This is a genomic window from Listeria sp. MAN/IMW/UF555 (genome assembly GCF_058684075.1).
Genome location: NZ_JBZWZS010000001.1, coordinates 230687 through 288357, shown reverse-complemented (window position 1 = coordinate 288357; position 57671 = coordinate 230687). Strand labels below are relative to the sequence as shown.

Below are 57671 nucleotides of genomic sequence, written 5' to 3'. Positions count from 1 at the left end.
CATTTTTAATTTATGCATTGAAGTATAATAAGCGTTCTGGTAAACAAACGAAAGAATTATTAGCAGAAGTATATCAAAAAGAAGTATTTGTGATAGATAGTTATCATGAACTGAGGAAATATTGATTATTAGCTAGAATAATTGGTGAATTAGCGTTTATTGCTGGTTTGCAATAATATGTATTACTTCCTATAATATATATTATGTAAACTAGAAAATTTAATATTTAATCAAGAGAGAACTATTGCCCTCTCTCGATTATTAGCTTTAGAAAACTCAGTTCGATATGTTTGATTTATCACAATTTTTTGTAGCAGTTTATATTAAAAATTTGTACTCTCTTACACTTAAAATTCACTATTTCTTTTGAATTTCTCTCCACGATACTTTCTTACATTTAAAACTTGCCATTTCATCATCAACGTTCCAATGAAAGTTACCGTTTTTATAGTAAAGATTTGCTTCTTGGATTTCTGACGACGTGTTTAAATCGTTATGTATGCATAAATGAGTAACGCCCTCTAAACAAAATTCTAGGGTCGTTAATGAATCTGCTTGTCTTTGAATAATCAATTTAACTACTGGATTCGTGCCCATCACCATTGATAAGTCAGTTTCGTCTACATATGTGCTACTTGAGTAAGTTAAACCAGTAATGCAACTATCATGAAAATAATTTAATGAGTCCATTAATTTTACAATATCGGTTTCGTTTTTTATTTTGTCGCACATTCGTAGATCAGTTCCTATTCCTCTGCAATACCCCACTCAATTTCATTACGCGCTTCATCTAAAGTGTTTCCTTCTAATTTTGCATTTTTTAGAAGTTCATCCAAAGGGTTGAAATCTTGACAATGTGTTCCGTCATCTCTAGATAAACTACTTTCACCATTAGCACCATGACTAATCCAATAATCAGCCTCATGGTATGTAAATAGATATTCTTCTCCGCAATATAAACTCTCTTTAAATAACTTATAATCCTGCGCATTCATTTAAAATATAAACCTCCTTTAGAATTGAAATTATGTCTATGTGGAACTTTAGGATGAAGCTTAGCATTACCATGATTTGTATAATCCATTTTCATTGTACCATCACTTATTTAAACAAAAAAAGCCTTAATCCACAACTATGATTAAGGCTAGTTTAATCTTATTTCGCTATTTTTCTTGAAATGTTGTTGATTGATTTTAGCTTTTTATGAAGATTAAATGATACTACTTATACTCTTTCAATGATAATTGCAATACCAATACCGCCGCCAATACATAAGGAAGCTACACCTGTATGTTTATCTTCGTGTTTTAACTCATTTAACAATGAAACAACAATGCGAGCTCCTGAAGCACCGATTGGATGGCCTAGCGCTATTGCTCCACCATAAATATTAAGTTTCTCTTCAGGTATTTTTAAATCTCTTGCAACTGCAACTGATTGAGATGCAAAAGCTTCATTTAAATGGAATAAATCAATATCAGCTATTGAGTAGCCTGCTTTTTCTAGCGCTTCATTAACTGCATAGTATGGCGCATAACCCATATAAGCTGGATCCACTCCGACTTCTGAAGTTACTTTAATTGTAGCTAAATAAGGGATGTTTTCTGCCACAGCTTTTTCTTTGGACATTAAAATGATTGCAGAAGCTCCGTCATTGATACCAGAAGCATTACCTGCAGTAATAGTTCCACCTTCTTGAAAAACACTCTTAAGCGTAGCAAGTTTTTCTAAAGTAGAATTAGCACGAATTGTTTCGTCAGCTTTGAAAAATGAACCATCTGGAAGTTGAACAGGAACTATTTCCTCTTCAAAAAGATTTTTTTCTTGCGCACGAGCAGCTTTCATTTGTGAATTATGGGCAAACTTATCTTGCTCTTCTCTTGAAACGGAATATTTATCTGCCACATTTTCTGCAGTAATTCCCATGTGGTATTCCCCGTAAACATCTGTAAGTCCATCAATAATCATGCTATTTTTTAAATCTTTCGGGTTGATTTCTTCACCAGCTAGTTCCGGGTTAAGTAGTAACGGCGCTTGGGACATATTTTCGGTCCCTCCTACTGCTACAATGTCAGCCTCCCCTAGTTGAATTGCTTGTCTACCAAGCATGATAGCTTTTAAACCAGAGCCACAAACTTCATTAATTGTCACACCTGGTACTTTATAAGGAATCCCGGCTTTAATAGCGACTTGTCTTGCTACGTTTTGACCGAGACCTGCTTGTAAAACATTACCAAAAATAACTTGATCCACACGTTCTGGAGCAATGTTAGCTCTTTTTAAAACACCTTTTAAAGCGGTAGCACCAAGGTCTACTGCACTGATGTCTTTCAAACTACCACCAAATTTTCCAATTGGTGTTCTAACGGCATCTATTATAACTACTTCTTTCATAGCAATCTCCTTTAAATGTAATCTACCCGTATTATATCATGAAACTTGCTAAAAACTCACTAGATTAAGCCCAATGTATTGTATTTTCCGCATTTTTCTACTAAAATTGAAGTACTTACAAATAAAATATAAAGGACTTGAGCTTACATATGAAAATTGGAATTGATAAAATAGGTTTTTATACTCCTGCGTTTTATGTTGATATGACTGAACTTGCTGAAGCTAGAAACATTGATCCAAATAAATTTACCATTGGAATTGGCCAAGATAAAATGGCTTTTGCCCCTATCACCCAAGATTCCGTCACAATGGGTGCAAATGCAGCTTTACAAATTTTAGATGAAGAAGATCTAGAAAAAATTGATTTGGTTATTTTAGCAACTGAATCTGGAATTGATGAGTCAAAAGCTGGTGCTGTTTATATTCACCGTCTGCTTGGGATTCAACCTTTCTCTCGTGCTATTGAGATAAAAGAAGCTTGTTACGGTGCTACTGCGGGCATTAACCTAGCGAAAGATTATGTCGCAAAACATCCTGATAGTAAAGTACTTGTGATTGGCTCTGATATTGCGCGTTATGGACTTGAAACTGGTGGAGAAGCAACACAAGGTGCTGGAGCTGTTGCAATGGTTATTTCAGCTAATCCGCGCTGTATTACGCTTTTAGATGATAACGTATTCTATACAGAAGATATTATGGACTTTTGGCGCCCTGTGTATTCTGAATACGCTTGTGTAGAAGGTAAATATTCAACAGAACAATATATTCACTTTTTCCAAACGATTTGGAATAAATATTCAGAGAAATTTGGTAAGAAACTAGATGATTTTGCGGCAATTTGTTTCCATTTACCATATACAAAAATGGGTAAAAAGGCATTAGATACAATTATTGAAACGGCTCCAAGTGATGTACAAGAAAGATTATTAGAAAATTATCGTTTAAGTACGCTTTACAGCCGCAATGTTGGTAATATTTACACTGGTTCGTTATATTTAAGCTTCATTTCCCTGCTGGACAATCAAGCGAATCTACAGGCAGATGATAAAATTGGCTTCTTTAGTTATGGGTCTGGAGCTGTTGGGGAGTTTTTCCATGGAGAGCTTCAACCAGACTATAAAAAATATATTCGTAAAGAGGCTCATGCTGAATTATTAGCTAACCGTACGAAGCTATCTATTCCGGACTATGAAACTAAATTTAAAGAACAATTACCAAAAGATGGTTCTACGCTTGAAATCGACCCTGCTAGCGATCCAGCGCCAATTATTTTAACAGGAATACAAGATCATAAACGTCAATATATAAAAAAATAACGATCAAAAAAACCGACTAGGCTCATTTAGCTAGTCGGTTTTACTTTGAATCGTTTAAATTTTATTGGGGACAAAAAACGGATAAGAATGTATCCTAGCATAATGCCACAAACATTTAAGAATACATCTCCAGTATCAAAGAACCCCACATGCATTATATACTGCATCCCTTCTACTGCAAAAATCAACATTCCTGCTGAAAGTAATGCAGTAAAAAATCCTAATTTCTTTAATAAAAAACCAATTGGAACAAAAGCGAGTACATTTCCTACAATAATAACACGCAAGTTTCCAGCCAAGAATGTGTCAATAAAACTAAAAGTATCACTCGAAAATCCTTGAGTATCGGAAGCTTTTCCGAATAATAAACAAACAAGAATACTGAAATAAATTATATAGCAAAAAACGAGTAATGCTTTATTTATTTTCCAGTTTACTAATTGAACTGCGACAAAATAGAGTAAAATCGCCGTTATGCCAACCGTAATGTAGCCCATATGACTTACTGTCGCCATTACGTGCTTTAAATAAAAATAAAGCCATCCTTGGAACCAGGAAAAATACATAGTTACTGCAGCAATTAAAGAAATGATTGGTAAAACAAGAATTATGAAGTATTTTTTCATCCTGGTGTCCTCCTTTTCAAATCTTACATCTAGCTTAACACTTGAAAATAAGGACTTTCTTAAAAGGATTTAAAGATTTTCTAAGTTTTTCTCTTTTACAAATAAAAATAAAATGCCGCCAACGAGGAAAAGAACAATTAAGCTAGCTACCCCGTACTGTGTTTTTCCAGTGATTTGCGTGATTACGCCCATCAGTGCCGGACCCATAATTGCTGAAAATTTACCGAAAATATTATAAAAACCGTAAAATTCATTAGAACGTTTCTTAGGAATGATTTTCCCGAAAAAGGATCTACTTAATGCTTGAATCCCTCCTTGTGAAGTTCCAACTAACATGGCTAAAATCCAAAAATCAAGCGCTGTTTTCATAAATACGGCATAAATACAAATAATAATATAAACAAAAATTGCAGTAAAGATTAGCGGTTTGGCACTAAAACGTTTAGCTAAGTAGCCGTATAACAATGTAAACGGAAAGGCCACGAGTTGTGTCATTAGGAGAATTAATATTAATGTCGTTTGCGAAATTCCTAAGTCAATTCCATAAGAAGTCGCCATCCGGAAAATCGTATCCACCCCATCTATATAGAAAAAATACGCAATTAAGAAGATAACAATATTTTTATGTTCACTAATATGACTCACTGTATGAAATAACCTCTTAAAACTTGTTCTGACTGGTTTTTTCACCGCTGGAATATAATGGATTTGATGTACATTTTTCCACATCGGAATCGTAAAAAACAACCACCATAATGCAGTCATAACAAAACCAATATTTACTAAAGCCACATCACTAATAGGTAAAATTCCTGTCGCTTGAAAAATAATGAAAATAATAAACGGAATACAACTACCCAAATAACCATAAGCATACCCAGCAGATGACACTTTATCCATCCTGTCATTAGTAGTTACATCAATTAAAAATGCATCATAAAAAATATTTGCCCCTGAAAAACCGATTAACGATAACACATAAAATCCAAGTAACAAAAGCCAGGCATCCGTAGGGATAAAAATAAGTAAGAAAGTAAAAGCAATCCCTATTGCCGTAAAAATGCCGAAAAACCGTTTCTTAAAAAATTGATAATCTGCTATTGTGCCAAGGATTGGTGCGAGTAATGAAATTAACAAAGTTCCAATGGAGTTCGCATAACCCCAGTAAGCAGTTGACGTTGTATCAGCAATTCCTGCATTTGCTGCCACCCCTTTAAAATAAATCGGTAAAATGGCAGTTGTAATCATAATAGAATAGGCAGAATTCGCCCAATCTTGAAAAATCCAGCTTTTTTCCTCTTTTGTATATGCCAAAAGTATTTCCCCTCTTTTCTATTCGAATAGCGCTTCTATTACAGTACCAGCAGTATTTGGAAATTGTAAGCCTAAAATTCGGGCAAAAGTTGGAGCTTCATCAACTAAATGTGCATTTGCAATTTTTTTGCCTTTTTTTATGCCAGGTCCGTTAAAAATAATCGTTGTTTTATAATCCGGTTTACTTGGAGAATAGCCATGAACTGCTTTGTAATAACCTGGTTTTCCAAGCATCTCCTCAGTCACTTTTTCGTAAAGCGGACCATCTATGTCATCCATAAAGTAGTAACCACTCTTCCCTTCTACCATAAAAGTAGCCTGGCTATCAGCACCCCGACGTGTTAATTCCTCAGTTGACAAAATTTCTTCTATTTCGTTGATGCTTTGCAGTAAAATCTCGATTTCTTGGTTATGTTTTTCATTTTTCGTATAAATATAACAAGAGCCATCACAGCTTTTGGCATATACTTCCCAGTCTGTAATCTTGCCATCCACTACTGTTAGCCAGCCTTTTTCAGCAAAGAGAACATTTAAGCGGATTGCGTGCGTTACATCTATTTGATAATGATCACCCAAAATAGCGAAAACTGTATTTTCATAAATACCAGCATCTTTCGTGGCCTGAATAATTTTAGCTAAACGGTTGTCATGTCTTTTTAAAGCGGCTTTTGCTTCTATCGAATGAACTCCGTGGGCATGACGCATACTATCCATATCTACTAAATGTGTTAAAAGTAAGGTTGGTTTTTTGGCTTTTATTGTATCTACAACACTCGCTGTCAAAAATATATCAAGCTCTGGCTGATTTATGCCTTTTCGTAAATGTCCAAATTTTCGGTCCATATCGATTAAAAATAATGGTGAACTAGCATGAAGCGACACCATCATTTGCGTTAACCAAAAGCGATTTGGGAAAATTTCCGCAATATTATAATCAATACTACTTTTTGCTGCAACTGGCCATAAAAAAGCTGCGGTTGTCATCCCTTTTTCTTTTGCTAAATCATATAAAGTGGGAACTTGAATCGCTTTTTTATACCAAAACCAGTCTGGTGAATCTTTCTCGGGTTGAATTTTTGTGTTATTTATAATGCCGTGAGTTTTCGGATAATGACCAGTAATAATACTCGTATGTGCTGGATATGTAAGTGATGGATAGATCGTTTCTACTTCTTGAATATGTGTCCCCGTTTGGATTAATTCTCGTAAAACTGGTAAATCAGACGTGTCCTTTAAATCAAGTGCTCCTAGCGCATCTAATGAAATCACAAAAAGATGTTGTTCCATTATGCTTTCCCCCTTTAAAAAACAGGGGTTTTCCAGCTAATCTGGAAGAACCCCCGTGTGCATTACGTATGACTGATTGTATCTTTTGGTTGGTTAACTTCTTCTTGATTCGTGACGCCTAGAACATCCAAGAAGAACATTACAACTGGAATACCAACGATTAATCCCCAAATTCCAAAGAAATGCTCCCCGAAAATAAGAATAATGAAAGTATAAAAAACTGGTAAATTTGTTTTTGCTGACATAAGTTTTGGATTAAGTACATAAGATTCAAGTGCATGGATAATGATGACAACTACTAAAATATAGAAAATGTATTCTACGCCACCGATGGAATAACCAATGATAGTTAGCGGGATAAGAGAAATAATAACCCCGGCTACTGGAATTAATCCAAGTAAGAACACCATTATCGATAAAGTCATCAATTGCGGGAAGCCTAAAATCCAGAGCGCTATCGTCGTAAGTACAGCATTAACAAGAGCGATGATAAACTGTGCTTCGATTACTTTCCCAAAAGTAGCCACAAACTTTGAACCAAAGAATTTTACTTCTTCGTAAATAAAGCCTATCTTACTAGTGGAAAATTGATTGGTAAACGAAATCAAATGATCTTTTCCTAATGAGAAAAACAAACTTAGCATAAGTGCGATAAATACGTTCATCAACACTGTCCCAACGTTAGTCAAATAAGTTAGAATCATTGAAACGCCTTGTTCTGTGTATTTCATAATATCAAATTGATTTGCTAGACTAACAATGTAGTTAATAAACTCATTATTACTATCTGTTTTTAAGAAGCTATTACCAAATTTCACTAATTGATTTATTTGATCCGCTAAAACAGGAATATATTTAACGAAAACGAAGACAATCACGCCTGCAATTAAAACGTAAAGCAACAACACAATAATTTGTCGATAAATTGAAATTCGTCGTAAAATAAAGTTTTCTAGTCGAGTAATAAGGTAAGAAAAAATGAATGTTAATAAAATAATATTCATTTGGCTTCTAAGCAAGTAAAGTACGAAGGCAATTAGCAGAAATACCCCAACGCGTCGTACGCTTCGATTCTGTAAAAATAAACTAAACTCTTTCAAAAATAAATAACCTCCTACTTAATTTGGCTATTTGTCCTCGCCAATAATTTTAACTTCTGTTTCTAATTCAACATCAAATTTTTCACGTACAGTTTGTTGTACATGAGCAATCAAATTCATATAATCAGTAGCTGTCGCGCCGCCAATATTAACAATAAAACCAGCATGTTTTAGTGAAACTTGAGCGCCGCCAATAATATGGCCTTGTAAGCCGCTATCTTGAATTAATTTACCAGCAAAATGGCCTGGTGGACGCTTGAATACACTCCCACAAGATGGATATTCTAGAGGTTGTTTTGCTTCTCTTAGAGCGGTAAGTTCGTCCATTTTCGTTTGGATAATATTCTTGTCTTCTAATTCCAGTGAAAAAGTTGCGTCTAAAACAATATATTTTTTTTCAGCAATCGTACTAAAACGATAAGCTGCTTTTAGCTCAGAACGCTTTAATTTCTTTAATTCGCCGGACTGTGTCAAAACAGTAGCTGCTTCAAGGACATCGCTAATTTCGCCTCCATAAGCGCCTGCATTCATATGTAACGCACCGCCAATCGAACCTGGAATGCCGCACGCAAATTCCAGTCCGCTTAAACTTTCATCTAATGCAAATTTTGCTGTATCAATTAACTTAGCTCCACTCATTGCGATGATTTGTGTGTTTTTTCTTTCAATGGATTGAAGTAAGTCTAAGTGTACGATTACTCCGCGAATACCACCATCTTTAATAATTAAGTTAGAGCCATTTCCAAGAATTGTAAGTGGTAATTTGTTTTGATGACAATAAGTAACGATTTCCTTCGTTTCTTCTATTGTTTTCGGCATAACGAAAACATCTGCATTTCCACCTGTTTTCGTATACGTATATTTAGATAAGGGTTCATTTAATTTAATAGCTATATGAGGAAATTGTGCTTGCAAGTTGTTCATTATTTATTTCAAACCTTTCATTGATGTAATTTTGAAAAATCACTTCCTTTATTTTATCATGGAACCTCACTTTTACAAAGAATTCCATAGTTTTTTTATCAAAATAGGAATAGATAGTAATAATTTAGGGTAATTGGATGATATGTTCTTGAGAATTAAAATCAGAAATGATATGATATAGAACATACATTCGATTAAATTGAGAAAGGGATGAAAAAATGATTCGTTTTGATAATGTATCCAAAAAGTACAGCGATGATAAGACAGCAGTGAATAATGTTACTTTGGACATAAAAGACGGCGAGTTCTTTGTTTTCATCGGACCTAGTGGTTGCGGGAAAACGACAACGTTAAAAATGATTAATCGCTTGATTCCACTTACAACTGGAACCATTTATATTAATGAAAAGCGTATTAGTGATTATGATATTCATGAACTCCGCTGGGATATTGGCTATGTTTTACAGCAAATAGCACTTTTTCCTCACATGACAATTGAAGAAAATATCGCTATTGTTCCAGAGTTAAAGAAATGGAGTAAAGAAAAAATCCATGATCGAATTACCGAATTGCTTGATAGCGTTGGTTTAGATGCGGAAAGTTATCGCCATCGTAAGCCAGCTGAATTATCTGGCGGAGAGCAGCAGCGTGTTGGTGTTGTTCGCGCACTTGCGGCCGATCCAGGAATAATTTTAATGGATGAGCCTTTTAGCGCGCTTGATCCTATTTCACGCCAACGTTTACAACAAGACATTTCCACACTTCAAAAGAAAATCAAGAAAACAATCGTATTTGTTACCCATGATATGCAAGAGGCTCTAGCACTGGGAGACCGTATTTGTGTCATGCAAGATGGAGAAATTGTCCAAGTCGCTACTCCACAAGAAATTGTAAAAAATCCTGAAAATGATTTTGTTAAAGATTTCTTAGCTTCTGGTCACGCGTTCAATACACCAATTTTAGAATCGAGTTTTACAGTAAATGATTTAATAGAGGCTGATTTGTTTTACGCCTATCAAGCTAGTGACGGGACGATGGGAATTTCCTCGAACGAACCAGTTGAAAATCTAGTTCGCCGCATTGCCGAAGAACAATCGGTTCCAGTTAAAGATGAAACCGGTCAGTTTATCGGTACGATTACTAATAAACAAGTGATGCAATTTTTAGCGCGTCATCTTGAAAGTTCGGGTGAGCTTGTATGAATACATTACTAGATACATTTGCTGTCCGTAAAGATGAGCTATTCACGGCCTTAGTACAACACATTCAGATTTCGTTCGTATCCCTTTTTATTGCTGTACTCATTGCTTTGCCTCTAGGTATCTACTTAACTAGACATAAACGACTTGCTGAACCAATTATTCAAGTAGCTGCTATTTTTCAAACAATCCCCTCCCTTGCTTTACTTGGGTTATTAATTCCACTTGTCGGTATTGGGATAGTTCCAGCAATTATTGCGCTTGTAATCTACGCCCTGTTGCCTATTTTACGGAATACATATACTGGGATAAAAGAAGTTGACCCAGCTCTTGTCGAAGCTTCACGCGCAATGGGAATGAACAAATGGAAAAGATTATACAAAGTACAGCTACCTCTTGCAATGCCTGTAATTATGGCTGGTATACGTACGGCTATGGTATTAATTATCGGTACGGCAACCCTCGCTGCATTAATTGGCGCTGGTGGTCTTGGGGACTTGATTTTACTGGGGATTGATCGTAATGATAATAGTTTAATCCTGCTTGGTGCAATTCCAGCAGCATTACTCGCAATCTTGTTTGATTTCTTACTGCGATTCCTTGAAAAAGCATCCTTTAAAAGTACGATTATTACGATTTCAGCAGGAATTTTACTTACTGCCGCAATCATCGTCGTTCCTTATTTTGCTTCCGATAAAAAAGAAATTACGATTGCCGGGAAATTAGGCGCAGAACCAGAAATTTTGATTAATATGTACAAATTAGTTATTGAAGATGAGACGGATTTAAAAGTTAATGTGAAACCTAATATGGGTAAAACAAGCTTTGTCTTTAATGCTTTAAAATCAGGTGATATAGATATTTATCCTGAATTTACAGGTACCGTATTAGAAACTTTCTTAAAAGAAAACGCAAAAACACATGATCCAGAAAAAGTTTACACGCAAGCACGTGATGGTTTAGCAAAAGATTTTGATATGACATACTTAAAACCAATGGAATACAATAACACTTATGCGCTTGCTGTTTCACCTGAATTTGCTAAAGAAAACAAATTAGAGAAAATATCTGATTTAAATCCAGTAGCTGATCAGGTTAAAGCAGGATTTACACTAGAGTTTAAAGATCGTTCGGACGGATATAAAGGCATTCAAGATAAATATGGACTTACCTTCCAGAACTTGAAAACAATGGAACCAAAACTTCGCTACAATGCAATTAAATCTGGTGACATTAACCTTTTAGATGCTTATTCTACTGATAGTGAACTCGCTCAGTACAAGCTAAAAGTGCTAGAAGATGATGAACAACTCTTCCCTCCTTATCAAGGGGCACCTCTTATGCTGACAAAAACATTAGATAAATATCCAGAACTGAAAAAACCATTAAACAAACTTGCAGGGAAAATTACAGACGATGAAATGCGTAAAATGAACTATGAAGTGAATGTAAATGGTAAATCAGCTTATACAGTAGCTAAAGATTATCTACAAGATCAAGGAATTATTAAATAGAAAAAAGCTAGGTGGTTTTTACGCCACTTAGCTTTTTTGTTATTGTCTGATTAAATTTTTCACTTTATTAATATTGGGTTTATAGAAACGACAATGTGTTTCGAACTCTTTATTAAATTCAGCAGCACGTTGGGTTAAGGACTGCTCATGATCAAGCATTAAGCCTTCTTCAAGAAGAGGTCTAAGCGAAATAATTTGATCAAATACAAGTCCAGCATTCGTATCACTTAGAACAGATACGATTTTTCCTAATGCTTTTTGTTTTTCAGTTGGTAATTCTTTTTGATGGAGATGGAACCATTTTGCTAATTGTTTCCGATTCTTTCGTGTTGCTTCTAAATAGATACTTTGCGCATATGCAGCTTTGGTAAACGCAATGGAAAGATTTTCAGCTGATTCCCAGTCTTCTTCTAAAATTTCACCTTGCATTTTAATTTTTTGGTTGAGCAAAGTAATATCTTCTTGATAAACGTCTAATTTGCGTTGTTGTTGTTTATAAACTTCCATCGCTAAATTAAGTTCATCAATCGTTGGCTGCATTTGTTCACCAAAAATAGTATTATCATTTAGAATTAATTGTGTTTGTTCTATCTTTTCAGCAATAATGCTATCGCGTTCTTTAATTACATGAGCACGTTTACCCAAGTATTCAAAATAGAAATTATACTTTTGAATGCGATTAACTACTGCTTCTGCTTCTTTCATTGTTGCTGGTTCGTCTTTTGAGTTTAGTACAGTGACTCCAGCTACTTTGTTTAATTTTGTATAAATAATGATTGTGAAAACTTCGCCGTCCAGTTTGATTGTGTACGGTAGTTTATGTTGCTGTTCTAAAAGCCTTTTATGTTGTTTTAATAGTTTATCCGTCATCGTTAATCAACACCTTTACTACGCCATTAGTATTATATAATTCAATTATATAGCATAAAGATGAAAATTTCGAGGGAAAGAAATGAGAAAATTATTTTTAATTGTTTACATAATAAAATTATCGTAACCTTCTCTTTTTATAATGAAGTTAAAGTGTAAAATAATAAGTAGATATTTAAGACTGCGATAAAAATTGCAACAGACCAAGACACTATTTTTAACCATGGTGAGTTAACGAATTCGCCCATCTTCTGTTTATCACTTGTGAACATAACTAAGGGAATAACAGCGAAAGATAGTTGCATGGAGAGTATTACTTGGCTGAAAATAAGCAACTCATTTATTCCATTTGCTCCATAAAGTGCTGTAATAATAACTGCTGGAACAATTGCTAGTACACGGGTTAATAAGCGGCGTACTACTGGTTTTAGACGGATATTTAAGAAACCTTCCATAACGATTTGACCAGCCAATGTGCCTGTTAATGTCGAATTTTGACCAGAAGCAAGTAAAGCTACCGCAAACACCGTACTGGCGATGCTACTTCCAAGTGTTGGGTTAAGTAATTTATAGGCATCTTCAATTCCAGCTACGTTATGTTGTCCAGTAGTATAAAAGGCAGCAGCAGCTAAAATTAAAATAGATGCATTAATTAATAACGCAATAGTTAAAGAGAACGTTGAATCGATAAATGAAAAACGAATCGCTTCTCTCTTCCCTTCTTTTGTTCGCGCGTATTGTCTTGTTTGCACGATCGATGAGTGTAAATATAAATTATGCGGCATAACTGTTGCACCAAGAATCCCGAGTGCGATATAAAGCATTGCCGGGTTCGTAACGATTTCTGATTGCGGGATAAAACCTTTCGCAATTGCTTGCATATCTGGGTGTGACATGACCATTTCAGCTCCAAAACATACAAGAATCGTCACCATTAAAGTAATAACAATAACTTCTATATAGCGGAAACCTTTATGTTGTAAAAATAATACAAGAAAAATATCTAATGCTGTTATACAAACGCCCCAAATCAAAGGAATGCCAAAGAGTAAATTAAGCGCAATCGCACTACCGATAACTTCAGCAATATCAGTTGCAATAATGGCTAATTCAGCTAAAATCCATAGGACAAAGCCAAATGGTTTGGAAAAATGATCGCTTGATGCTTGAGCTAAATCGCGCCCAGTCACGATACCTAATTTTGACGCAAGTGATTGTAGTAAAACGGCTAAAATATTAGAAATTAAAATAACTGATAATAAAGTGTAACCAAATTCCGAACCCCCGGCAATGGATGTCGCCCAGTTTCCAGGATCAACATAGCCAACTGCAATAAGGGCACCTGGTCCCATAAATGCAAATAATTTCCGGAAGAACTTTGCGTTTTTGGGAATTGCTACTGAATTATTTACTTCGCTTAAGCTGGGAGCATTCTGTGCTTTTCTCCAGCTTTGTTTTGTGCGTTCTGTTTTTTCCTTTTTCATGCTCCCTGACCTTCTTTCGTTTATGATAAAAAGTTTACTACGGGAAACATTCTTTGTCAAACGAAAAACACAACCTTTTTATGAAGCTGGTAGGTTGTGTTTTCGATTGTTTTTATAAGACTTCGGTTAATGTTTTTCTTTTGTTTTTAACTGGGTTTAAAGTACGTTCGACCCATCCTAGAAGTACATCGGCTAATATTGCCATGACTGCTGTTGGGATGGCTCCAGCTAAAATAATTGCGGTTCCGTTAGTTGCGTTGGTTCCGCGGACTATAATATCACCGAGGCCGCCTGCTCCAACGAATGTCCCGATGGCTGCAACACCTATTGCAATAACAAGCGCATTTCGAATACCTGCCATAATGACCGATAAAGCAAGTGGCATTTCAATCAAACGAAGCACTTGCCATTTCGTCATGCCCATCGCTTTACCCGATTCAAGAAGTGCCCCATCAACGTTTCTAATGCCCGTATAGGTGTTTTTTAGAATTGGGAGTAAAGAATATAGGAACAAGGATAAAACGACTGTATTCGTTCCTAAACCCATAATTAGCATAAGTACAGCTAACATTGCGAGTGCTGGGATAGTTTGAATGATATTGGCAATTTGGATAACCCATCCAGCTAAGCGTTTCTTCCTAGCAATATATACTCCGAGTGGTATCGCTATGATTGCGGCGAAGATAACTCCGTACGCACTCATTAAGAAATGCCGCCAGAACTCTTCCATGACATAACTTCCATTTGTTTGGTAATAATCAATTAATTGTTTTAATGTGTCCATCTTTTGGCACCTCCTTAGTTTTTACCTTCAAAGTAATTATTTTTTTGCAAGAATTCTTGCGCTACGATGGATGGTTCTTTTAATTTGCCATCTGCTTCATAATTAAGCTTTTGCATTTCTTCTGTTGAGATTTTACCTTTTAACTTATTGATAGTAGTTTTTAATTCTGGATGTTTCTTTAAAATTTCATCTGTTGCTAGAGCTGAAGCATCGTATGGTGGGAAGAATTTTTTATCATCTTTTAGTAATTTTAAGTTATATGTTGGGATACGGCCATCTGTTGAATAACCAAGCGCCACATCCATTTGATTGTTTTTAAGTGCGGTATAAATTAAGCCGATTTGCATTGGGAAAATTTTCTTGAACTCGATGTCATAAGCTTTTGAAAATGCTTTATAACCATCTCCTTCACGTTCCATCCAAGAATTATCGACCCCAGCAGTAAGCTCATTTTCTACTTTACGCATGTCGCTAACTGTAGTTAAGTTGTATTTTTTAGCAGTATCTTGGCGTACCATGAACACATACGTATTAGCAAAGCCATAAGAATCAAACCATGTTTGGTGGAAACGCTCTTCAAATCCTTTTTTTACTGCTGCTAAAGCTTTTTCAGGGTCTTTAATAGCATCTTCTCCAAGAGGCCCAACTAAGTCTGTTCCTGTATATCTTGTCGCTGTAATATCTACATCACCATTTAACATGGCTTGGTGCTGAACGATAGTTGATCCGAGGTTATTTACAATTTCTACTTTTAGACCAGTGTCATGTTCGATTAATTCTTTTAAAATATTGGAAACGATTTGTGATTCTGTCGTGGCCATTGCTCCAATGCGTATTGTATCTTTAGAACTGCCTCCAAGTCCTGGTAAAGAGCAGCTAGATAAGAAAAGAGAACTAGTTAGTAGTAATACGCTGAATAGCGCGATAAATTTTTTCTTCATGTTATTCTCCCCCTTCCTGAGCTTCACGGATGGCTTTTGGAGTTAAACGATACTCTAATTTTCCAAGCGCGAATTCTACTACAAGGGCTAAAATAGTTACTGGGATTGCTCCGCCGAGAATTAAATCTGGACGATATAAGTTTAAGCCATTAAAAATAAAGTCTCCAAGTCCACCAGCTCCAATATATGAAGCAAGTGTTGCCCAAGCGATAACGTATACAGCTGATAAACGAATACCAGCCATAATTACTGATATAGAGTTAGGGATTTCGACATTAATGATTAATTGCCAATTCGTCATGCCCATACCACGACCAGATTCGATTAAATTTTTATCGACTCCTCGAACTCCAATAAAAGTATTACGCAGGATTGGTAAAAGTGCGTAAATAAACAGTGCAATAATCGCTGGTAATGTACCGACCCCAAGAAACGGGATAATAAATGCTAAAATAGCGAGTGAAGGAACCGTTTGAAGAACACTAACCACGCCAATAACAAAATTTGCTACTTTTGGTGAACGCGTCAGTAAAATTCCAACAGGAACGGCAACTGCAATCCCTAAAATTACAGCAGATAAGGAGATGAAAAGATGTTGCCATGTTTGAACAAGCAAGTTATGGCCGTTTTCTTGAAAAAAAGTAACAATTGCGTCCATAGCTTATCCCTCCTGCTTCATTTCTGGTTCTGTCGTTTCGGAATCCGCTTGTTCCTCCTGATTTTCTGCCACATCATCTATCGTTCCCCAAATGGAATCATAAACAATATCTACTAAACTGGCACGAGTTACAATCCCAACAAGGCGTTTGTCCTTATCAACTACAGGAATATATTTATAACCACGTTTTAGAATCCGCTGTACAGTATCACGGAGTAAGGTATCTTCATACACGTAAAATACATTTTTCTCGATAATATCCATCACAGAAGTTGCTGTGCGGCGATTTAAATCGATTTGTTCTACATCGATAAATCCTTTTAACACATTACCTTCATCCACTACAAGTAACGTATCTACTCGTTTTTCTTTCATGACTGTAATGGCAGCTTGTAGAGATTTATCTGCTGTAATAGACACTGGATTCGTATTCATAATTTGTGCTACTTGTGTAACATCAGGTTTTGCTTCAATTAGGCGGTCTTTACCAATGAAATCTTCTACAAATGAATTTGCTGGATTACGTAGAATTTCATCTGGTGTATCAAACTGAACAATTTCGCCAGCTTTCATAATAACGATACGGTCTGCAAGTTTAATCGCTTCATCCATATCATGGGTAACGAAAATAATTGTTTTTCCAAGTTCTTTTTGTAAATTCTTGAATTCTTCTTGTAGAGAATCCCGAGTAATTGGATCCAGTGCTCCGAATGGTTCATCCATTAGAATTAAATTTTGTTCTGCTGCAAGCGCTCGCAAAACACCGATACGTTGTTGTTGTCCACCACTTAATTCATAAGGATAGCGGTCTAAAAACTCTTCTGGCAAATCAACTAATTTAATTAATTCTTTCGCCCGTTCTTGTTTTTTCTCTTCGGACCATTTAAGTAATTTTGGTACAAGGACGATATTCTCTCTAATCGTCATATGTGGCATCAAGCCAATTTGCTGAATAACATAACCAATAGAACGTCTTAGTTTGACGGGATCTTCCGCCATGATGTCTTTATCATTTATAAATATTTTGCCTTCTGTAGGTTCAATAAGCCGGTTAATCATCTTCATTGTTGTCGTTTTCCCACAACCACTTGGACCGATAAAACAAACAAATTCTCCTTTATCGATGTTAAGTGTTAGATCATTAACAGCTTTTTTGCCCCCTTTATAAGTCTTCGTTACGTGTTCGAATTTTAACACGCTTATACACCTCCATTTTTTCTTTACCACTACCAAAAAAATTGGCAATCGATAAATCTTTTCCCTAACTAGTAATGATTTAAACTTTTTAAATACAAAAAAACAGCTTAAAGACAGTGTGGCATTCAAACGGAAGTTACTAAACAAGATGATTTCGTACTTGTGGCACGTAAAGAACATCGCTGCTAAACTTATAATCGTAAAAATGAACATTGTGTTACGCTGTAATACAGTATTTATTCTATTATAACATACTAAAAAGCCCTGTTAGCATTTACTAACAGGGCTTTCCTTTATTTAGGTAAGAATAATTTAGGCGTTGTTTTGAGTAGTATCGAGATAACTATTCCACAAACAACGACGGTTCCGAGGCAGCTAGCTCCGTTCATCACTGCTGAAAATAGTTGTGCTCCCCAACCTTGAAAAGCATAAGCGCCCCAAAATAAAACGCCAGCTACATAATGCCAGAAATATCTAGCCAAACCACCAATAATCATGGTTCCCCACGCCCACTCGATGGCTTTTTTTAGTTGGTTAGCAGCTAAATTACTTCGAACTTGTTTACTAAATACTCCGCTGAAAGCAATAAAACTGAAGGCCAGGATATATTCAATAATTGCCTGAGATGGCATTAAAATATAAGCTTTCCCTGTTAAAAAATGTAGTAACCCCCATAAAAGCCCAGCAAATCCAGCCGCCCAAAAACCGCGACGAATTGCAATAACGTACATTGGAATCATTCCTAGTGAAATCGAAAAACTGGAACCAATGTCTAGCGGGATAAAGCTTAGTACCATCGCAACTGCTGCAAAGATAGCACATTCAAGTAAAATGATTAATCGTTTGTTTTGCATAAAAAATAAACTCCCCTCTTCTTTTTGGTCAAAAACGTACCCCAGAAGAAAGCAGTTTCTATTGTTAGAAATGCAATCGCCACAATCCCTACGCTCGTATTAACGAACAGGTTCAAAGGGTCAGAATCCAAAAACACGCGGATTCAATCTCAGCTAAGAAGCCCCCCCTGTGGTAACGTCTATGAAATTATCGTACAACAATCATTATAGCATGAGATGTTTTTTTGTAAAGAATTATTTGTTTTCTTTAATCATTTGCAGAAAATCTTACAGTATTTTGTGCTTTTTTTGGTAGTTTGTCAAAAATTAGCTGATAACTATTTTTAATTAAAGCAAATTCTGTTTCCGCTTCGACATCATATTTTTCATTAATCACAAGTGTAATCCAATGTTTTTTATTTAAGTGATAACCGGGTTTTATACTCATATATTCATCGCGCAATAAATCAATTCTCTCAGGTTGGCACTTAACACTGACATATAAATCCCCGTGATACATATGGATGAGCGCAAATATTTTCGCGCCAATTGTTAAAGCATGTGTTTTAGAATCAAATGGAAATGTTTCCTTTGCACCTTGCAAACTAAGGCAAAGCGCGACTTTTTCTTGTAAAGTTTGCTGATAATCCATTTAGCTTCCCTCCTTATTTTTCAATTATAACATTTATTTATGCGTGTAAGCTTTCTTTGCTGAACTAACCATGTTAAAATAGAAGTAATTGTGCTTTTTCTGATTTCAAGAAGAAGTAACTTAGTATTGGAGGAAGAAAATGTTAACTGTAAATAATGTTGGCTTACGCTACGGCGATAAAAAGCTATTTGAAGATGTTTCAATTAAATTTTTACCAGGTAACTGTTATGGTCTTATTGGAGCAAACGGTGCTGGTAAATCAACGTTCCTAAAAGTGCTTTCTGGCGAGCTTGATTCTCAAAGTGGTAATGTGCATATTGGTTCAGGTGAGCGTCTCGCTGTCCTTCGCCAAGATCATTTCCAGTATGATGATGAACTTGTTCTTAACACTGTAATAATGGGACATGAACGTCTATACAAAATTATGGACGAAAAAAATGCCATTTACATGAAAGAAGATTTCAGTGATGAAGATGGTATTCGCGCTGCTGAACTTGAAGGCGAATTTGCTGAATTAGATGGTTGGGAAGCAGAATCTGACGCTGCTGTTTTATTAAATGGCTTAGGTATCCCTACTGACTTACACGGCAAACTAATGAAAGATTTAACTGGTGGAGAAAAAGTGAAAGTGCTTCTTGCGCAAGCTTTATTCGGTAAACCAGATATCTTACTTCTGGATGAGCCTACCAACCACCTTGACATCCGTGCGATTCACTGGTTGGAAGAATTTTTAATTAACTTTGATAATACTGTTATCGTAGTATCCCATGACCGTCACTTCTTAAATAAAGTATGTACGCACATTGCGGATCTTGATTTCAGCAAAATTAAATTATATGTCGGAAACTATGATTTCTGGTATGAATCAAGCCAATTAGCACAAACAATGATGGGCGATCGTAATAAGAAAAAAGAAGAAAAAATGAAAGAATTACAAGACTTTATTGCTCGTTTCAGTGCGAATGCATCGAAATCCAAACAAGCAACAAGTCGTAAAAAAATGCTCGAAAAAATCACGCTGGAAGATATTCAACCTTCTAGTCGTCGTTACCCTTTCATTCAGTTCAAACCGGACCGTGAAGTTGGGAACGACCTTCTAACTGTAACAAACTTGTCTAAAACAATTGATGGCGTGAAGATTCTTGATAATCTTTCCTTCTCGATTAACCGTAATGACAAAGTTGCTTTAGTTGGCGATGATGAAGTTGCTAAAACCGTTCTTTTCCAAATCCTTGCTGGTGAAATGGAACCTGATGAAGGTAGCTATAAATGGGGCATCACAACAAGCCAAAGCTATTTCCCGAAAGATAACTCAGAGTTCTTTGAGGAAAACGACATGAGTCTTGTGGAATGGTTACGTCAGTTCTCTCCTGAAGATGATAGTGAAGCATTCTTACGCGGCTTCCTTGGCCGTATGCTATTCAGTGGTGATGAAGTACTGAAAAAAGTACGCGTTTTATCTGGTGGAGAAAAAGTTCGTTGTATGTTATCCAAAATGATGCTTTCAGGTTCAAATGTTCTTTTACTTGATGAACCTACTAACCACTTGGACTTAGAATCAATCACTGCGTTAAATAATGGTCTTGAAGCGTTCAAAGGCGCTATGATCTTTGCATCGCATGACCATCAGTTACTACAAACTATCGCAACTCGTATTATTAACTTATCAAAAGATCAATTTTATAATAAAGAAATTTCTTATGATGAATATTTAAAAGAAGTTATGAATGTAGCTGAATAAATAAAAAAACAATATCCCATTTCCGGGATATTGTTTTTTTATTTAAGTTCGATTTTACCTGTTTCTGTTGTAATTGGTGTCGAAGAATCTTTTAAATAGCTTAGGAAACTATAAGAAATCCAAGTAATATCAGAAACTTTATCTAATTTTTCTACTGGAAAAACGATTGTTCCTTTAACTGTTTTACCAGGTTCGATTTCTGTGGTTTCAAAATCAGATAGAACAGCATCTCCTCCATTTATATCCATTTTATTAGCTTCAAGTTGACCTTGATTCGGATAGGTTTCGAGAGTTTTAGCTGCATTGTTTGTTATTTCTAATTGTAATGTGATACTGCCAGGAACTGACTTGCCTTCTACTGTTGAATAGGTTTCTTTCTTTTCGACCGTGACAGAGGTGATTTTTTTCTTAATATTATCTGCGGAATCTTCATAGTTTATTTGATAGGTTTTTGTTTCTTCTGCAGTAGCTTGGCTTGTACCTTTAGAAGAATAATTGAATACATCATTTTGAACTTGTTGGTAATGTGAAAAACTAACAATGATGCCAATAATAGAACCAACCAATAATAACATTCCAGCGCTTGTTAAAATTGCACCGATTTTTCGCTTGGCTGGGAAAAATAAAACAACAATACCGCTGATAAAAATTAAGAATGCACATATTCCGGCAATAATCCAAATTTCCATCTAATTTGCTCCTTTTATGCGAATTTCTCCCTCACTATAACATATTTAAGCTCTAGTTCAAAGCAGTTAAATCACTTGCAGGTGATGGATATGCAAATATGACAGACTGTAAATCAGCCAAAGTTAAGTTAGCTTTCATTAGGATAGCGATATAATTTATCATATAATCCGCCTCTTCACTTAGGAAGTGAGCACCTTTAATTTGGCCGGTCTCGCGGTCTTCTATGATTTTTGCGAGGGCGATTTTTTCGTTCGTTCTTCTGTACGTATACCAGTTCGTTGTATCATGTTTTTTAATTTGATATTTTTCTGGATTGGCGTTTGCTTCTTCCATGCTTATGCCAATGCTTGCAAGTTTTGGACTAGTAAAAACAACGCTTGGTATGGCAGGATAATCGATTTTTTCATTGCCGCCTAAAATATTTTTTGCTACTAATGCTGCTTCCATACTGACAACTGGTGTTAACGGAGCGCCTTTTGTAGCGGCTACATCACCACATGCATAAATATGTGCGTGGTTAGGTGTTTGTAGTTTCTCGTTTACTGTAATGCCTTTTTTGGTATAGTCTATGTTTGCTTTATCTAGAGCTAAATGAGCAATATTGGGCGTTCTTCCGGTTGCTCCGATAATTAAGTCGGTTTCAAGTGAAAAGCCATTTTTACCTTCGATATGAAGTTTTTCACCATTTTTATTAATTTTAGTAATATCTGTATCAAAATGGAAATGAATGCCTTCTTCTTTTAGTGTAGAAACTAAGGCAGCTACAAAATCGGGATCGAATTTCTTTAATGGTTCGCTATTATGATGAATTATATGCACATCTCTCCCTGCAGCTAGCGCAATTGATGCAAATTCAAAAGAAATATAACCACCACCGATAAAAACAACTGAATCTGGAAGTTTTTCAAGTGATAAGAAATCATCACTCGTTTGAATATGTTCTTGACCTTCTACTTTAAGTGTATTTGGTGTTGCGCCGGTTGCAATCACTATTTTTTTAGCACTTAGTATGTCGTTACCAACTTGCAAAGTATTTTCGTTTTGAAAACTTGCTGGTCCAAAAAACGTTTCAATCCCAGCTTCTTGAAAACTTTCCAAGCGACTTTCAGGCACATCTTCTACAAATGTTTCTTTGAATGCCATTAAATCTGTCCAGCTAATTGTTGCTGCTTCTTTAATACCTTTACCACGTAATCTTGTGGAAAGATTTCTTGCTTCTGCTGCTCCGACTAACACTTTTTTAGGGTCACAGCCTCTAAGGACACATGTGCCGCCCCAACTACGCTCTTCCACAATCGCTACTTTTAGACCGGCTGCCTGCGCTTCAAAAGCCACAGTTGTTCCACTAGCACCACTTCCGATTATAACTACATCATATGTAAATTCTGTCAATTGAATCACTCCTTCCTAGCTTGTTTTCCCCTCTATTTTACTTTTAAACGAAAAAAACTGCTGCACATCGAGGTGCAGCAGTTCATACTAGACTTCCATAATGATTGGTAAGATCATTGGACGTCGTTTTGTTTGCTCAAATAGGTAGCGATTTAATTGATCGCGAATATCTTGTTTTAATTTAGCCCATTCAAAGCCAGTTTCTTGGAGGTTTTTTTCGACGATTTTTGTTACGACTTTGGATGATTCTTCAATTAAATGCTCAGATTCACGCACATAGATAAAGCCACGTGAAATGATTTCTGGTCCGGAAGTAATTGTTTTAGTTTTACGATTAAGCGTAACAACTACGATGAAAATACCGTCTTCAGAAAGTAACTTACGGTCTCTCAGTACGATGTTTCCAACGTCTCCTACACCTAACCCATCAATCAGTGTATTTCCAGAATAGACACGGTTTCCAGCAGTCATTTTATCATTTTTATATTCTAAAATTTCACCTTTACCGACAATAAATACTTCTGATTTCGCCATGCCAACTTCATGAGCTAATTTCGCATGACTAATTAACATCCGGTATTCACCGTGAACAGGAACGAAATATCTAGGTTTTAACAAGTTAAGCATTAATTTCAAATCTTCTTGGCTTGCATGGCCAGAGATAAAAAGATTATTGCTCATCGTTAATACTTTTGCTCCAGCTTTATAGAGCATATCCATCGTTTTCGCCATCATCGTTTCAAGTGATGGTGATGGAGTTGTTGTAATATAAACCGTATCTCCTGGTTTAATATTAAATTGAGGGTGATTACCTTTAGTCATTAGTTGTAATGATTGAATTGGTTCACCTAAGTTTCCTGTTTCAATAATAGTGATTTCTTCATCATTATATTTTTTAAGTTCTTTTAGAGGAATAATCAAGTCTTCCTCAATAACGATTTTACCTAAGCTACCTGCTATTTCAAATACACGCTCTAATTCTTTACCAACAATAGCGACTTTACGCTTAGTAGCAACGGATGCGTCAAGTACTTGCTGCAAACGAATCAAATTAGAAGCCACACAAGCAACAATAATTCTACCATCTGCCATTCTAAAAGCATGTCTAATTTCTTCTTCAATTAAACTGTCGCTTGATGTGGTGCCAGGGTGCTCTGCTTCTGAACTATCTGAAAGTAAAGCGAGTACTCCTTTTTCACCAAATTCGGCAATATGACTTAAATCAGAAGCATATCCATCTTTGGCTGATTGATCAAATTTAAAGTCACCAGTATAAATAATGGAACCTTCACTTGTTTCAAGCACAATCCCGACCGAATCAGGAATTGTATGCGTCGTACGGAAGAAAGATACATCAATTTTAGAAAAAGATAAGGTTGTTTCTGCATCAACAACATGGAAATTTTTAAAGCGTAGTTTGCGGTGTTCTTTAAGCGCTGACTTTGCAAGTGCAATTGTTAGCTCAGTACCGTAAACAGGTGCTTTAATTTTTTGAAGTAAGTATGGCAGTGCACCAATCGCATCTTCATGACCATGAGTTAAGAAAATGGCTTTCACTCTGTCTTTGTTTTCTTCTAAATATTTGAAATCAGGAATAACAATATCAATTCCCAGTAATTCGTTTTCTGGGAACATTAAGCCCGCATCTAATATAAAGATATCTTCGTCTATTTCTACTACATATAAATTTTTGCCACTTTCATCGACACCGCCGAGTGGAATGATTTTTATGTTTTTCGCTTTTTTTATTGTCAAAGCGTAGACCTCCTTTGAACTATTTAGAAAGTCCTTCTAATATAGCTTGTAATTTCGTTCCTTGTTCAGCATTCAAATCTACAAGTGGTAATCTTACAGGTCCAACGCTAATACCTTGTTGATTTAATAAGTATTTAGTTGGCGCTGGGTTTGGCACAGAGAAAAGACCGTTCATTAATGGTAATAGCGAGCGATGTATACTTGCTGCTTTTTTTACGTTCCCGCTTTCAAACGCTTGCATCATTTCTTGCATTTCATTTCCTACCACATGACTTGCAACGGAAATTACGCCATTCCCTCCAACTGCTAAAATTGGCAAGGTTAAGCTGTCATCCCCACTATATACGAGGAAATCATCGGAAGTTTCAGCAATGATTTTACTTATATTGTCTAAGTTGCCGCTTGATTCTTTAACACCAATAATATTTGGTAATTTTGCTAAACGAATAATTGTTTCTGGTTCGATATTAACAACACTTCGTCCTGGAATATTATAAATAACTACTGGTAAATCAGAAGCTTCCGCAACAGCAACAAAATGAGCGTATAAACCATCTTGATTTGGCTTGTTATAATACGGCGCAACGACTAAGACAGCATCAATTCCGCCCAGTTCTGCTACTTCTTTTGTAAAAGCAATCGTTTCTGCTGTATTATTAGAACCTGTGCCAGCGATTAATTTCGCGCGTCCTGCATTTGTTTCCACTACTTGGCGGAATAATTTCATTTTTTCATCATGTGACAAAGTTGGAGATTCACCAGTTGTTCCAGCGATTACTAAACCATCTGAGCCGTTATCTATTAAGTGATTCACGAGATGATGAATTCTTTTTTTGCATACTTTATTTTTTTCTGGGTGAATTGGCGTGACCATTGCTGTAATTACTTTCCCTAAATCCATCTTTCATTTCCTCCTTACTTAATTTCCAAACAAAATACGTCATGAAGGGCATTGACTGCCGAAATTAAGTCTTCTTCTCTTACTAATACCCAAATAGTTGTATGACTATCCGCTGATTGTAAAATTGGGATGTTTTTTTCGGATAATGCTCCTACGATTTTTGCTGTAACACCAGGAACTCCGGTTATTCCAGCACCAACGATAGAAACTTTTGCACAGTCTTCACGAACCGTTGTTTGTAAGTTTGCTTCTTCTAAAAGTTGTTTGACGACGCGACGTTTTTCTTCTGGGACTGTAAAAATGACAGAATCAGTTGATATATTAATAAAATCTAGGCTGATTCCTGCATCTGCTAATATTTTAAAAGTTTGTTGTTGTGCCTTTACTGTATCTGTTTTGACAAAAATTTGCGTTAAATTTGTAACGTGTGCAACTCCTGTTACCATTCGTTCTTTTACATCGAAATGACCGGAATCATCCGCTAAAGATGTGACAAGAGTTCCTGTGCTTTCTAAGTAAGTCGAACGGATACGCATTGGTACTTTAGCAGTCATCGCTATTTCTACTGCGCGCGGATGAATGACTTTTGCTCCTTGGTAAGCCATATTACTAACTTCATTATAACTTACTCGTGGAAGTGAACGCGCATGTTCGACAATGCGTGGATCTGCCGTCATCATACCGTCTACGTCAGTGAAAATATCAATATAGTCTGCTTGTAAAGATACACCAAGAGCTGCAGCAGAAGTATCACTGCCACCGCGACCAAGTGTTGTTATATCCCCGTTTTCAGTGATTCCTTGAAAACCAGCAACAACAGCTACATCAAGTGTTTCAAGCGCTTTTTTTAGGCGCTTTGTATCGACTTCGGTGATTTTTGCATTCAAGTGATTATTAGATGTAATAATACCTGCTTGACCACCTGAAAATGCTTCTGCTTTAATGTCTGCCTCTTTTAACATATTAGTAAAGACAGAAGCAGATATAGTTTCTCCAACAGATAGCAATGTATCTTGCTCTCTAGCAGTTAGTTTAGTATCTTTTGCTCCTATAAGTTCTAAAAGTGTGTCGGTTGCATATGGATCCCCGTAACGACCAATTGCGGACACAACAACTACAACTTTATAGCCGTCTTTAAGGGCATTTTTTATATGGTTAAAAGCCATTAGACGAATTTTTTCATTTTGGACGGATGTGCCGCCGAATTTTTGTACTATGATTTTCATTACTTACACCTCTAAATAATCGCTAGTTTGACTAAGCTTTCAGCAATTTGAATCGAATTCCATGCAGCGCCTTTAAGTAGGTTGTCGGATACAATCCACATATGGAAGCCTTTAGAATCATCAATGTCAGCGCGAACGCGACCAACAAACACTTCTTTTTTACCAGCAGCTTGAATGGCTTGCGGATAAATTTGATTTGCTGGATCATCTTCAAGAACGACACCAGGGGCTGCTTTTAATGCATTTTGAATATCTTTTGCACTTACTCCCTCTTGTTCTATTTCAACGTAAACACTTTCTGAATGTCCACTAACAACTGGAATTCGAACGCATGTAGCAGAAACTTTAATAGTATCGTCTTCCATGATTTTTTTCGTTTCATTGATCATTTTCATTTCTTCGTATGTATAATCATTGTCCGTGAAAACGTCAATTTGTGGTAAGGCATTGAATGCAATTGGATAGTGCTTTTTATCGCCTTTTACTGGCATGATTTCTGGCGTGAATTCTTTGTTATCTAAAAGAGCTCTGCTGCCGTCTTTAAGTTCTTGAATGGCACTTACTCCGGAGCCAGACACAGCTTGATAAGTAGAAACAATAATTCGATTTAAACCATAAGCTTCTCGAATCGGTTCGAGTGCTGCTACCATTTGAATTGTAGAGCAGTTAGGGTTAGCAATAATACCTTTATGTGAGAATAGCGCTTTTTCGTTTACTTCTGGAACAACAAGCGGCACTTCAGGATCCATGCGATATGCGCTCGTATTATCAATTACAATGGCTCCACGTTTTACAGCTTCTTTTGCAAGTGCTTTAGAAACGGAACCTCCAGCACTAAATAAGGCAATATCTACGCCTTCAAAGCTTTCAGGTGTAGCTTCTTGAATAGTTACCTCTTCCCCACGGAAGGATAATTTTTTTCCAGCAGAACGAATAGAAGACAAGAACGAAACTTGCTTTATCTTGAAAGTCGCCGCCTCTTCTAGTAATTCAATCATTTGGGTACCAACTGCACCAGTAGCACCTACAACTGCGACATGATAGCTTTTTGTCATAGTTTACAATTCCTCCTTCAATTTAATCCTCGTATCTCTGCTTTAAAACAGAAATCTGGTTAATTTTACACTTACTTTATCATACCATAAACAAAGCCATTTCGCAGTTTTTTATCTATATTAGTCACCATTTTTTTAATTGTTTGTCAGTTTGAAATGTAAAAAACCACTTTCACAAGAATGAAAGTGGTTTTTTGATTAATTTTCGGTTTGTTCAGATTGTGCTTTTGCAGCAGCTTCTTTATTGTTAATTGGTTGTTCAACTTTAGAAGCATCTTTATTGGATTCAGCACGTTCTTTTTTCAGTTCGAAATATTTATCGAAAACTTCTTTAGAGATCTTCATATTTGTTTTTTGGTCTGTACCATATGGACGATAAATCCAAGGTACTACTACAGAAATCGCTATTTCTGGTTTTTTAACTGGTGCATAACCGACAAATGTTGTATTCCAAACACTGGCCATTTTGTTACCTTCTTTTGGTCCATCATAGAAGGCATCAGCTGTCCCTGTTTTACCAGCAACATCATAATCACTGGATGTAAAGACGGTTCTAGCTGTACCAGTTGATCCATGAGTTACTTCATAAAAACCTTTTTGGACTGTTTTGATGTCATTATCTGAAACGCCGATTTTGTTTAAAACTTTTGGTTCATTTGCGGTTGCAAGAGTTCCAACAGAATCACCATTTGTACTAGGGTTGCGGATTTCTTTTACCATACTTGGTGCAATTCTAGATCCTCCATTTGCGATTGTTGAAACGTATTGCGCCATTTGAAGCGGTGTATAAGAATCATACTGACCGATGGCGAAATCGAGAATTTTACCAATTGTTTGGTCGTCCCCTTTGTAGCCAACTTGTTCTCCAGGAAGGTCAATACCTGTTTTAACGCCTAAACCAAATTGATTGTAATAATAACGCATATCATCAAATGTACTTAGTGGAGCTCTTAGTGGGCCATTTGGAACATACTTAGCGCCACCCATCTTCATTGCTACTTGATACATATATGAGTTAGATGAGATTTCTAGTGCGCCAACTGGATCAAGTGGTCGGTTACCTGCTCCGGTTCTATTAAACCAAGAACTTTTCGGTTTGGTTCCTTTTAATGCAATTGGTTGGTCGGTGAAGACCGTTTTGTTTGAAATTGCTCCGTCCATGATGCCCCCAAGAATTGTGGAACCTTTGACAGCGGAACCCATTGCATAAGCAGTGGTGAATGTTCCTAAGGAGTAGTCATCAAACTCGCCTTTGTCATTTAGTTTTTGACCAGCAAGTGCTAGAACTTCTCCAGAATATGGGTCCATTGCGACTACAAATGCACGATCAAATAAGTCAGAACCAGCATATTGTTTACCTTGTTTAATATTTTTACGTAAAATATCTTCCACGGCTTTCTGGAATTCTACATCTACGGAAAGAACTAAGTCTTTTCCTTTTGATCCTTCATACTTACTTACTGTTTCGATTATATTTCCTTTAGAGTCAAGTACGCTCTCAGATTGGGATTTTGAACCAGCTAGAACGCTTTCGTATTGGGCTTCTAGATAACTTTTACCAACACGGTCATTTCGGCTATATCCTTGAGATAAGTAGTACTCAGCTTTATCTTTTGGTAGACCTTCTTTTGCTGTCGAAACAGAACCTAAAATAGAGCGTAATGTTTCGTCATAAGTGTAATAGCGATTCCAGTCTGTCGTTGTATCAACTCCTGGTAAGCTATCCATGTTTTCACTAACACGGGCAATTTCTTCATCTGTTACATCTTTATTCTTAATAACGGACTCAGTCATTGCGTATCCTGTTGTCATTTTTTTATAAATTGTTGCTACTTTTAAATCTTCTGTAGTTAGTTTAGCTATATCATCGTTCGTTACTTTTTCAACTTGGATTTTATAGGCTTTAGAAGATTCTAACGCTTGTTCTTTTGCAGATAGCCGATTTAAGGACTCGGTTTGATGTGTCAAAATCCAATAATCTTTCAAATCGCGATCGGTTAGTTTCTCTGGTTCAATTGTAATTAATTTTTGTAAAGTTTGAGCTACGTGAAGTGTTTCTGAAGTTTCTGTTTGTTGGCTTCTTGTGTAGGTAATCGATTTGACTGCTGAATTACCAACTAATAAGTTGTAGTTTCGGTCATAAATACTGCCACGTGGAACATTCTTAGAAACGGTCACATTATCTGTTTCTTCTAATTGACGTTTGTACGTATCCCCTTGCACGATTTGAACAATACCAAGTCGTAAAATTAATACGGAGAATAATATAAAAATTATAAAGAATAGAATATTTAAACGTAGTGGAATGATGGCGCGTTTCTTCTTAGTGGAATCTTTTTTCTTTTTTCTAAAATTTAGTTTCACGCAAAGTTACCTCACTTTTCAATAATACCTTTCCCTATTGTAGCTGAAAAAGCATCATTTTTCCACTGTAAGTTCATTAGAAATTCATTAGAAATAAAAAAAGACCCACCGAAGTGAGTCTTTCTATTATTATTTAGCTGCGTCAAAGCGTTTGTTAGCTTCATCCCAGTTAACAACATTCCAAAATGTGTCGATATATTCAGGACGACGGTTTTGGAATTTAAGGTAATAAGCATGTTCCCAAACATCTAGGCCAAGAACAGGAGTTTTTCCATCACTTAGTGGAGAATCTTGGTTTGCAGTAGAAACGATTTCTAGTTTACCATTATTAACTACTAACCAAGCCCAGCCAGAACCAAAACGTGCTGCAGCTGCTGCATTGAATTTTTCTTTGAAATCATCAAATGTACCGAATTCGCTTTCGATAGCAGATTTTAAGTCACCAGTTGGAGCGCCGCCACCATTTGGGCTAAGGATAGACCAGAATAATGTATGGTTAGCATGACCGCCACCGTGGTTACGTACAGCGCCGCGAATATCTTCAGGAACGCTATCTAAGTTAGCAACCAATTCTTCAACAGGTTTTTCCGCAAGTTCAGGATGTCCTGAAACCGCTTCGTTTAGTTTTGTAACATAAGTATTGTGGTGCTTTGTATAATGAAGTTCCATTGTTTCTTTATCAAAATTCGGCTCCAAAGCATCATAAGTATAAGGTAATTTAGGTAATTCGTAAGTCATTAAAAATTCCTCCTTGTATTGTTTTTATTTTACGTGAAAAGAAATTACTTATAAGGCGAAAGATACACATCCTATTCCTATAGAACTAGTTAACGCCATAAATAACGTTTCTCTTTACACCATTTAGCCTACCACGACCTAGAAACGCTTGCAATTTTTCTGCTCAGTGATGTTTCAATATTGATTTTGCATTCATTTCAAGCTATGATTAAGTTTAGGTGGAAAAATTACGTTCTTTTGCACATACATGTATCTTTTTCCCGGAAAATGAAAAGTTAAACCATTAGGTGAGGTGTTGAAAAAAGAATGAATATTTTTAAACGCTTCTGGAAGAGTTTGTATTCCCCTGCGGATATTGCTTCGTTTCGAAATGATAAAATTAGAAAAAGTATCGTTTACATTATTGTTTTATCATTTGTTACTTTCCTTCCATTAGCATATTTTACAAACGTTACGACCAAAAATGCGCTGAAAGTCGGCGAAGAAACAATTACAAATGAAATTCCTGATTTTAAAGTCACAGATGGAAAATTAGTCTTAACGGACAATTCTGTCAAAAATATACCCATCTCTATTGACCAAGATGAATTACATATTTATTTTGATGCCTCTGGAACTTTAGATAAAGATGATGTTGATAATAAAATTGCTTCTTATGATAGCGCAGTAGCCTTTTTATCAGATAGTATCTATATAACTGCTGCTGGTGTTTCTCAATCTGTAAGTTATGATACGGCTGGAATTAGTAATAAATCTGATTTAGTGAATCTGTATACGTCCATTGAATCTCTAGCGAAATACTTTATTCCTATCGCCTTGCTTGTTCTGTTCATCTTTACGCTTGGATCGATTTTCTTCCGAGTAGCTCTTTATGCGTTATTTGGATTTATTCTTTCTGGTTTCGGTCGGACGGGTATTGCTTTCCGTCAAAACTGGATGATAGCTTCTTATAGTATTACATTAGCTGCTGTTTTCACGATGGTTATGGAGGCTTTACAAGTAATTGTTCCTTTTGGAATGGAAATCAATATGGTTGTAAGTATGATCTTTGTATTCCTTGCAATTCGCTCGATTCCACCAAGTGAACCAACTATTTTAGAAAAATAATAAATTAACCACTTGCGCTTTATGCAGGTGGTTTTTTTGTGCAAAATGCAGATGATTTCCTATTAGAAAAGTGGTATGATTAGAAAATTAAAACTAAAAGGAGCGATTGCTTTGAACGAGCTCACATGAAGATTTGACCTTTTAGCAAAAAAGAATATATAACTTTTAGCCTGACATTAAGGCTCCTAGTTTTAATTTAAGGGGGAGTTTTTTTGGAAAAAGAAATCGAACTTAGTTTTTATGATGGTGTGAAGGCTTGTTTGCCAACTGTACTAGGTTATGCTGGTATTGGAATAGCTGCTGGTGTTGTTGGAAGGGCTTCTCACTTAAGCGTCTTAGAAGTAACGTTACTCGCTATTATCGTCTATGCTGGAGCTGCTCAGTTTATTATTTCGGGATTATTATTATTACAAAGCCCTATTTCAGCTATTATTTTTACTACTTTTTCAATTAATTCACGGCATTTTTTGATGAGTATGGCCGAAGCTCCTCATTTTAAAAAGTATTCCCTTTTGAATAACATTGGGATTGGAGCGCTTCTGACCGACGAAACATTTGGCGTTTCAATGAATCAAATTGGCAATAAAAAACCAGTTAGCGCAAAATGGATGCACGGAATTAACGTAACAGCCTACATAGCTTGGATTGCAGCTTGTATCTTAGGTTCTTTCATTGGGAATTGGTTGCCAAATCCAGAACAGTTTGGTCTTGATTTTGCGTTATCAGCAATGTTTATCGGCTTGCTCTATTTACAAGTCGTTAGCGATAAAAGTAAAAAAATCGTGACAAGTTTAGTTATTATGTTAATGGTCGCGATTTTATTAATCGTGTTTATGCGTTTTATGACACCAGAATTAGCCATTTTAGCGGCTACCTTACTTGGTTGTTTGATTGGAGTGATAGTTGAAAAATGACAATAAGTAATTATACGCTACTCGTTATTTTAGGCTGTGGTTTAGTGACATTTATTCCACGCGTTTTACCTTTTATCTTCGTTCGAAAGCTGCAACTACCCAGTGTTGTGATTCGCTATTTATCGTATGTACCGTTATGCATACTGACTGCTCTTTTCGTTCAAAGTCTTCTCATTACAAACGAAAATAGTTTTCCTAGTATTAATATTGAAAACCTACTTGCCACGTTACCAACTATCATTGCAGCTATTCTAACGAAAAATTTAATGTGGATTGTTGTTGTAGGAATTATATCAATGGCTGTTATTCGTTTGGTCATATAGAAAAGCCCTTTACTGGAGTGTGTTTTTGACGGGAATCAAAACCAGTAAAGGGCTTTTTTTATTGGTGGATCTGAAGTAACTTTAATTAGATGTGGATGTTGAACTAGAAGATGAAGTGCTTGTATAGTCAGCAAATGCATCTTTTAAATCACTATCTTTAATATCGATATTAGCTGCTTTTAATTCTTTTTTAAGGGCAGCTGTCATATTTTCAGAAGTTAATTGAGATTTTATATAGGCTGCTTTTACGTTTGCTTTTTCTTTTGCGTAAGTGCCTTTTTCTGTTTTCTTCACTAATTGAATCAGATGGTAGCCGTAAGTAGATTTAACAATTCCACTTACATCATCTTTATTTTTAAGTGCATAAGCAGCTTTTTCAAAAGTTTCATCCATTTCACCAGGACCAAATGGATCTAATAGTCCGCCATTTGTGCTAGTTGCAGTATCTGTTGAGTACTCTTTAGCTAAGTCAGCGAATTTCTCACCATTTTTCAATTTAGTTTGAATTTCTTTGGCTGTTGCTTCATCATCTACTAAAATATGACGCACAGTAATATCTGGCTCCCATGTTTTGTAGTATGTTTTTAGTTTACTTTCACTTACATTCATATTTGCTTCTGTTGCTTTTTGAACTAGAAGGTTATACTCTAAATTTTCTTTGAAAGAAGTTTTTGTTAAATTATTGGACGACAAGGTTGATTCAAATGAGTCACCGTACTGTTCTTCGTATTTTTTATATTCTGCATTTACTTCTTTTTCAGTAACAGTGTATTTATCTTCTAAGATTTTTTTGAAAGTAAGTTGTTGCACGACCTCATTACCGTAAGTCGTTTTCATCGCTTCATATAGCTCGTCTTGTGTGACATTTCCTGCATCTGTTTTTACTACTGCACTACTTCCGCATCCAGCGAGTAAAAGTAGTGTCGCTGCTACTAGGGAAATCATCACTTTTTTTAATTTTGTCAAACTGTTCCTCTCCTTCTTCTTTCGGCTACTTATTACTTTAACGATAAAAAGTGTCGAGAATAAGAAACAAATATGAAATAACTATGAACATTATCTGCAAAATAAAAAAAGGTCCTGAATGCGGACCTTTTTTACTATTAAGAGGCTTGTAAACATTCTGGGCATTCGCCGTAAACCTCAAATTTATGACCATCAATTTGGTAACCAGGTAAAGCTTCTGTTAGAAAATCCATTGGGCACATCATAATTTCTTTTGTTTTACCACATTTCATACAAATAAAATGATGGTGATGATGCTCATGTGTACACGCCAGACGGAAGTTTCGTTCACCAGAAAGATCTGTTTCTTCAAAAATACCTAACTCAACAAATAAAGAGAGATTACGGTAAATTGTATCAAAACTAATTCCCGGAAAATCGTCTTTCATATTTTCTAACACATCTTTGGCTGTTAAATATTTATTTTTACGAGCTAGTAAGTTAATTAGAAATTCACGTTTATCAGTATGCTTATAGCCCTTTTCTTTCATTTTCATGAGCGCTTCAGTTGCTGTAAGTCCCATTTTCCTCACCTCGTTTTGAAATTAATATTTTTTGACGTATTTTTTGATATAAAATGGTGATGATTAAAAGTAAAACAGAAATAATGACGATTGCCCCACCAGGAGCTAAATTTAAATAATAAGCTGTAAATAAACCGCCAATAACCGCAATTTCACCAAATAAAATTGAAAGTAAGATAGTTTGTTTAAATCCTTTGGCAATCCGAATCGCTGCTGCAACTGGCAATGTCATTAAGGATGATACAAGTAAAATACCAACGATTCGCATGGAAGACGCAATAACTAGAGCGACTAAAACCATAAAAATAATATCGAATATTTTAGCTTTCAAACCGGAAACTTTTGCATATTCTTCGTCAAATGATAACAAAAATAGCTCTTTATATAAGGATAATATAACGATAAATACGATGATTGCTGTAACAACGATCGTAATCATATCAGTCCGACTCACGGCACTTACACTTCCAAATAAATAACTAAATAAATCAGTATTAAATCCATTGGCTAAAGAAATAAAAATAACTGAAAAACCCATACCAGCCGACATAATAATCGGAATGGCTAGTTCTTCAAAATGTTTATAAACGGTTCGTAATTTCTCCATTAATAAAGATCCAACTACGGAAAAACCAAAACCAAGATATAAAGGATTAAGTGCTGCTAGTGGCAAATATGTTTTACTTAAGAATAAACTAACCGCAATCCCACCTAACGTCACATGACTGAGCGCATCAGCCATTAACGAAAGCTTTCTTACTACGATGAAACTTCCGAGCAGTGGAGCGATAACGCCAATAACAATACCAACGATAAAGGTATTACGAATAAAATCATACTGGAGAAGCGTCGCAATCAAGGCAAGCATCCTCCCTTCTACGTTGTTCTGCTAATATTTCAAGTTCGCGGTCGGCCAAATAATGTTGATATTCATGGGCTGAACCGTCAAAAATAATTCGTTTATTAATACTAATAACATGATTAACATACGTATTCACTGCAACTAAATCATGCGTTACGAGTAAAAGCGTCATTTCTTCTGTCCGGTTTAATTCTGCTAAAAGCTCATAAAATGCTTTTACATTTTCTACATCGACTCCAACAGTCGGCTCGTCTAAAATTAAAAGCTCTGGTCTACTAACTAATGCACGCGCGATAAAAACACGTTGTTGTTGACCACCGGAAAGTTCGCCAATATTGCGATGTAGATAATCCGTCATTTCAACTCGTTTCAAAGCATAATCAATATCTTCCTTATCATGATTATTCAATGTTTTAAATAAGCCTTTTTTCTTTGTTAAACCACTTGCAACGACTTCTTTCACAGTAGCAGGAAAAGCGGAATTAAAAGCATTCGATTTTTGAGAAACAAAGCCAATTTTGACCCAATCTTTGAAATCTGCTTGTTTTTCTCCAAATAAAGCTATACTTCCTTGTTGGTTTTTGAGTACGCCAAGGATTAATTTTAACATAGTTGATTTACCTGAGCCGTTAGGGCCGATTAAACCAGTAAAACTGCCTTTTTCCACTTGAAAATGAATGTTTTCTAAGGCATGTTCTTTGTCATAATGGTAACTTACATTATTTACTTCTATGATTTTGTTCATTCATGTTTCTCCTTTGACAGCATTTGCTAGCCGCTTTTACTAGTATATAAAAGATTGGTTAAAATGTAAATCGTAATTACTTCGAATTAAAAAATAGCAAAAAAAACCTGGAAAGCTTGGAGCATTTCCAGGTTCGGATAATTATTTAGCAAAAGTATCCGTTAAGATTGGAACAACTTGTTTTTTACGAGATACGACACCTTTAAGTGGTGCTTGATTTTCCACAAATTTAACGCCATATGCTTCTTCTACAATGGCTGTCTTGGAACCAATAGCAATTCCAACCGAGTCATTAGTAAGAATATTAGTGATGACAAATAAGTACAAATCAAGTCCTTTATCCACAATATTTTGTGTCATAAGTGCTTCAACTTCTGCGCGACGGCTAAGTACATCGTTTACATCGACAACATTGATTTGAGCGATTTCTACTTTGCTGCCGTTCATGTTGAATTCTTTCGCATCAAGCAATAGTTCAGCAACTGTTTTTTTGCTAACATCTGCTCCAGCTTTTAGCATTTCCATACCGTATGCTTGAATATCAACGTCTGCAATGAGTGCTAATTTTTCAGCAGCCACTTTATCTTCTTCTGTGCACGTTGGTGATTGGAAAAGAAGTGTGTCAGAAATAATTGCGGAAAGCATTAAGCCTGCGACTGTTTTACTTACTTCTACTTCATTTTCGCGGAACATTTTTAGAAGGATTGTAGTAGTACATCCAACTGGCTCAGCTCGGTAGTATAGTGAATCAGATGTCTCGAAATTAGCGATGCGGTGATGATCAACGACTGCAACTACTGTCACATCGTCAATATCATCCACACTTTGTTGGCGTTCATTATGGTCAACAAGTGCGACTTCAGAAACTTCATTTGCAACAGTTTCAACTAAGCGAGGAGCTGTTACTTGGAAATAATCAAGTACAAAAGCTGTTTCACTATTAAGCTCTCCTAAACGAACCGCTTCAATATCTGCTCCTTGTGCTTTTTTTAATTCTGCGTAACTAATGGCAGAACAAATCGTATCTGTATCTGGATTTTTATGACCGAATACAAGTGTTTTTGTCATTATATTTCGTCTCCTTTTAGTCGTTTTGAATTTTATTTAATAAATCTGGATCAAATTCACCATTTCTTAGCATGGCAATTTCCCATTTGTATGGCGGTTTTTTCGATGCTTTATCTTCACCAACGTATGGCGTTTCAAGTATTTTTGGAACGTTCGATAGTTGCGGATGGTGCACAATATAATGAAGTGCATCAAAGCCGATATGACCAAAACCAATATTAGCATGGCGGTCTTTATGTGCGCCTCGCTCGTTTTTACTATCATTGATATGTAACACTTTTAAGCGGTCAATACCGATAATTTTATCAAATTCATTTAACACTCCGTCAAAATCATTGACAATATCGTAACCAGCATCGTGTGTATGACATGTATCGAAAGTAACGGATAATAATTCATTATGAGTCACACCGTCAATAATTTGTGCTAGTTCTTCAAAAGTGCGACCACATTCAGAACCTTTTCCAGCCATTGTTTCTAAAGCGATTTGTACATCTTGATCGTGTATTAATGCTTCGTTAAGACCTTGGATAATTTGTTTAATTCCTTTGTCCGCACCTTCACCGACATGCGCGCCGGGATGAAGTACGATTTGTTTTGCACCAAGCGCACGCGTACGTTCGATTTCAGATTGTAAGAAATTAACGCCTAATTCAAATGTTTCTGGCTTAACTGAGTTACCAATATTGATAATATAAGGCGCATGAACCACGATGTCAGCCATATCGTGAGCTTTCATGTGTTCTAAGCCTGCTTCAATATTTAACTCTTCAATTGGCTTTCTACGCGTATTTTGCGGAGCGCCAGTATAAATCATAAACGTATTTGAGCCGTAAGAAGCTGCCTCTTCACTTGCGCCAAGAAGCATTTTCTTTCCACTCATTGATACATGAGAACCTAGTCTTAACATAAATTCATTCCTCACTTATCGTTTTTTCCGTCTTTCACGACGTTTGATTTCGTTCATTTTATAGTTGATTTTCTTTTTATAATTTGGCTTACCTTTTTGTTTTGCTTTTTTACGCATACCGATTTCGCGCGGATCAGCTGTTTCACGTTTAGCTTCTCGTTTTGCACGGCGATTGCGGTCTTCTAGTGTAACGAATTCTTTATTTTTCCAATCAACATGTTTAAACTCGATACCCATTTTTTCCAGTTGATTTAGGCGATCTTCATCTGCCGGTTCAAATAAAGTAAGTGCAATACCTGAATGTCCTGCACGTCCAGTCCGACCAGTACGGTGAATATAAAAATCGAGATCATCTGGTAATTCATAGTTTACAACATGACTAATTCCTTGAATATCAATACCACGAGCAGCTAAATCTGTCGCAACAACATATTGATAATCTAAGTTTTCGATTTGTTTCATCGTCCGTTTACGTTCACGAGGATTTACATCGCCATGGATTTTCGCTACTTTTAGCCCACGTTCGATTAAACCGTTCGCTACTTCATCAGCAGTTGTTTTTGTATTAGTAAAAACAATCGCTAAATAAGGCTGTGAACCAACTAAAACATTTTTAAGTAAATCAAGTTTATTACGGCTACGAGTTGCCATAATACGATGTTCCACTGTTTTTGAAGCAGCAACTTTTGGTTGAATATGCTCATAACGTGGATTTTCCATATATTTGCTTAAAAATGGTTTTAATTTTTGCGGAATTGTCGCGGAAAAAACAAGCATTTGTAAATTAGCAGGCATTTTTCCAGCAATATGGTCGACATCGTTTAAGAAGCCCATATCAAGCGTCATATCTGCTTCATCAATAACTAATGTTTTAGCAGTATGAACAAATAAGGCTTGTTCGCGAATTAAGTCATTAATACGACCTGGTGTTCCAACAATAATTTGTGGTTGTTTTTTCAGTTTATCAATTGCACGTTGTTTATCCGTACCACCAATAACGAGTTGAACAGCGATTTCTTTTTCACTAAATTTCGTTACTTTGCGAATTTCATTATAAATTTGAGTAGCAAGCTCGCGACTTGGTGCCGTAATAACCGCTTGTACTGCATCTTTTTCAGGATTCACATTGTTAATAATTGGCAAAATAAAAGTATGGGTTTTCCCTGTACCAGTTTGAGATTGGCCAATGATACTTTCACCTTTTAAAATGCCTGGGATTAGCTTTTGTTGTACTTCTGTTGGCTCATAGAATCCTAATTTATCTATTGCAAGTCCAATAAAAGGTTGAAAGCCAAATTGGTCAAACCTTGATTTCTTCGTCATAAAATATTTCCACTCCGTTCTATACCTAGTAGCCATTATAGCACATATTAGGTCATTCGTGCGCGCGATAAGACAACTTTGTTGAAACTTATATCTACAATAAATATTTTTTATATAGTATAAATAGATTAGCTAATAGCTAGCCTTTGGTTATTACATACAGAAAAGAAAAAGAGAGCAGGACAATAATTGTCCTATTCTCTTCATTTTAATATAAGTAAAACTATTCAAATCAATGAAAACAGCTACCAAACAATTTAATAGATAAAAATATAAATATTAAAAATCAATAATTTTATCTAGCTTATTTTCCCATTCAACAAAAGCTTCATTTAAAAAAGTCGAAGGTTTCAATTCTCCAATAAATTTACCATATGCAATTATTTTATTATCTTCAGAAACTGATTTTCTACTTTGATTAATAAAAGTATTTACTTCTTTTTCTTTTTTTCGTATGTTTTCAACAATTTCCCACTGCTTTTTAGTAATTTGAGGATTATTCTTTCTTACGTCCATAACAGAGGTCATTGCACATTGAGCTCGATAATTGATTAAATTCAGAATTGGGTTTCGGCCATTTTCGTTCCAATCAATTTCATATTGAATAACTTCTCTTGCGTATATAAATATTTGGGAGGGTAAAAGCAAAATCCAGAACTTCTCAAAATCTTCTTTTGTTTTATGAAAGGATTCTAGAATTTCAAAGAAATATTTCTTTCCATTAATTTCTAAATAACCACTTACAGGATAACCATCCCAGTCAGAAATAAAGAGTAATTGAGTCGTTTTTATGGATTTATTCAACTATTTTCCTCCTTTATATACACCTCGATTAATCATCATTAATTAACAAAATTGGAAAGGATCCGTATTGACCTCTGAAACAATAAATTCTGCTTCATAATCTAAAATTTTAGCTTGTTCTTCCATTTTGTTTTTCAAGTAGCCTTTCATTACTTTTTCAATATTATGTCCAGCATCAATAGTTGGTAAATTAATAGCTAGTAAATCATGAGCTGTATGATAATAAACATCTCCTGTAATGAAAACATCGGCGCCTGTAGCTTTTGCTTGGTGAATAAATTTATTTCCATCCCCACCAATAATGGCTACCTTTTGGACGTTAGCTTTTAAATCTCCGACAAAACGAACATTATCAATTGCGAAAGCTGTTTTTAGTTTATCAATAAAAGAAACCATACTAATTTTTTTAGGTAAAGTTCCGACTCGACCAAGTCCTTCTTTGTAAGTCTGTGTTTCGAGTGTATATACATCGATTGCTGGTTCCTCATATGGATGAGCAATTTTCACAGCTTTTGTGATTGTTTCAGTTAAATATTGAGGGAAAATCGCTTCTATTTTAACTTCAGGAATAGAAGTTAAAGATTCTTTTTCGCCGATAGTCGGATTTGCGTCTGTACCTGGTTTAAATGAACCAATTCCAGTTGTATGGAAAGTACATTCTGTATAATTTGTGCCTATTTGTCCTGCCCCATTATTTACAAGTGCTAAACGGACAGATTCTAGTTCATTTTCCGGGACATAAACAGCAATTTTGCAATAAGGTTCTGTGTAAGTTTCCTCAATCATCGTAGTATCTTGCAAATGAAGTAAATCAGCTAAAATATCATTCACTCCGCCTTGAGCAATATCTAAATTCGTATGAGCAGCAAAAACGGTAATATCGTGCTTAATAAGTTTTTTGATCATTTTACCTTGTTTCGTTGTTGTATCAATGTGTTGTGTTGGACGGTATAAGAACGGATGGTGCGCGATTATTAAATCCACTCTTTTTTCAATCGCTTCATCCACTACTTCTTCTAATACGTCTAAGGTAAACATAACTTTTCTTACTTTTTTGGATAAATCTCCTACTTGAAGGCCGATTGGATCGCCTTCCATTGCTAATTTTTTAGGAGCAATTTTTTCCATTATTGCGGTATATTCATAACCATTTGCGACTTTCATTTTAGCACATCCTCTACTAATGAGATTTTATGTTCTAATTCGCGAATTTTCGCTTGATTTTCATCTGATATTGGTTGATTACTGGAGATAGTTTGGATAATATTTTGCCATGTATTAGCTTCATGACGCCATTTGCTTTTGAATATAGCTGATTGTTCTTTTAATAGGCAAGGACCGAAAAAGATTTCTTGTTTTGTCCAAGTAATTTCTTTTTCAGAAGGCTCAAGAACGATGATTTCATATATTTTATTATCTTCACGCAAAATAGCTTCTGAAGAAATTAACCAATTATTTTTTTCGGACCATTCTCTAAGTTGCCACGCTGCAATATTTGGCTGCAATATCAGTTTGCTTACTCCAGCAAGTTTTTCAGCGCCTTCCTCTAAAATTGTACGAATTAATGTACCACCCATCCCAGCGATAACTATAGTATCAATTTTGTCATCTTTTTCAATAACCTCTAAACCATTTCCTTTTCTTACATCGATTTGATCAGTTAAGCCAGAAGTCCGTACTTGTTTTTGCGCAGACTTAAAAGGACCATCGACAACTTCACCAGCGACTGCGAAAGTAGCTGTTTTATTTTTGATTGCAAAGCATGGTAAATACGCGTGATCGCTACCGATGTCAGCAATTCGTTCGTTTGTTTTTATGTAAGAAGCTACTTTTTCGAGTCGCTTCGATAGTTGTTCCTCGTTCATTTGATTCCCTGCTTTCCTTTTCATTAAAAAGGCAGGAGAACATTTTGTCCTCCTGCCCGGTTGTGCATTATTCCAGGAAGTCTTTTAATTGTTTGCTTCGGCTTGGATGACGTAATTTACGTAAAGCTTTTGCTTCGATTTGACGAATCCGTTCACGAGTTACGCCAAACACACGGCCAACTTCTTCTAAAGTGCGCGTACGACCATCATCAAGACCAAAACGTAAGCGAAGAACATTTTCTTCCCGGTCTGTTAATGTATCAAGCACATCTTCAAGTTGTTCTTTTAGTAATTCATAAGCTGCATGATCGGATGGTGAAGTCGCATCTTGGTCTTCAATAAAATCACCAAGGTGTGAATCGTCTTCTTCGCCGATTGGTGTTTCAAGTGAAACTGGTTCTTGAGCGATTTTTAGAATTTCCCGAACTTTTTCAGTTGGTAGGTCCATTTCTTCCCCAATTTCTTCTGGTGAAGGATCGCGCCCTAAATCTTGTAGCAATGAACGTTGCACACGAATTAATTTGTTAATTGTTTCTACCATATGCACCGGAATACGGATTGTTCTAGCTTGGTCCGCAATCGCACGGGTTATCGCTTGACGAATCCACCATGTTGCATAGGTACTGAATTTAAATCCTTTGTTAAAGTCGAATTTTTCAACGGCTTTCATTAGTCCCATGTTACCTTCTTGAATCAAATCTAGGAATAACATACCTCGACCGACATAACGTTTTGCAATACTTACTACAAGGCGTAGGTTGGCTTCTGCAAGACGACCTTTTGCTTCAATGTCACCAGCTTCAATGCGTTTCGCTAAAGCTATTTCTTCATCGGCAGTAAGTAAGTCTACTCGACCAATTTCTTTTAGATACATGCGCACTGGGTCATTAATTTTAACACCTGGTGGCACACTCATATCTGTTAAATCAAAGGATTCGGTTTCTTCTTTTACAAGTTCTGTTTCATCTGGATCCTCGTCGTCTGCATCGTCAGAAACTTCAATGCCTGCTTCACCGACATGTTCTAAATACTCATCCATTTGATCGGAATCTAAAGTGAATGGAGCTAATCTGGCAGCGATTTTTGCATAAGTTAAAATCCCCTTTTTCTTACCTTCTTCTATCAGGGCTTCTTTTACTTGCTCAACATTAAGTTCAGCAACTGGTTTTGTGTTTTGTGTTTTATCACTCATAACTGCCTGTATTCCTCCTTCCAAAATGCCGCTAACCTTATTAAAAGGCTTCTCTTAGGTAATAATACCATCATTTAGCGGTTTTAAAACGTTATTAATCCAATTGACCGCTATTTAACTTACGGTTGAGTTGGACGATTTCAAGCATCACGCGAATTTCATTTTCTTTGTCGTTTTCACGATTAAAAGCCGCTAGTTGTTGCTCGAGTTCTTTCTTTGCTTGTTCTAATTTAAAACGTTTGAGACTTTTAATGTAGTCTTCAAACTGTGTTTTACCTTGTTCATCTGGACTAATAACCATTTCTAGGCTGCTTATAAGTCCTTTCATTCCTGCATCTGGTACGCTATCCATAAACTTATGTGGATCTGCATCGTTACCTTCAGCAAAATAGCCAATTAAATAGGTATAGAGTGCTTGATAGTTATCATGATAAAATTCTGTATCACCTAGAAGTTGTTTAATCAAAAGAAAACTATCCCGATTTTCCATCATTGCTTTCATGAGTTGCTGTTCTGCAGTAGTGTGTGCAGATAATTTCTGAGTTGGTTGCTCAAAGGAAAAGAGCATCTCTGAGTCTTCTTGCGGAATCATCCCCATAAAAGAATCATCTATTGGTGGTTCATTATAGCTTTGGTTTTGTCGTTCTTTGTGTGTGTTCTTTAGCGATTGTTGCAGTTGTTGTTTTAAAGTTTCAATAGTTAATTCAAATTCATCTGCTAGTTGCTTTAAGTATAATTCTCGTTCAACAGCTTGATCAAGCTTAGCAATTTCGCGTAAACAGTCATCGATATAAGCGATTTGATCTGTTTCGTTTTGCAAATTACGTTCTTTGCGTAAATAGTTGATTTTAAAAGCTGTCCAAGTCATTCGTTGCTGTTTGTAGATTTCTTTGAATTTATCTGCACCACTTGCTCTAATGAAGTCATCTGGATCTTTTCCTGCTGGGAGTTGCAAAACAAAAACATCTAAACGATTACGCTCAACTAAAAGCGTTCCTGCTTTATACGCTGCTTCAATTCCAGCTCGGTCCCCGTCGTAACAAATAATTGCACGATTTGTAAGACGCTTAATTAAATCAGCATGTTCTTCCGTTAAGCTTGTTCCCATCGAAGCAACCGCATTTTGAACGCCGGCTTCTTCTGCGGAAATGACATCCATAAAGCCTTCCATAAGCGTGATTTCTTCTTGTTTTCTAATAGCCTGTCTTGCCTCTGAAAAATGAAATAAAGTTCGTCTTTTATTAAAAATAGGTGTTTCAGGACTATTTAAATATTTTGGTCCATCGTTACGGTCAAACAAACGACCAGAAAAAGCATTAATTTGACCACGATCATTCGTAATTGGAAACATAATTCTATTACGAAAACGGTCAACCATTTGCCCATCATCACGTTCAGATAAAAGCCCAGCCGTGCCAGCCAGTTGCAAATCCATCCCTCTTTTTTCAAGAAAAGAAGTGATTGTGGCATGATGGTTTGGCGCAAATCCAATTTGGAAGGATGCCATCATTTGTTCCGACATACCTCGTTCCTTCAAATACGTTAAAGCAGCTGCCCCTTCTTCTGTTTCCATCAAAATATAATGATAGAGTTTGGCTGTAAGTTGATGCATTTCAACCATTTTGGCTGTTTCAGAAGTTTCTTTTGGCAAATTGCTTGTATCACGTTCTTCTGGAAGTTCAATATCGACGTCTAAATGACTCATATCCGCGACTTTTTTGACAGATTCTACAAACGTTAGCCCATCATGTTCCATTAGAAATGAAAAGACATTTCCTCCTTTACCACAACCAAAACAATGAAAAATTTGTTTTTCTGGTGATACAGAGAAGGAAGGCGTTTTTTCGCCGTGGAATGGACATAAGCCAGAATAGTTACGACCTTGTTTTTTTAATTGGACATAATTACCAATAATATCGACTATATCCGCTTGATTCCGGACTTGATCTATTACTTCTTCAGGAATCCGCGCCATCTTGACAGTCAACTCCTATTTACTTATTTTTGAAAAATGTAGTCATCCGGTCTTTGAAAAGCACACGATCTTGATCGCTCATTGCTTTAGGACCTTTGCTATATTTGCCTTGTTGCCTTTCTTTGGCATGTCTATAGCGAATATCTAACATTAATGACATTTCTTCTTCTCGGTAAAGTTCGCCCCGATTCGAAAAGACATACGTACCTTTTGCAAGTAGAATGCTAGCAAGGCCAATATCTTGCGTTACGATAATATCACCTTTGTTTGCTAAATTCATCATTCGCATATCCGCTGATTCTTTGCCAGTATCTACAAAAATCCAATTTTCTCCGTTTGTATTTACAGAGTAATGGTTAAAAGAAGCCACAAAAATAACGTCTAACTGAAATTGTTCGGCGACTTGTTTTATTTCTGCTTTTACCGGGCAAGCATCGGCATCAACTAAAATTTTTGGCACATATTCCATCCTCTCTTAAAATCTATGAAGGCAAGTTAAAAAACGAGTTTTTAACCCGTTTTTTTAATATTATTCGTAGATTTGGCTTTTTCACACGCGAATTTAGATTATACGGGAAGTAACTAATTTTTACAAGCAGTTTTTCCCGTATAATATATATATTCGCCATAAAAAGCAAAAGTCCTTCTTATAATTCTAAATTTTCATCAACAATTTCACCAATGTGGATTAAAATCTCGTTTGCAGTCTCTTCAATGGCTTTATTAGTCACATCTAACACGAAACAATTTAATTTACTGGCTAGTTTATTAAAAATCGCTAATTCTTCATCAATTCGTTGATTACTTGCATAAGTACCAGCACCAGGTAAGCCAATCGAAATTAAACGCTCTTGTCTAATTTTCGTTAATTTTTGTTTACTAATTTTTAGACCAATTATTTTTTTAGGGTCAATTTCAAAAAGTTCATCTGGGATTTGTGCTTCTGGAACGATTGGAATATTGACGATTTTTAAACCTTTAAGCGCCAAATATTGCGATAAAGGAGTTTTTGAGGTTCTTGAAATACCAATTAATACATAATCCGCTTGCAAAATGCCTCTTGGATTACGACCATCGTCATTCTCTACGGCAAATTCGATTGCGGCTACTTTATTGAAATAAGCTTCATCCATCGAACGAACGCGGCCAGGTTCAGAAAGTGGTTTAATCTTGTAGGTTTCTTCTAACTGATTTAAAAGCGGCCCAAATAAGTCAATAATCGGTACGCCGAAAGCTTGAGCAGTTTTATTAAGCTCTTCACGGACGCTTTCGAGTACAATGGTGTGCACGATTATGCCATTGTTCACTGCCACTAGGTCAACAATTTCTTCAATCATGTGAGAAGAATCGACGTGGTGAAAACGATGGATAAACTTCGGTGTTTGACCAAATTGACTAAGTGCTGCTCTTGTCACGAGTTCGGCCGTTTCTCCTGTTGAATCGGAAACCACGTATACGGCTGGTTGAGTCATACATACTTCCTCCTCTTTGCTCAAAATCTTACTTTTATTTTACATTAATTTCATCCATTTGAGCAAATTCTTTAATAAAGCTTGCTAGTTCGAATAAAAGCGCAAGACGATTGTTTTTTAGTTCATCGTTATCAGTCATCACTAGCGTATTATCGAAATAGCCATCAATTGTTGTACGTAAATCAGCAAATGCTTTAAGTCTATCAACAATTGTTAAACCAGCATAATCATATTTTAGTTTTTCTAATTTATCGAATAGCTCTTGTTCGTATTCATTTTCAAATAAGTTCGGATCCACTTCTACGCCATCTTCGTATTTTTTAGAAATTTTAACTACTCGTGTTAAAGCTTCGATAGTTGGACGGAACCACTCTGCATCCGCATGTTTATTTAAGATTTGAGCACGATCAATCAGTTGCGGAATCACATTTGGATCTCCGCCGATAACAGCGTCAATAATATCATGACGAATATGATGCCCTTGTAAAATAACACGTAGACGATTTTTCAAGAAGGTCTGCACTTCTTTTTTCACATCTGCACTTGGTAATTCAGTAGCACCTTCTGCACGTTCCATGTCCACTATACGTGAAATAACTTCAAGCATTGGAATGTCCCAACCATTTGCTTGGATAATACGCATCGCCCCAAAGGCACTACGACGTAAACCAAATGGATCAGCAGAGCCAGTTGGTACAATATTTACACAGAAGAAGCCAATTAATGTTTCTAATTTATCCGCAATTGCGATAAGGGAACCTAGGTCTGTTTGCGGTAAAACGCCTTCTGCTGAACTTGGTAAATAATGTTCGCGAATAGCTGTTGCGATTGCTGGTTTTTCACCTTGTAATAAGGCGTATTTTTCGCCCATTAAACCTTGTAGTTCCGGGAATTCACCAACGATATTAGTTACTAAATCAAATTTATAAATATTTGTTAAGCGGATAATGTCTTGTTTATCTTCTTCTTGCCAATTTAAGTAATCAGCAAGCATCAATGCCACTTTTTGCACACGTTTCATTTTTTCTGTCAAAGTACCTAATTTTTCATGGAAAACGATATTTTGTAATTTAGCAACTGCTTCGTCAATGGTTATTTTTAAATCTTCTTGATAGAAGAAATCAGCATCTGATAAACGAGCGCGTAGTACTTTTTCGTTTCCTCGTGCCACTGTATCTAGATTTTCATGGTTACCATTACGAACGGTTACAAAATGAGGTAACAATTCTCCTTCTTGGCTGAAAACTGGGAAGTAACGTTGGTGTTCTTTCATTGTCGTAATTAGAACTTCTTCAGGTAGTTCCAAATATTCTTTTTCAAAATTACCCGCTAATACAGTTGGATATTCGACAAGATTAGTTACTTCTTCTAATAAATCGTCATCTTCTCTGATTTGCCAATTTTCCATTGTTTCTAGTTCACGTAATTGTTCTACAATAGCCTGTTTGCGTTCACTAGCATTAACAACGACAAATTGTTCTAATAATGCATGTGGATAGTCGCTCGGTTGATTGATTGTAGCTGTTTTTCCTAAGAAACGATGACCACGAGATGTATTACTAGTTGAGACACCAGTGATTTCAAATGGGATAATTTCTTCGCCAAACATTGCGATAAGCCATTTGATTGGGCGAATATAACGTAAATCATTACTACCCCAGTGCATGCTTACTGGGAAAGTCATACTCGTTACTACTTTTTCTAGGCTTGGAAGTAACGCAGTTGTTTTTTCGCCGATTACTTCTTTTTTAATATAAATATATTCCACACCTTTAATTTCGCGGAAAGTTAAATCTTCTGGTGCTACTTTTTGACTTTTGGCGAATCCTAATGCAGCTTTCGACCAGTTACCTTCGTCGTCTAGAGCGATTTTTTTGGCAGGGCCTTTTGCTTCTTCCACACGATTAGCTTGTTCTTCAGCCATTTCTTCTACTAGGACAGTTAAACGTCTTGGTGTAGAATAAGTTTTAATTTCTTTAAATTCGATTTGGTTGTCTTTTAACCAATCTGTCACTCGTTTTTCCAGTTGTAATACAGAGCTAGTCACATACTTCGCTGGCATTTCTTCTAAACCAATTTCTAATAAAAAGTCTTTACTCATGACGTTTTCCTCCCTCTTCTTTGACTAATGGGAAGCCAAGTTTTTCTCGTGATTCATAAAATGTTTTGGCGATACGTCTTGCTAAGTTTCTGATACGACCGATATACTGTGCGCGTTCAGTTACTGAAACAACGCCGCGAGCATCTAGTAAGTTAAAGGTATGCGAACATTTTAATACATAGTCATACGCTGGGAAAACTAGTCCTTCTTGCATTTGACGAGCTGCTTCTCTTTCATATGTGTCAAAAAGAGTTAATAGCATATCTGTATTAGAAGTTTCAAAGGCATATTTGGAGTTTTCGAATTCTGCTTGGAAGAAAATATCGCGATAGCTAATACCATCTGTCCATTCTAAATCAAATACATTTTCTTTATCTTGAATATAACTTGCTAAACGTTCCACACCATAAGTAATTTCAGATGTAACAGGGAAACATTCTAAGCCGCCTACTTGTTGGAAATAAGTAAATTGAGTGATTTCCATCCCATCTAACCATACTTCCCATCCAAGTCCTGCGCATCCTAACGAAGGGTTTTCCCAGTTATCTTCCACAAAACGAATATCATGTTCTAACGGGTTAATTCCTAATTTTTCTAATGAGCCAAGATAAAGCTCTTGAATGTTGTCAGGAGAAGGTTTCATCACTACTTGAAATTGATGATGTTGGAATAATCTGTTTGGGTTTTCTCCGTAACGGCCATCTGCTGGACGACGAGAAGGCTCCACATAACCTGCTTTCCAAGGTTCTGGACCAATTGCTTTTAAGAAAGTATAAGGGCTCATTGTACCGGCACCTTTTTCCACATCATACGATTGCAACATAATACAACCTTGTTCGGACCAATAATCTTGTAACGTTCTAATCATTGTTTGTAAATTCATTGCTTCCACCTCCAAAATAATTCAGCCAATATAAAAACTCTCGTCTCTATATGCTGATTTAAAGCATATAGGGACGAGAGTTATCTCGCGGTTCCACCCTATTTGGAATTTAAACAATTCCCACCTTGATTTCGCTGTACTCCAGAACGCCTTCACAAAAAGTTAAATATCCGGCTCACACCACACCCGAACTCGCTAAAAATAGAGCTTTTTGTTACTATTTTCCTTCAATGTACCTATTAGTTGATATATTAAAAGATACTGTATTTTTGCGAAAAAGTCAATCATCGCTATCTTTTTTTAACATATTTTCCCATTTATTCATATCACGTAAAAATTTCCTGCTTTTTAAATATAAACCAGAATATTCGTCGTAATAAGTATCAATAGCTTTTTGGAGCCATTCTTTTGTTTCTTGTTTCACATCAATATTGCCTAATCGGTCTAATTGAAATATAAAAAATAGCCTTAAAAGTTTTACTACATTTTCCGGTAAATGCATCCGGTAGCGGTCTTTATCAAAGCAGCGATGGCAAATAATTCCGTTACTTCTTGTTGAAAAATCAAAATGTCCTGTCGTCTCCCCGCAAATAGCGCATTTATCCATAGTTGGGTAAAGTCCTAACACAGGTAACATTTTCATTTCATAAATTTGGGTTAGAATTTGCGGATCATATCCTTCATCAATGTCACGTAAAATTTGAAAAGTTAGCTCATATAAATATGGATTTGGCTGGCGTTCTTCGGTTGCTTTATCCAATAACTCGCATACATAAGTGGCATAAGCCGTCATAAAAATATCTTGTTGAATGGAAGAAAAATTTTCGATAACTTCTCCTTGTTGAAGCGTACCAAGCCCGTTTCCTCCAAAAAAAGTGAAGTATCCATTTGTAAATAATTGTGTTACAGCAGCTAATCTACTTTTGGTTTTTTTTGCGCCACGAGCAACCACACCAATTTTTCCAAATTCACGCGTATACATGCGGACTATTTTATCTGATTCACGATAACTCGTCTGTCGTATCACGATTCCTTCGCATTTTTCCATGTGGCAACCCTCCTTTTTCATTCTTTTTATTATAACATTTTCTAAACGATTGTGTCTTTTTATATTTTTTACTATCTTTCCGCGACTTGCTATTGTAAAATAGAGAAAAAGGCAAGAAAGAAAGGATTTTTTATTCTATGGATATGTTACTTATATTATTGATCAGCTTGTTTATACTCACATTCATAGGTGTAGTTGTGGGAATTATTTTGCTTATTGTTAGAAAGGAAAGATGGGCCGGCATTATTGTCGCTGGATTATCATTTGGTATTGGTTTTTATGTATTGTTAGCTGGGTTAAACTTAGCAACAGTTAGTTTACTTCAAGGCTTTAATAATCCATTTTCTTTTTACGGTGGTAGTGGTACCGATGTTTATACTAATGATTATGCAGAAAGCTACGACGAAGATTATTATAATGATTATACGGATGTAGATTATGGTGAGCCTGTTGTTTTAGAAAATGACAGCACTATAACTGTTTATAAACCTGAAGTGTCTCAAAAGAATGATGGTTATGATATTTATAAAGTCAAAGTGAAATTTGAAAATACGGGTACTGACCCTCTTCCGTTTTATTCAGAGGATGTCTCGCTGTACGATGATGCAGCGGAAGATTATGGACAACAAATTACCGAAGATAGTTTCAATGGGGATGTTCAGCCAGGCGAAACAAAAGAGTTAACACTTTATTATGAAGTATATAATTTTGGTCCGTATAGTATAGAGTATGACAATTATAGCTGGACTGAATAAATAAAAAGCATCTGGTGCACAAATTTGTGTGCCAGATGCTTTTTTATTAATATTCTTCGCGATCAAAACCATAATCATGTAAATAATGTTCTTTGTCACGCCAATTTTTTTGAACTTTTACCCAAATTTCTAAGAATACTTTGGAACCGAGCAAACTTTCAATTTCTTTCCTTGCTCGCATACCAATTTGCTTAAGCATTTGGCCTTGTTTACCAATAATAATGCCTTTTTGTGTACTTCTCTCCACAATAATAGTTGCATTAATAGTTAGTTTTTCTGTTTTAGGATTTTTTTCAATGCCTTCAATAACTACAGCAACAGAATGCGGTACTTCTTCACGCGTTAATTGTAAAACTTGCTCACGAATTAGTTCAGAAATAATAAAGCGTTCTGGATGATCGGTAATTTGATCTTTTGGATAATACATTGGGCCGATTTCAAGGTTAGCATTCGTTTGTTCTAATAAATTAGGAACATTGTTTCCCTCGAGCGCAGAAATCGGAATTATTTCTTCAAAATCCATAAGTTCCCGGTACTGTTCAATAAGTTTTATTAAATCTTCTGGGGAAATTAAGTCAATTTTATTAATTAAAAGAAATACAGGCGTTTGGACGTTTTTAAGCTTTTCAATGATAAATTCATCCCCGCGGCCAAAACCGGTGGAAGCGTCGATAACAAAATAAATCAAGTCTACTTCTTGAAATGTGTTTAAGGCGATTTTTACCATAAAGTCGCCTAATTTATGTTTTGGTTTATGTATTCCTGGTGTATCGATGAAAATAATTTGTGATTCGTCTGTTGTAAATACGCCTTGAACTTTATTTCTAGTTGTTTGCGCTTTATCACTCATAATCGCAATTTTTTGACCAATAATATGGTTTAATAAAGTTGATTTACCAACGTTCGGTCGCCCAACTATAGCGACAAATCCTGATTTAAATGGTTCACTCATAACATATCCTCCGATGTGAATGCGCCTGGTAAAAGGTCTTTCACAGTTACCGTCGCTGTTTTTCCTGTTAAGTTTGTTAAAATTACTGGCATATCTGGCGCACAAAATTCACTAATAACTTGTCTGCATGCCCCGCAAGGCGATACAGGTCCCTCTGTATCTGCTACTACAACTAATTGTTTAAAATCTCTTTTTCCTTCAGATACAGCTTTGAAAATTGCTGTCCGTTCAGCACAGTTTGTTAAGCCGAAAGAAGCATTTTCGATATTACAACCTAACACGACTTCATCATCTTTCGTTACAAGAGCTGCTCCAACTGGAAATTTCGAGTAAGGAACATACGCAAATTCTCTTGCTTGTTTAGCGAGTGAGATAAAATTATTTTCTTTCATTTACCAAGTCACAATCCCTTCTTTTTATAAAAACATCTGACAAAAGTATGGTATGAATATAATTAGTCCGATAAAACTTGCCACGACTGCCGCAAGTAAAACCGCACCAGCAGCAACATCTTTTGCTTTTTTCGCTTCATCAATGTATTGCTCTGTTGCAACATCCACGGCTCTTTCAATTGCTGTATTGACCATTTCTAACGTTAATACACCAAAAATAGATAGAATTAATAAAATCCATTCAGATCTAGTCACATGAAAGAAAAAGCCACAAATAACTACCGCAAGTGCCGCAAATGTATGAAACCTCATATTTCGTTCTTCTAAAAAAGCAGTTTTCAGTCCGGTAAAAGCGTGCTGAAAGGACTCTGCATAGTTTTTACTACGTTTATACTTTCTATCTTTCGAGTCCATAAGCATCCAACACTTCTTTTTGTAAGCCAAACATTACTTTTTCCTCGTCAGGCTCCATATGATCATAACCAAGCAAATGCAGTAATCCGTGAACTGCTAGAAAACCTAATTCTCTTGCTTTTGTATGTCCGTAATCTTTCGCTTGTTCTTCTGCTTTTTCAGTTGAAATGATAATATCACCGAGCATTCGTGGAGTCTCGAGGTCAAAATCTCCCCAGTCAATTTCTGTTTCGCCGTCGCCCATTTCTTCTAGCGCAAACGAAATAACATCTGTTGCTTGGTCTTTATTGCGATACTCTCGATTTATCTCTTGAATGCCTTCGTTTGTCGTAAATGTAAGAGAGAGTTCAGTGCCTTCCTCGATTTTTAAATAACCGGCTGCAAATTGCAGAATGTTTTCAACTAGCTGTTTATCTTCATCTGGTAAATTATTTGTTTCATCCAGTAAGTCTATTTCTAAGACCGTCATCTTTTGTCCTCCTATTTCAATCTTTGTCATCAGGATATTGAATTCGTTGATGATATATTCCGTTCAATGTGGCAATTAGAGTGTCACGAATAATTTTAATTTCTTTGATGGTAATATCGCATTCAGTAAATTGCCCATCTAGGAAACGATCTTTAATAATTCCATCGATAATTTCTGTTATTTTGGCCATTGTAGGTTCTGAGGAAGAACGAACAGCCGCTTCCACACTATCAGAAATATTGATTATCGCAATTTCTTTTGTTTGAGGTTTTGGCCCACTATAACGGAAATCTGCTTCTTTTACATCCGGGTTTGTTTCTTTAGCTTTATAATAAAAGTATTTAAGTAACGTTGTCCCATGATGTTGTAAAGCAATGTCAATAATCGGTTGAGGCATATGATTTTCTTTTAATATTTCCGCCCCGTCTTTAGTATGCGAAAGAATTATATCACGACTTTGCTCTGGTGTCAGCCTATCATGCGGGTTGATTCCTTGTAATTGGTTCTCCACAAAATACGGCGGACGTAATGTTTTACCAATATCATGATAAAAACAACCAACGCGGACAAGTAAACTATTTGCTCCAATTTTATCCGCACATGCTTCAGCTAAATTCGCAACCATCATGCTGTGGTGATAAGTTCCTGGAGCTTTCATTAATATTTTCTTGAGCAGTGGATGATTCGGATTCGCTAGTTCTACTAATCGGCTCGTAGTTAATAAACCAAAAATAGTTTCAAAGAGTGGAATAACTCCGACACCGAGAATAAATGCACCAAATCCCCCTAAAAAGGCATAACCAATTGCCATTAAAGTAGACACTTGAAGTAGCGTACTATTATTAACTAACAATAAAATCAAGACATATACCATATTGATTAAACCTACCATAAAGCCTGAAAACATGATGGCAGAACGTCGACTATAATCCCGTAAAGCTACTACACTCGTAATTCCACTTAATAAAATGAAAATCGCAATTCCACTAGTTGAATCATTTTGAAATGCAAACAAACTAGTTACAGCAATATATAGCACACTTAAAAAGGCATACTTCTCATTCAGTAAGATTTTAAGTATCATCGGTGCAAATGCTGCTGGGAATAAAAAGGCGATATTAGATATATTCTGATTTTCTAAAAACAAAATAATCATTAACATGAATAAAGAAACGACATATACAGAAGAAAAAATCAACATCGTTTGCATTTTTTTTGCTTTTGAAATGGTTTGTTTTTTTGTATATAAGAATAGAAGTGCTGCAAGTGCAATAATAAAAACGGCAAAGCCAGCATATTGTTTGACTGGCATTTTTTGATCTAATAGATGTAGCATGTTTAACTGACGATAGGTCTCTCGGTCTACAATTTGCCCTTCTTGCACGATTACTTGACCTTGTAAAATTTTCACTGGAACCACAGATTGGGCAGCTTCTTTGCGCCGTTCATCAGTTTGTTCTTCATTATAAATTTCATTTGGGACAATTGCGTATGAGACAAGCACTTTGGATACGTTTTTGTAATAAGAAGATATAGCAGACAATTCGATGTCATCTCGTGCTCTTATCTTTGCGGCATTGAGATTTTCATCACGGATTTTATTTTCCATTGTTTTCGCTACTTCGGTTGTAATAACGTCTTCCATTACATTAAAATCTTTGCTATCAGCCTCAATTAAAGTAGTAAAAACTTCATCTGATATATTCGAAGTAATTTTTTCAGATACATTGCTTGATAATTTGCTTTTTAAGTTTTTTAATTTAGTTTCTGTTGTAGTTGGTGCTGGGGCTGGTTCTTTATCTTTTGCTGCTTTTTCTTTATTTTTCTTATCATTTTCTTCTGCTTCAGAATTCACTTCAATTACATAAGCGAATAGACTTTGAATTAATGCTACTCGATTTTGTCCTGTTTCACGGTTGTAAACATACACATCTTCTACAGCATTACTTGCCTTAGTCCGTTCTTCTTTTGTTTTCTCCGTATCTTCAACAGTCTGTGGTGATCGAATCGTTTTTTCAGCTACTTGAAATAGCTTTACATTATACGATTCCGGTTTTGTCATTTGGCAGACAAGGAAATACGCTACGACAGCAAAACAAATAAGGAGAAGTGGGAAAAGGTATTTTTTTCCACTTTCGATGTACCAATCTTTCCATTTCTTGGCTAGCTTCACATCTTTGTCTCCTTTCTAATTTTGTTTCCCTTCGTACGCTTTAATAATTTCAGCTACTAAAGGATGTCTTACTACATCATGGTGTTCAAAGTAAACAAAACCAATGTCTTTAACATCTTTTAAAACTTGTTCCGCGTTAACAAGACCACTAGTTGCACCTTTTGGTAAATCAATTTGTGTCATATCACCGTTGACAATCATTTTAGAGTCATAACCAAGACGTGTTAAAAACATTTTCATTTGAGCAATGGTAGTGTTTTGCGCCTCATCTAGGATAACAAAAGCATGATCCAGTGTACGTCCCCTCATATAAGCCAGAGGAGCTATCTCAATAACGCCGCGATCCATTAATCTTGTTGTATGCTCTGTACCAAAAATATCGTATAGCGCGTCGTATACAGGTCGTAAATAAGGATCTACTTTTTCTTTTAAGTCACCTGGTAGAAAACCTAAGCTTTCACCTGCTTCAACGGCCGGTCTAGTCAAAATGATTTTGCTAACTTTTCCTTTTTTCCATGCGTCTACTGCCATTACAACGGCAAGATAGGTTTTTCCTGTTCCTGCTGGTCCGACACCAAAAACGATATCATGTTTTTTTATCATTTGAATGTAAGTTCTTTGGCCAAATGTTTTAGGTCTAATAGGTGTTCCTTTGGCGTTTTTAGTGATTTCTTCTTCAAAAAGAGTATGGAAATATATGAGTGTGCCATTTCTTTGCATTTTTACTGCTTGAGCTATATCACGGCCATCAATATGAATGCCGCGTTTTACAGTTAAGATAAGTTCGTTTAAAACAGCAATAGTGTGCTGGACAGCTTCTTCTTCTCCAGTGATAGAAAGTGCTTCTCCCCGCGTAATAATTTTTACTTGAAGCAATTCTTCTAAAAGTTCGATATTCTTATTATTATTGCCGAATAAATCTTGGATGTTTGTGTCATCCGATAATTCGACTACTTCATTAAATTCATTTAGCATTGGCTAACCCCTTCACCTGTTATAAGTGCCTTGATTAGTTATATTATACACGAAATTCCCTTGCTTGAAAAACGAAGCGATGGATAGCTTTAATTTCTTCCAAATGTATGTATAAAAAAAACAGGATTTCCTTCATAAAATATGAAGAAACCCTGTTTTTTAATGTTTTCAAAACTAGTTTGAATTAGTTTATGAAAGATATTTTTTTACGAATTGGTTAACAGCACCGCCGTCAGCTTTGCCTTTTACTTTAGGCATAATTGCGGACATTACTTTGCCGAAATCAGCTTTACTAGATGCGCCAACTTCTTCGATAGTTGCTTTCACAATGTTCTCAAGCTCTTCAGGAGTCAATTGTTTAGGAGCATAGTCCTCAACAATGACAATCTCGGAACGGACTTTATCAGAAAGGTCGCTACGTCCTGCTTTGTCAAACTCGGCTAGAGAATCTCTGCGTTGTTTGAG

Annotated in this window: 57 protein-coding genes, 1 riboswitch and 1 other annotated feature (2 of these 59 running past the window's edge); of the genes, 9 read left to right on the top strand and 48 right to left on the bottom strand. The window is 35.9% G+C overall.

Annotation, left to right across the window (positions count from 1 at the left end; genetic code table 11):
• Positions 1–125, top strand: the final stretch of a protein-coding gene (locus tag AC4PG8_RS01375; protein WP_492169950.1) for a P-loop NTPase family protein. It extends 406 nt beyond the left edge of the window; the window shows 125 of its 531 coding nt (coding positions 407–531); the start codon falls outside the window, past its left edge; its stop codon occupies positions 123–125.
• A gap of 232 nt (positions 126–357) precedes the next feature.
• Here the strand turns inward: AC4PG8_RS01375 and AC4PG8_RS01370 are convergent, their stop codons facing one another.
• The 3 genes from AC4PG8_RS01370 to AC4PG8_RS01360 form a co-directional block, all read right to left on the bottom strand.
• Positions 358–732: a hypothetical protein gene (locus tag AC4PG8_RS01370; protein ID WP_492169949.1), complete on the bottom strand. Its 375-nt coding sequence runs from the start codon at positions 730–732 to the stop codon at positions 358–360.
• 14 nt (positions 733–746) lie between these two features.
• Positions 747–995, bottom strand: coding sequence for a hypothetical protein (locus AC4PG8_RS01365; RefSeq protein ID WP_492169948.1), 249 nt, complete (start codon positions 993–995; stop codon positions 747–749).
• 229 nt (positions 996–1224) lie between these two features.
• Complete coding sequence (locus AC4PG8_RS01360; RefSeq protein ID WP_492169947.1) at positions 1225–2394, bottom strand: thiolase family protein; 1170 nt, start codon at positions 2392–2394, stop codon at positions 1225–1227.
• Between the two features lie 149 nt (positions 2395–2543).
• On the opposite strand from AC4PG8_RS01360, the gene AC4PG8_RS01355 reads away from it, so the two are divergent.
• Positions 2544–3710: a hydroxymethylglutaryl-CoA synthase gene (locus AC4PG8_RS01355; RefSeq protein WP_003771802.1), complete on the top strand. Its 1167-nt coding sequence runs from the start codon at positions 2544–2546 to the stop codon at positions 3708–3710.
• A 26-nt stretch (positions 3711–3736) separates the two neighbouring features.
• On the opposite strand, the gene AC4PG8_RS01350 is transcribed toward AC4PG8_RS01355, so the two are convergent.
• From AC4PG8_RS01350 to murB, 5 genes are all read right to left on the bottom strand, one after another.
• Positions 3737–4336 carry a VanZ family protein gene (locus AC4PG8_RS01350; RefSeq protein ID WP_492169946.1) on the bottom strand — a complete coding sequence of 200 codons (600 nt, stop codon included), beginning with the start codon at positions 4334–4336 and terminating at the stop codon, positions 3737–3739.
• 69 nt (positions 4337–4405) lie between these two features.
• Positions 4406–5650, bottom strand: a complete 1245-nt coding sequence (locus AC4PG8_RS01345; protein WP_003762234.1) for an MFS transporter — start codon at positions 5648–5650, stop codon at positions 4406–4408.
• 18 nt (positions 5651–5668) lie between these two features.
• Positions 5669–6937, bottom strand: a complete 1269-nt coding sequence (locus tag AC4PG8_RS01340; protein ID WP_492169945.1) for an alkaline phosphatase family protein — start codon at positions 6935–6937, stop codon at positions 5669–5671.
• A gap of 62 nt (positions 6938–6999) precedes the next feature.
• The gene (locus tag AC4PG8_RS01335; protein ID WP_033533038.1) at positions 7000–8037 is read right to left on the bottom strand and encodes an AI-2E family transporter; all 1038 of its coding nucleotides are present in this window, start codon (positions 8035–8037) and stop codon (positions 7000–7002) included.
• Positions 8038–8064: 27 nt separating this feature from the next.
• Positions 8065–8961 (bottom strand): UDP-N-acetylmuramate dehydrogenase, encoded by an 897-nt coding sequence (murB, locus tag AC4PG8_RS01330; protein WP_160465738.1) that lies wholly within the window; start codon positions 8959–8961, stop codon positions 8065–8067.
• Positions 8962–9179: 218 nt separating this feature from the next.
• Between murB and AC4PG8_RS01325 the strand changes: the two genes are divergently transcribed.
• Positions 9180–10163, top strand: a complete 984-nt coding sequence (locus AC4PG8_RS01325) for an ABC transporter ATP-binding protein (RefSeq protein WP_492169944.1) — start codon at positions 9180–9182, stop codon at positions 10161–10163.
• Positions 10160–11674, top strand: a complete 1515-nt coding sequence (locus tag AC4PG8_RS01320) for an ABC transporter permease/substrate-binding protein (RefSeq protein WP_003771815.1) — start codon at positions 10160–10162, stop codon at positions 11672–11674. Before AC4PG8_RS01325 ends, AC4PG8_RS01320 begins: the two co-directional genes overlap by 4 nt.
• 39 nt (positions 11675–11713) lie before the next feature.
• Here the strand turns inward: AC4PG8_RS01320 and AC4PG8_RS01315 are convergent, their stop codons facing one another.
• The 8 genes from AC4PG8_RS01315 to AC4PG8_RS01280 all read right to left on the bottom strand — a co-directional run bounded on the left by AC4PG8_RS01315 (position 11714) and on the right by AC4PG8_RS01280 (position 19093).
• On the bottom strand, positions 11714–12544 hold the full coding sequence (locus AC4PG8_RS01315) for a hypothetical protein (protein WP_003771816.1): 831 nt from the start codon (positions 12542–12544) through the stop codon (positions 11714–11716).
• A 137-nt stretch (positions 12545–12681) separates the two neighbouring features.
• Positions 12682–14028: an Nramp family divalent metal transporter gene (locus AC4PG8_RS01310; protein ID WP_003771819.1), complete on the bottom strand. Its 1347-nt coding sequence runs from the start codon at positions 14026–14028 to the stop codon at positions 12682–12684.
• 112 nt (positions 14029–14140) lie between these two features.
• Positions 14141–14812, bottom strand: coding sequence for an ABC transporter permease (locus tag AC4PG8_RS01305; protein WP_003762244.1), 672 nt, complete (start codon positions 14810–14812; stop codon positions 14141–14143).
• Positions 14813–14826: 14 nt separating this feature from the next.
• Entirely contained in the window at positions 14827–15753 is a 927-nt protein-coding gene (locus tag AC4PG8_RS01300) for an osmoprotectant ABC transporter substrate-binding protein (protein ID WP_003771820.1), read from the bottom strand.
• A 1-nt stretch (position 15754) separates the two neighbouring features.
• Positions 15755–16411: an ABC transporter permease gene (locus AC4PG8_RS01295; protein WP_003771823.1), complete on the bottom strand. Its 657-nt coding sequence runs from the start codon at positions 16409–16411 to the stop codon at positions 15755–15757.
• 3 nt (positions 16412–16414) lie between these two features.
• Positions 16415–17608, bottom strand: coding sequence for a betaine/proline/choline family ABC transporter ATP-binding protein (locus AC4PG8_RS01290; protein WP_003762247.1), 1194 nt, complete (start codon positions 17606–17608; stop codon positions 16415–16417).
• 293 nt (positions 17609–17901) lie between these two features.
• Complete coding sequence (thiT, locus tag AC4PG8_RS01285; protein WP_492169943.1) at positions 17902–18462, bottom strand: energy-coupled thiamine transporter ThiT; 561 nt, start codon at positions 18460–18462, stop codon at positions 17902–17904.
• Between the two features lie 67 nt (positions 18463–18529).
• A riboswitch (TPP riboswitch) is annotated at positions 18530–18640 on the bottom strand.
• Positions 18641–18709: 69 nt separating this feature from the next.
• The gene (locus tag AC4PG8_RS01280) at positions 18710–19093 is read right to left on the bottom strand and encodes an MmcQ/YjbR family DNA-binding protein (RefSeq protein ID WP_185520364.1); all 384 of its coding nucleotides are present in this window, start codon (positions 19091–19093) and stop codon (positions 18710–18712) included.
• A 139-nt stretch (positions 19094–19232) separates the two neighbouring features.
• On the opposite strand from AC4PG8_RS01280, the gene AC4PG8_RS01275 reads away from it, so the two are divergent.
• Entirely contained in the window at positions 19233–20834 is a 1602-nt protein-coding gene (locus AC4PG8_RS01275) for an ABC-F family ATP-binding cassette domain-containing protein (protein ID WP_003771831.1), read from the top strand.
• 38 nt (positions 20835–20872) lie between these two features.
• On the opposite strand, the gene AC4PG8_RS01270 is transcribed toward AC4PG8_RS01275, so the two are convergent.
• From AC4PG8_RS01270 to AC4PG8_RS01235, 8 genes are all read right to left on the bottom strand, one after another.
• Positions 20873–21523: a hypothetical protein gene (locus AC4PG8_RS01270; RefSeq protein ID WP_003762252.1), complete on the bottom strand. Its 651-nt coding sequence runs from the start codon at positions 21521–21523 to the stop codon at positions 20873–20875.
• A 52-nt stretch (positions 21524–21575) separates the two neighbouring features.
• Positions 21576–22916, bottom strand: coding sequence for a dihydrolipoyl dehydrogenase family protein (locus AC4PG8_RS01265; protein WP_492169942.1), 1341 nt, complete (start codon positions 22914–22916; stop codon positions 21576–21578).
• Between the two features lie 87 nt (positions 22917–23003).
• Positions 23004–24671 carry a ribonuclease J gene (locus AC4PG8_RS01260; protein ID WP_003766877.1) on the bottom strand — a complete coding sequence of 556 codons (1668 nt, stop codon included), beginning with the start codon at positions 24669–24671 and terminating at the stop codon, positions 23004–23006.
• A 19-nt stretch (positions 24672–24690) separates the two neighbouring features.
• Positions 24691–25572 (bottom strand): 4-hydroxy-tetrahydrodipicolinate synthase, encoded by an 882-nt coding sequence (gene dapA / locus AC4PG8_RS01255; protein ID WP_492169941.1) that lies wholly within the window; start codon positions 25570–25572, stop codon positions 24691–24693.
• 14 nt (positions 25573–25586) lie between these two features.
• Positions 25587–26798, bottom strand: coding sequence for an aspartate kinase (gene dapG / locus AC4PG8_RS01250; RefSeq protein ID WP_003771836.1), 1212 nt, complete (start codon positions 26796–26798; stop codon positions 25587–25589).
• A gap of 11 nt (positions 26799–26809) precedes the next feature.
• Positions 26810–27853 carry an aspartate-semialdehyde dehydrogenase gene (locus AC4PG8_RS01245; RefSeq protein WP_070753092.1) on the bottom strand — a complete coding sequence of 348 codons (1044 nt, stop codon included), beginning with the start codon at positions 27851–27853 and terminating at the stop codon, positions 26810–26812.
• Positions 27854–28051: 198 nt separating this feature from the next.
• Positions 28052–30217, bottom strand: coding sequence for a peptidoglycan D,D-transpeptidase FtsI family protein (locus tag AC4PG8_RS01240; RefSeq protein ID WP_010991552.1), 2166 nt, complete (start codon positions 30215–30217; stop codon positions 28052–28054).
• A 129-nt stretch (positions 30218–30346) separates the two neighbouring features.
• A complete protein-coding gene (locus AC4PG8_RS01235) occupies positions 30347–30955 on the bottom strand; it encodes a superoxide dismutase (RefSeq protein WP_003762264.1) in 609 nt (202 codons plus the stop codon).
• 306 nt (positions 30956–31261) lie between these two features.
• Here AC4PG8_RS01235 and AC4PG8_RS01230 point away from each other — a divergent pair, with 306 nt between their 5' ends.
• The 3 genes from AC4PG8_RS01230 (at position 31262) to AC4PG8_RS01220 (ending at position 33299) form a co-directional block, all read left to right on the top strand.
• On the top strand, positions 31262–32062 hold the full coding sequence (locus AC4PG8_RS01230) for a DUF1189 domain-containing protein (protein WP_492169940.1): 801 nt from the start codon (positions 31262–31264) through the stop codon (positions 32060–32062).
• A 212-nt stretch (positions 32063–32274) separates the two neighbouring features.
• On the top strand, positions 32275–32976 hold the full coding sequence (locus tag AC4PG8_RS01225) for an AzlC family ABC transporter permease (RefSeq protein ID WP_492169939.1): 702 nt from the start codon (positions 32275–32277) through the stop codon (positions 32974–32976).
• Positions 32973–33299 (top strand): AzlD domain-containing protein, encoded by a 327-nt coding sequence (locus AC4PG8_RS01220; protein ID WP_185501120.1) that lies wholly within the window; start codon positions 32973–32975, stop codon positions 33297–33299. The genes AC4PG8_RS01225 and AC4PG8_RS01220 overlap by 4 nt, the downstream gene beginning before the upstream one ends.
• Positions 33300–33380: 81 nt before the next feature.
• Here the strand turns inward: AC4PG8_RS01220 and prsA1 are convergent, their stop codons facing one another.
• From prsA1 to recO, 17 genes are all read right to left on the bottom strand, one after another.
• A complete protein-coding gene (gene prsA1 / locus AC4PG8_RS01215) occupies positions 33381–34265 on the bottom strand; it encodes a post-translocation chaperone PrsA1 (RefSeq protein WP_003762269.1) in 885 nt (294 codons plus the stop codon).
• Between the two features lie 137 nt (positions 34266–34402).
• Positions 34403–34828, bottom strand: a complete 426-nt coding sequence (zurR, locus tag AC4PG8_RS01210; RefSeq protein ID WP_003721950.1) for a transcriptional regulator ZurR — start codon at positions 34826–34828, stop codon at positions 34403–34405.
• Positions 34809–35687, bottom strand: a complete 879-nt coding sequence (gene zurM / locus AC4PG8_RS01205; RefSeq protein ID WP_003762272.1) for a zinc ABC transporter permease ZurM — start codon at positions 35685–35687, stop codon at positions 34809–34811. Before zurM ends, zurR begins: the two co-directional genes overlap by 20 nt.
• Positions 35662–36435 carry a zinc ABC transporter ATP-binding protein ZurA gene (zurA, locus tag AC4PG8_RS01200; protein ID WP_492169938.1) on the bottom strand — a complete coding sequence of 258 codons (774 nt, stop codon included), beginning with the start codon at positions 36433–36435 and terminating at the stop codon, positions 35662–35664. The genes zurM and zurA overlap by 26 nt, the downstream gene beginning before the upstream one ends.
• Before the next feature lie 141 nt (positions 36436–36576).
• On the bottom strand, positions 36577–37503 hold the full coding sequence (locus AC4PG8_RS01195) for a manganese-dependent inorganic pyrophosphatase (protein ID WP_492169937.1): 927 nt from the start codon (positions 37501–37503) through the stop codon (positions 36577–36579).
• Between the two features lie 16 nt (positions 37504–37519).
• Complete coding sequence (locus AC4PG8_RS01190) at positions 37520–38413, bottom strand: deoxyribonuclease IV (protein ID WP_033838167.1); 894 nt, start codon at positions 38411–38413, stop codon at positions 37520–37522.
• A gap of 15 nt (positions 38414–38428) precedes the next feature.
• On the bottom strand, positions 38429–39736 hold the full coding sequence (gene cshB / locus AC4PG8_RS01185; protein ID WP_003766896.1) for a DEAD-box ATP-dependent RNA helicase CshB: 1308 nt from the start codon (positions 39734–39736) through the stop codon (positions 38429–38431).
• A 279-nt stretch (positions 39737–40015) separates the two neighbouring features.
• A complete protein-coding gene (locus AC4PG8_RS01180) occupies positions 40016–40540 on the bottom strand; it encodes a hypothetical protein (protein ID WP_185539902.1) in 525 nt (174 codons plus the stop codon).
• A gap of 42 nt (positions 40541–40582) precedes the next feature.
• Entirely contained in the window at positions 40583–41704 is a 1122-nt protein-coding gene (locus AC4PG8_RS01175; RefSeq protein ID WP_033533029.1) for a Nif3-like dinuclear metal center hexameric protein, read from the bottom strand.
• Positions 41701–42405: a tRNA (adenine(22)-N(1))-methyltransferase gene (locus AC4PG8_RS01170; protein ID WP_185561332.1), complete on the bottom strand. Its 705-nt coding sequence runs from the start codon at positions 42403–42405 to the stop codon at positions 41701–41703. Before AC4PG8_RS01170 ends, AC4PG8_RS01175 begins: the two co-directional genes overlap by 4 nt.
• A gap of 67 nt (positions 42406–42472) precedes the next feature.
• The gene (gene rpoD, locus AC4PG8_RS01165; protein WP_003730430.1) at positions 42473–43597 is read right to left on the bottom strand and encodes an RNA polymerase sigma factor RpoD; all 1125 of its coding nucleotides are present in this window, start codon (positions 43595–43597) and stop codon (positions 42473–42475) included.
• Between the two features lie 94 nt (positions 43598–43691).
• Positions 43692–45572 carry a DNA primase gene (dnaG, locus tag AC4PG8_RS01160; protein WP_185482079.1) on the bottom strand — a complete coding sequence of 627 codons (1881 nt, stop codon included), beginning with the start codon at positions 45570–45572 and terminating at the stop codon, positions 43692–43694.
• A 19-nt stretch (positions 45573–45591) separates the two neighbouring features.
• Positions 45592–46032 (bottom strand): YaiI/YqxD family protein, encoded by a 441-nt coding sequence (locus AC4PG8_RS01155; RefSeq protein WP_003762282.1) that lies wholly within the window; start codon positions 46030–46032, stop codon positions 45592–45594.
• A gap of 187 nt (positions 46033–46219) precedes the next feature.
• Complete coding sequence (locus AC4PG8_RS01150) at positions 46220–47044, bottom strand: pyruvate, water dikinase regulatory protein (protein ID WP_003721963.1); 825 nt, start codon at positions 47042–47044, stop codon at positions 46220–46222.
• A 34-nt stretch (positions 47045–47078) separates the two neighbouring features.
• Positions 47079–49145 carry a glycine--tRNA ligase subunit beta gene (gene glyS, locus AC4PG8_RS01145; protein ID WP_003762284.1) on the bottom strand — a complete coding sequence of 689 codons (2067 nt, stop codon included), beginning with the start codon at positions 49143–49145 and terminating at the stop codon, positions 47079–47081.
• Complete coding sequence (glyQ, locus tag AC4PG8_RS01140; protein ID WP_185504902.1) at positions 49138–50028, bottom strand: glycine--tRNA ligase subunit alpha; 891 nt, start codon at positions 50026–50028, stop codon at positions 49138–49140. Before glyQ ends, glyS begins: the two co-directional genes overlap by 8 nt.
• Before the next feature lie 66 nt (positions 50029–50094).
• Positions 50095–50268: a binding site (T-box leader), on the bottom strand.
• Positions 50269–50308: 40 nt separating this feature from the next.
• On the bottom strand, positions 50309–51076 hold the full coding sequence (gene recO / locus AC4PG8_RS01135; RefSeq protein WP_160463840.1) for a DNA repair protein RecO: 768 nt from the start codon (positions 51074–51076) through the stop codon (positions 50309–50311).
• A 137-nt stretch (positions 51077–51213) separates the two neighbouring features.
• Between recO and AC4PG8_RS01130 the strand changes: the two genes are divergently transcribed.
• On the top strand, positions 51214–51831 hold the full coding sequence (locus AC4PG8_RS01130; protein WP_160463839.1) for a DUF4352 domain-containing protein: 618 nt from the start codon (positions 51214–51216) through the stop codon (positions 51829–51831).
• A 46-nt stretch (positions 51832–51877) separates the two neighbouring features.
• Here AC4PG8_RS01130 and era read toward each other — a convergent pair whose 3' ends face one another.
• From era to AC4PG8_RS01095, 7 genes are all read right to left on the bottom strand, one after another.
• Positions 51878–52783 carry a GTPase Era gene (era, locus tag AC4PG8_RS01125; RefSeq protein ID WP_003762292.1) on the bottom strand — a complete coding sequence of 302 codons (906 nt, stop codon included), beginning with the start codon at positions 52781–52783 and terminating at the stop codon, positions 51878–51880.
• Positions 52780–53175, bottom strand: a complete 396-nt coding sequence (locus AC4PG8_RS01120) for a cytidine deaminase (RefSeq protein WP_003762294.1) — start codon at positions 53173–53175, stop codon at positions 52780–52782. The genes era and AC4PG8_RS01120 overlap by 4 nt, the downstream gene beginning before the upstream one ends.
• A gap of 24 nt (positions 53176–53199) precedes the next feature.
• Positions 53200–53595 carry a diacylglycerol kinase family protein gene (locus AC4PG8_RS01115; protein WP_160463838.1) on the bottom strand — a complete coding sequence of 132 codons (396 nt, stop codon included), beginning with the start codon at positions 53593–53595 and terminating at the stop codon, positions 53200–53202.
• The gene (gene ybeY, locus AC4PG8_RS01110) at positions 53573–54058 is read right to left on the bottom strand and encodes an rRNA maturation RNase YbeY (RefSeq protein WP_003762298.1); all 486 of its coding nucleotides are present in this window, start codon (positions 54056–54058) and stop codon (positions 53573–53575) included. The genes AC4PG8_RS01115 and ybeY overlap by 23 nt, the downstream gene beginning before the upstream one ends.
• A gap of 16 nt (positions 54059–54074) precedes the next feature.
• Positions 54075–56231, bottom strand: coding sequence for an HD family phosphohydrolase (locus AC4PG8_RS01105; RefSeq protein ID WP_045554172.1), 2157 nt, complete (start codon positions 56229–56231; stop codon positions 54075–54077).
• 15 nt (positions 56232–56246) lie between these two features.
• On the bottom strand, positions 56247–57206 hold the full coding sequence (locus AC4PG8_RS01100; RefSeq protein ID WP_070023823.1) for a PhoH family protein: 960 nt from the start codon (positions 57204–57206) through the stop codon (positions 56247–56249).
• A gap of 189 nt (positions 57207–57395) precedes the next feature.
• A protein-coding gene (locus tag AC4PG8_RS01095; protein WP_003736634.1) for a GatB/YqeY domain-containing protein crosses the window boundary here: on the bottom strand, positions 57396–57671 show its 3' portion. The gene runs 171 nt beyond the window's last position; the window shows 276 of its 447 coding nt (coding positions 172–447); the start codon falls outside the window, past its right edge; its stop codon occupies positions 57396–57398.

Bases quoted from the DNA above. Each gene is read 5' to 3' on its own strand.
- AC4PG8_RS01235 (WP_003762264.1), bottom strand. From the start codon at position 30,955: ATGACTTACGAATTACCTAAATTACCTTATACTTATGATGCTTTGGAG.
- AC4PG8_RS01195 (WP_492169937.1), bottom strand. From the start codon at position 37,503: ATGACAAAAACACTTGTATTCGGTCATAAAAATCCAGATACAGATACG.
- rpoD (WP_003730430.1), bottom strand. From the start codon at position 43,597: ATGAGTGATAAAACACAAAACACAAAACCAGTTGCTGAACTTAATGTT.
- AC4PG8_RS01245 (WP_070753092.1), bottom strand. From the start codon at position 27,853: ATGACAAAAAGCTATCATGTCGCAGTTGTAGGTGCTACTGGTGCAGTT.
- ybeY (WP_003762298.1), bottom strand. From the start codon at position 54,058: ATGACGGTCTTAGAAATAGACTTACTGGATGAAACAAATAATTTACCA.
- AC4PG8_RS01280 (WP_185520364.1), bottom strand. From the start codon at position 19,093: ATGGATTATCAGCAAACTTTACAAGAAAAAGTCGCGCTTTGCCTTAGT.
- AC4PG8_RS01270 (WP_003762252.1), bottom strand. From the start codon at position 21,523: ATGGAAATTTGGATTATTGCCGGAATATGTGCATTCTTAATTTTTATC.
- AC4PG8_RS01360 (WP_492169947.1), bottom strand. From the start codon at position 2,394: ATGAAAGAAGTAGTTATAATAGATGCCGTTAGAACACCAATTGGAAAA.
- AC4PG8_RS01170 (WP_185561332.1), bottom strand. From the start codon at position 42,405: ATGAACGAGGAACAACTATCGAAGCGACTCGAAAAAGTAGCTTCTTAC.
- AC4PG8_RS01310 (WP_003771819.1), bottom strand. From the start codon at position 14,028: ATGAAAAAGGAAAAAACAGAACGCACAAAACAAAGCTGGAGAAAAGCA.
- era (WP_003762292.1), bottom strand. From the start codon at position 52,783: ATGAGTGAACCATTTAAATCAGGATTTGTCGCTATAGTTGGGCGACCG.
- AC4PG8_RS01115 (WP_160463838.1), bottom strand. From the start codon at position 53,595: ATGCTTATGGACTCGAAAGATAGAAAGTATAAACGTAGTAAAAACTAT.
- AC4PG8_RS01300 (WP_003771820.1), bottom strand. From the start codon at position 15,753: ATGAAGAAAAAATTTATCGCGCTATTCAGCGTATTACTACTAACTAGT.
- AC4PG8_RS01120 (WP_003762294.1), bottom strand. From the start codon at position 53,175: ATGAAAGAAAATAATTTTATCTCACTCGCTAAACAAGCAAGAGAATTT.
- glyS (WP_003762284.1), bottom strand. From the start codon at position 49,145: ATGAGTAAAGACTTTTTATTAGAAATTGGTTTAGAAGAAATGCCAGCG.
- dapG (WP_003771836.1), bottom strand. From the start codon at position 26,798: ATGAAAATCATAGTACAAAAATTCGGCGGCACATCCGTCCAAAATGAA.
- AC4PG8_RS01370 (WP_492169949.1), bottom strand. From the start codon at position 732: ATGTGCGACAAAATAAAAAACGAAACCGATATTGTAAAATTAATGGAC.
- dapA (WP_492169941.1), bottom strand. From the start codon at position 25,572: ATGGATTTAGGGAAAGTAATTACAGCAATGGTCACGCCAATTCACCCA.
- AC4PG8_RS01355 (WP_003771802.1), top strand. From the start codon at position 2,544: ATGAAAATTGGAATTGATAAAATAGGTTTTTATACTCCTGCGTTTTAT.
- glyQ (WP_185504902.1), bottom strand. From the start codon at position 50,028: ATGAATTTACAAACAATGATTAGAACGTTACAAGATTATTGGTCCGAA.
- AC4PG8_RS01305 (WP_003762244.1), bottom strand. From the start codon at position 14,812: ATGGACACATTAAAACAATTAATTGATTATTACCAAACAAATGGAAGT.
- murB (WP_160465738.1), bottom strand. From the start codon at position 8,961: ATGAACAACTTGCAAGCACAATTTCCTCATATAGCTATTAAATTAAAT.
- cshB (WP_003766896.1), bottom strand. From the start codon at position 39,736: ATGACGAAGAAATCAAGGTTTGACCAATTTGGCTTTCAACCTTTTATT.
- AC4PG8_RS01100 (WP_070023823.1), bottom strand. From the start codon at position 57,206: ATGCTAAATGAATTTAATGAAGTAGTCGAATTATCGGATGACACAAAC.
- AC4PG8_RS01340 (WP_492169945.1), bottom strand. From the start codon at position 6,937: ATGGAACAACATCTTTTTGTGATTTCATTAGATGCGCTAGGAGCACTT.
- AC4PG8_RS01175 (WP_033533029.1), bottom strand. From the start codon at position 41,704: ATGAAAGTCGCAAATGGTTATGAATATACCGCAATAATGGAAAAAATT.
- AC4PG8_RS01275 (WP_003771831.1), top strand. From the start codon at position 19,233: ATGTTAACTGTAAATAATGTTGGCTTACGCTACGGCGATAAAAAGCTA.
- thiT (WP_492169943.1), bottom strand. From the start codon at position 18,462: ATGCAAAACAAACGATTAATCATTTTACTTGAATGTGCTATCTTTGCA.
- AC4PG8_RS01350 (WP_492169946.1), bottom strand. From the start codon at position 4,336: ATGAAAAAATACTTCATAATTCTTGTTTTACCAATCATTTCTTTAATT.
- AC4PG8_RS01230 (WP_492169940.1), top strand. From the start codon at position 31,262: ATGAATATTTTTAAACGCTTCTGGAAGAGTTTGTATTCCCCTGCGGAT.
- dnaG (WP_185482079.1), bottom strand. From the start codon at position 45,572: ATGGCGCGGATTCCTGAAGAAGTAATAGATCAAGTCCGGAATCAAGCG.
- AC4PG8_RS01130 (WP_160463839.1), top strand. From the start codon at position 51,214: ATGGATATGTTACTTATATTATTGATCAGCTTGTTTATACTCACATTC.
- AC4PG8_RS01295 (WP_003771823.1), bottom strand. From the start codon at position 16,411: ATGGACGCAATTGTTACTTTTTTTCAAGAAAACGGCCATAACTTGCTT.
- AC4PG8_RS01315 (WP_003771816.1), bottom strand. From the start codon at position 12,544: ATGACGGATAAACTATTAAAACAACATAAAAGGCTTTTAGAACAGCAA.
- AC4PG8_RS01220 (WP_185501120.1), top strand. From the start codon at position 32,973: ATGACAATAAGTAATTATACGCTACTCGTTATTTTAGGCTGTGGTTTA.
- recO (WP_160463840.1), bottom strand. From the start codon at position 51,076: ATGGAAAAATGCGAAGGAATCGTGATACGACAGACGAGTTATCGTGAA.
- zurA (WP_492169938.1), bottom strand. From the start codon at position 36,435: ATGAACAAAATCATAGAAGTAAATAATGTAAGTTACCATTATGACAAA.
- AC4PG8_RS01190 (WP_033838167.1), bottom strand. From the start codon at position 38,413: ATGTTAAGACTAGGTTCTCATGTATCAATGAGTGGAAAGAAAATGCTT.
- AC4PG8_RS01150 (WP_003721963.1), bottom strand. From the start codon at position 47,044: ATGACTCAACCAGCCGTATACGTGGTTTCCGATTCAACAGGAGAAACG.
- AC4PG8_RS01325 (WP_492169944.1), top strand. From the start codon at position 9,180: ATGATTCGTTTTGATAATGTATCCAAAAAGTACAGCGATGATAAGACA.
- AC4PG8_RS01320 (WP_003771815.1), top strand. From the start codon at position 10,160: ATGAATACATTACTAGATACATTTGCTGTCCGTAAAGATGAGCTATTC.
- AC4PG8_RS01365 (WP_492169948.1), bottom strand. From the start codon at position 995: ATGAATGCGCAGGATTATAAGTTATTTAAAGAGAGTTTATATTGCGGA.
- zurR (WP_003721950.1), bottom strand. From the start codon at position 34,828: ATGGGACTTACAGCAACTGAAGCGCTCATGAAAATGAAAGAAAAGGGC.